The organism is Mycobacterium sp. (assembly GCF_035274705.1).
In the GTDB taxonomy this organism is placed as follows: Bacteria; Actinomycetota; Actinomycetes; order Mycobacteriales; family Mycobacteriaceae; genus Mycobacterium.
In genome coordinates this window covers 1-57,671 of record NZ_DATENY010000117.1, presented here as the reverse complement: position 1 = coordinate 57,671, position 57,671 = coordinate 1, and the positions used below count along the sequence as shown (strand labels likewise).

The 57,671-nt window shown below is 65.7% G+C and carries 54 protein-coding genes, 1 tRNA gene and 1 pseudogene (1 of these 56 running past the window's edge); 25 read left to right on the top strand and 31 right to left on the bottom strand.

The features are described 5' to 3' along the window. Positions 1-96: the 5' end (the start) of an NAD(P)/FAD-dependent oxidoreductase gene (locus tag VJV41_RS24785; RefSeq protein ID WP_325338233.1), read on the bottom strand. Its footprint begins 1,386 nt before the window's first position; only the first 96 of its 1,482 coding nucleotides appear in the window; the start codon lies at positions 94-96; the stop codon falls past the left edge of the window. 91 nt (positions 97-187) lie between these two features. On the opposite strand from VJV41_RS24785, the gene VJV41_RS24780 reads away from it, so the two are divergent. After that, positions 188-1,537 (top strand): flavin monoamine oxidase family protein, encoded by a 1,350-nt coding sequence (locus VJV41_RS24780; protein WP_325338232.1) that lies wholly within the window; start codon positions 188-190, stop codon positions 1,535-1,537. Here VJV41_RS24780 and VJV41_RS24775 read toward each other — a convergent pair. After that, on the bottom strand, positions 1,534-2,496 hold the full coding sequence (locus VJV41_RS24775) for an alpha/beta hydrolase (protein ID WP_325338230.1): 963 nt from the start codon (positions 2,494-2,496) through the stop codon (positions 1,534-1,536). The genes VJV41_RS24780 and VJV41_RS24775 overlap by 4 nt on opposite strands. A 100-nt stretch (positions 2,497-2,596) precedes the next feature. Between VJV41_RS24775 and VJV41_RS24770 the strand changes: the two genes are divergently transcribed. Then, complete coding sequence (locus tag VJV41_RS24770) at positions 2,597-3,568, top strand: NADPH:quinone oxidoreductase family protein (protein WP_325338228.1); 972 nt, start codon at positions 2,597-2,599, stop codon at positions 3,566-3,568. Here the strand turns inward: VJV41_RS24770 and VJV41_RS24765 are convergent, their stop codons facing one another. The 3 genes from VJV41_RS24765 to VJV41_RS24755 form a co-directional block, all read right to left on the bottom strand. Then, entirely contained in the window at positions 3,569-4,321 is a 753-nt protein-coding gene (locus tag VJV41_RS24765) for an alpha/beta hydrolase family protein (RefSeq protein WP_325338226.1), read from the bottom strand. It lies immediately after the preceding gene. Positions 4,322-4,398: 77 nt separating this feature from the next. Then, complete coding sequence (locus tag VJV41_RS24760; protein WP_325338224.1) at positions 4,399-4,596, bottom strand: hypothetical protein; 198 nt, start codon at positions 4,594-4,596, stop codon at positions 4,399-4,401. Positions 4,597-4,710: 114 nt separating this feature from the next. Further along, positions 4,711-6,357, bottom strand: coding sequence for a CocE/NonD family hydrolase (locus VJV41_RS24755; RefSeq protein ID WP_325338222.1), 1,647 nt, complete (start codon positions 6,355-6,357; stop codon positions 4,711-4,713). 247 nt (positions 6,358-6,604) lie between these two features. On the opposite strand from VJV41_RS24755, the gene VJV41_RS24750 reads away from it, so the two are divergent. Further along, a complete protein-coding gene (locus tag VJV41_RS24750; RefSeq protein WP_325338220.1) occupies positions 6,605-7,009 on the top strand; it encodes a hypothetical protein in 405 nt (134 codons plus the stop codon). A 55-nt stretch (positions 7,010-7,064) separates the two neighbouring features. Continuing rightward, positions 7,065-7,196: a hypothetical protein gene (locus VJV41_RS24745; protein WP_325338218.1), complete on the top strand. Its 132-nt coding sequence runs from the start codon at positions 7,065-7,067 to the stop codon at positions 7,194-7,196. A gap of 33 nt (positions 7,197-7,229) precedes the next feature. Here VJV41_RS24745 and VJV41_RS29015 read toward each other — a convergent pair. Next, a pseudogene (locus VJV41_RS29015) lies at positions 7,230-7,373 on the bottom strand (hypothetical protein); the annotation flags it as partial. Between the two features lie 185 nt (positions 7,374-7,558). On the opposite strand from VJV41_RS29015, the gene VJV41_RS24740 reads away from it, so the two are divergent. Further along, positions 7,559-7,855 (top strand): hypothetical protein, encoded by a 297-nt coding sequence (locus VJV41_RS24740; protein WP_325338216.1) that lies wholly within the window; start codon positions 7,559-7,561, stop codon positions 7,853-7,855. A gap of 111 nt (positions 7,856-7,966) precedes the next feature. Here VJV41_RS24740 and VJV41_RS24735 read toward each other — a convergent pair whose 3' ends face one another. From VJV41_RS24735 to VJV41_RS24720, 4 genes are all read right to left on the bottom strand, one after another. Next, complete coding sequence (locus tag VJV41_RS24735; protein ID WP_325338214.1) at positions 7,967-9,253, bottom strand: hypothetical protein; 1,287 nt, start codon at positions 9,251-9,253, stop codon at positions 7,967-7,969. Between the two features lie 549 nt (positions 9,254-9,802). Next, positions 9,803-12,412 carry a helix-turn-helix transcriptional regulator gene (locus tag VJV41_RS24730; RefSeq protein ID WP_325338213.1) on the bottom strand — a complete coding sequence of 870 codons (2,610 nt, stop codon included), beginning with the start codon at positions 12,410-12,412 and terminating at the stop codon, positions 9,803-9,805. A 22-nt stretch (positions 12,413-12,434) separates the two neighbouring features. Further along, entirely contained in the window at positions 12,435-12,638 is a 204-nt protein-coding gene (locus VJV41_RS24725; protein WP_325338211.1) for a hypothetical protein, read from the bottom strand. 307 nt (positions 12,639-12,945) lie between these two features. Then, positions 12,946-13,344: a hypothetical protein gene (locus VJV41_RS24720; protein ID WP_325338209.1), complete on the bottom strand. Its 399-nt coding sequence runs from the start codon at positions 13,342-13,344 to the stop codon at positions 12,946-12,948. A gap of 214 nt (positions 13,345-13,558) precedes the next feature. Here VJV41_RS24720 and VJV41_RS24715 point away from each other — a divergent pair, with 214 nt between their 5' ends. Continuing rightward, the gene (locus VJV41_RS24715; protein ID WP_325338207.1) at positions 13,559-15,712 is read left to right on the top strand and encodes an Ig-like domain-containing protein; all 2,154 of its coding nucleotides are present in this window, start codon (positions 13,559-13,561) and stop codon (positions 15,710-15,712) included. A 59-nt stretch (positions 15,713-15,771) separates the two neighbouring features. Further along, positions 15,772-15,993 carry a hypothetical protein gene (locus tag VJV41_RS24710; RefSeq protein ID WP_325338205.1) on the top strand — a complete coding sequence of 74 codons (222 nt, stop codon included), beginning with the start codon at positions 15,772-15,774 and terminating at the stop codon, positions 15,991-15,993. Positions 15,994-16,084: 91 nt separating this feature from the next. Here the strand turns inward: VJV41_RS24710 and VJV41_RS24705 are convergent, their stop codons facing one another. Beyond that, positions 16,085-16,231, bottom strand: a complete 147-nt coding sequence (locus VJV41_RS24705) for a helix-turn-helix transcriptional regulator (RefSeq protein ID WP_325338203.1) — start codon at positions 16,229-16,231, stop codon at positions 16,085-16,087. An 873-nt stretch (positions 16,232-17,104) separates the two neighbouring features. On the opposite strand from VJV41_RS24705, the gene VJV41_RS24700 reads away from it, so the two are divergent. Then, the gene (locus tag VJV41_RS24700) at positions 17,105-17,335 is read left to right on the top strand and encodes a hypothetical protein (protein WP_325338201.1); all 231 of its coding nucleotides are present in this window, start codon (positions 17,105-17,107) and stop codon (positions 17,333-17,335) included. A 19-nt stretch (positions 17,336-17,354) separates the two neighbouring features. On the opposite strand, the gene VJV41_RS24695 is transcribed toward VJV41_RS24700, so the two are convergent. Further along, the gene (locus VJV41_RS24695) at positions 17,355-18,470 is read right to left on the bottom strand and encodes a hypothetical protein (protein WP_325338200.1); all 1,116 of its coding nucleotides are present in this window, start codon (positions 18,468-18,470) and stop codon (positions 17,355-17,357) included. 615 nt (positions 18,471-19,085) lie between these two features. Between VJV41_RS24695 and VJV41_RS24690 the strand changes: the two genes are divergently transcribed. Beyond that, the gene (locus VJV41_RS24690) at positions 19,086-19,805 is read left to right on the top strand and encodes a hypothetical protein (protein WP_325338198.1); all 720 of its coding nucleotides are present in this window, start codon (positions 19,086-19,088) and stop codon (positions 19,803-19,805) included. Between the two features lie 129 nt (positions 19,806-19,934). Here the strand turns inward: VJV41_RS24690 and VJV41_RS24685 are convergent. The 3 genes from VJV41_RS24685 to VJV41_RS24675 form a co-directional block, all read right to left on the bottom strand. Then, positions 19,935-20,008: transfer RNA gene (locus VJV41_RS24685), tRNA-Met, on the bottom strand. Between the two features lie 162 nt (positions 20,009-20,170). Beyond that, positions 20,171-23,185, bottom strand: coding sequence for a UPF0182 family protein (locus tag VJV41_RS24680; RefSeq protein WP_325338196.1), 3,015 nt, complete (start codon positions 23,183-23,185; stop codon positions 20,171-20,173). Between the two features lie 78 nt (positions 23,186-23,263). After that, the gene (locus VJV41_RS24675) at positions 23,264-24,286 is read right to left on the bottom strand and encodes a PDZ domain-containing protein (RefSeq protein WP_325338194.1); all 1,023 of its coding nucleotides are present in this window, start codon (positions 24,284-24,286) and stop codon (positions 23,264-23,266) included. A gap of 106 nt (positions 24,287-24,392) precedes the next feature. Between VJV41_RS24675 and VJV41_RS24670 the strand changes: the two genes are divergently transcribed. Genes VJV41_RS24670 through VJV41_RS24660 form a run of 3 tightly spaced genes read left to right on the top strand, consistent with a single transcriptional unit; the run spans position 24,393 to position 28,029 of the window. Further along, positions 24,393-25,766 (top strand): zinc-dependent metalloprotease, encoded by a 1,374-nt coding sequence (locus VJV41_RS24670; protein WP_325338192.1) that lies wholly within the window; start codon positions 24,393-24,395, stop codon positions 25,764-25,766. A gap of 52 nt (positions 25,767-25,818) precedes the next feature. Continuing rightward, complete coding sequence (locus tag VJV41_RS24665; RefSeq protein WP_325338190.1) at positions 25,819-26,640, top strand: cyclodehydratase; 822 nt, start codon at positions 25,819-25,821, stop codon at positions 26,638-26,640. A gap of 48 nt (positions 26,641-26,688) precedes the next feature. After that, the gene (locus VJV41_RS24660; RefSeq protein WP_325338188.1) at positions 26,689-28,029 is read left to right on the top strand and encodes an ABC1 kinase family protein; all 1,341 of its coding nucleotides are present in this window, start codon (positions 26,689-26,691) and stop codon (positions 28,027-28,029) included. A gap of 28 nt (positions 28,030-28,057) precedes the next feature. Here the strand turns inward: VJV41_RS24660 and VJV41_RS24655 are convergent, their stop codons facing one another. The 3 genes from VJV41_RS24655 to VJV41_RS24645 form a co-directional block, all read right to left on the bottom strand. After that, entirely contained in the window at positions 28,058-28,339 is a 282-nt protein-coding gene (locus VJV41_RS24655) for a WhiB family transcriptional regulator (protein WP_325338186.1), read from the bottom strand. Between the two features lie 148 nt (positions 28,340-28,487). After that, complete coding sequence (locus tag VJV41_RS24650; protein WP_325338185.1) at positions 28,488-28,718, bottom strand: hypothetical protein; 231 nt, start codon at positions 28,716-28,718, stop codon at positions 28,488-28,490. 709 nt (positions 28,719-29,427) lie between these two features. Then, positions 29,428-31,545, bottom strand: a complete 2,118-nt coding sequence (locus tag VJV41_RS24645) for an ATP-dependent DNA helicase UvrD2 (RefSeq protein WP_325338184.1) — start codon at positions 31,543-31,545, stop codon at positions 29,428-29,430. Between the two features lie 82 nt (positions 31,546-31,627). Between VJV41_RS24645 and mrx1 the strand changes: the two genes are divergently transcribed. Then, a complete protein-coding gene (gene mrx1 / locus VJV41_RS24640) occupies positions 31,628-31,867 on the top strand; it encodes a mycoredoxin Mrx1 (RefSeq protein WP_325338182.1) in 240 nt (79 codons plus the stop codon). Positions 31,868-31,893: 26 nt separating this feature from the next. On the opposite strand, the gene nudC is transcribed toward mrx1, so the two are convergent. Both nudC and VJV41_RS24630 read right to left on the bottom strand, forming a co-directional pair. After that, positions 31,894-32,823, bottom strand: a complete 930-nt coding sequence (gene nudC / locus VJV41_RS24635) for an NAD(+) diphosphatase (protein WP_325338180.1) — start codon at positions 32,821-32,823, stop codon at positions 31,894-31,896. Continuing rightward, complete coding sequence (locus tag VJV41_RS24630) at positions 32,820-33,899, bottom strand: potassium channel family protein (RefSeq protein WP_325338179.1); 1,080 nt, start codon at positions 33,897-33,899, stop codon at positions 32,820-32,822. Before VJV41_RS24630 ends, nudC begins: the two co-directional genes overlap by 4 nt. Positions 33,900-33,965: 66 nt before the next feature. Here VJV41_RS24630 and VJV41_RS24625 point away from each other — a divergent pair, with 66 nt between their 5' ends. Continuing rightward, positions 33,966-34,340 carry a DoxX family protein gene (locus tag VJV41_RS24625; RefSeq protein ID WP_325338238.1) on the top strand — a complete coding sequence of 125 codons (375 nt, stop codon included), beginning with the start codon at positions 33,966-33,968 and terminating at the stop codon, positions 34,338-34,340. Here VJV41_RS24625 and VJV41_RS24620 read toward each other — a convergent pair. From VJV41_RS24620 to VJV41_RS24610, 3 genes are read right to left on the bottom strand one after another with little or no spacing between them, the layout of a single operon-like run. Continuing rightward, entirely contained in the window at positions 34,337-37,573 is a 3,237-nt protein-coding gene (locus tag VJV41_RS24620) for an ATP-dependent DNA helicase (protein ID WP_325338177.1), read from the bottom strand. The two genes, VJV41_RS24625 and VJV41_RS24620, sit on opposite strands and share 4 nt — an antisense overlap. Beyond that, positions 37,570-40,686: an ATP-dependent DNA helicase gene (locus VJV41_RS24615; protein WP_325338175.1), complete on the bottom strand. Its 3,117-nt coding sequence runs from the start codon at positions 40,684-40,686 to the stop codon at positions 37,570-37,572. The genes VJV41_RS24620 and VJV41_RS24615 overlap by 4 nt, the downstream gene beginning before the upstream one ends. Positions 40,687-40,743: 57 nt before the next feature. Beyond that, on the bottom strand, positions 40,744-42,111 hold the full coding sequence (locus tag VJV41_RS24610) for a HAMP domain-containing sensor histidine kinase (RefSeq protein ID WP_325338173.1): 1,368 nt from the start codon (positions 42,109-42,111) through the stop codon (positions 40,744-40,746). Positions 42,112-42,158: 47 nt separating this feature from the next. Between VJV41_RS24610 and VJV41_RS24605 the strand changes: the two genes are divergently transcribed. Together VJV41_RS24605 and VJV41_RS24600 are read left to right on the top strand one after the other, a co-directional pair. Beyond that, positions 42,159-42,941, top strand: a complete 783-nt coding sequence (locus tag VJV41_RS24605) for an alpha/beta hydrolase (RefSeq protein ID WP_325338172.1) — start codon at positions 42,159-42,161, stop codon at positions 42,939-42,941. Positions 42,942-42,943: 2 nt separating this feature from the next. Next, positions 42,944-43,240, top strand: coding sequence for an MGMT family protein (locus VJV41_RS24600; protein WP_325338170.1), 297 nt, complete (start codon positions 42,944-42,946; stop codon positions 43,238-43,240). 66 nt (positions 43,241-43,306) lie between these two features. Here the strand turns inward: VJV41_RS24600 and VJV41_RS24595 are convergent, their stop codons facing one another. The 3 genes from VJV41_RS24595 to VJV41_RS24585 all read right to left on the bottom strand — a co-directional run bounded on the left by VJV41_RS24595 (position 43,307) and on the right by VJV41_RS24585 (position 46,498). Continuing rightward, the gene (locus VJV41_RS24595; RefSeq protein ID WP_325338168.1) at positions 43,307-44,161 is read right to left on the bottom strand and encodes a TIGR02569 family protein; all 855 of its coding nucleotides are present in this window, start codon (positions 44,159-44,161) and stop codon (positions 43,307-43,309) included. A 36-nt stretch (positions 44,162-44,197) separates the two neighbouring features. Continuing rightward, positions 44,198-45,376, bottom strand: a complete 1,179-nt coding sequence (gene moeZ / locus VJV41_RS24590; protein ID WP_325338166.1) for an adenylyltransferase/sulfurtransferase MoeZ — start codon at positions 45,374-45,376, stop codon at positions 44,198-44,200. A gap of 96 nt (positions 45,377-45,472) precedes the next feature. Beyond that, a complete protein-coding gene (locus VJV41_RS24585; RefSeq protein ID WP_325338164.1) occupies positions 45,473-46,498 on the bottom strand; it encodes a DUF3152 domain-containing protein in 1,026 nt (341 codons plus the stop codon). A gap of 130 nt (positions 46,499-46,628) precedes the next feature. On the opposite strand from VJV41_RS24585, the gene VJV41_RS24580 reads away from it, so the two are divergent. Continuing rightward, a complete protein-coding gene (locus VJV41_RS24580) occupies positions 46,629-47,306 on the top strand; it encodes a TetR/AcrR family transcriptional regulator (RefSeq protein WP_325338163.1) in 678 nt (225 codons plus the stop codon). Here the strand turns inward: VJV41_RS24580 and VJV41_RS24575 are convergent. After that, positions 47,293-47,550, bottom strand: coding sequence for a DUF3107 domain-containing protein (locus tag VJV41_RS24575; RefSeq protein WP_325338237.1), 258 nt, complete (start codon positions 47,548-47,550; stop codon positions 47,293-47,295). The two genes, VJV41_RS24580 and VJV41_RS24575, sit on opposite strands and share 14 nt — an antisense overlap. Positions 47,551-47,774: 224 nt before the next feature. On the opposite strand from VJV41_RS24575, the gene VJV41_RS24570 reads away from it, so the two are divergent. After that, entirely contained in the window at positions 47,775-48,476 is a 702-nt protein-coding gene (locus VJV41_RS24570; RefSeq protein WP_325338161.1) for a hypothetical protein, read from the top strand. A gap of 1 nt (position 48,477) precedes the next feature. Here VJV41_RS24570 and VJV41_RS24565 read toward each other — a convergent pair whose 3' ends face one another. Further along, on the bottom strand, positions 48,478-49,170 hold the full coding sequence (locus tag VJV41_RS24565; protein WP_325338159.1) for a ferritin-like fold-containing protein: 693 nt from the start codon (positions 49,168-49,170) through the stop codon (positions 48,478-48,480). 213 nt (positions 49,171-49,383) lie between these two features. Between VJV41_RS24565 and VJV41_RS24560 the strand changes: the two genes are divergently transcribed. After that, a complete protein-coding gene (locus tag VJV41_RS24560; protein ID WP_325338157.1) occupies positions 49,384-50,847 on the top strand; it encodes a DEAD/DEAH box helicase in 1,464 nt (487 codons plus the stop codon). Positions 50,848-50,861: 14 nt separating this feature from the next. After that, positions 50,862-52,073 (top strand): hypothetical protein, encoded by a 1,212-nt coding sequence (locus VJV41_RS24555; protein ID WP_325338155.1) that lies wholly within the window; start codon positions 50,862-50,864, stop codon positions 52,071-52,073. On the opposite strand, the gene VJV41_RS24550 is transcribed toward VJV41_RS24555, so the two are convergent. After that, the gene (locus VJV41_RS24550) at positions 52,070-52,873 is read right to left on the bottom strand and encodes a ParA family protein (RefSeq protein ID WP_325338153.1); all 804 of its coding nucleotides are present in this window, start codon (positions 52,871-52,873) and stop codon (positions 52,070-52,072) included. The genes VJV41_RS24555 and VJV41_RS24550 overlap by 4 nt on opposite strands. A 51-nt stretch (positions 52,874-52,924) precedes the next feature. Between VJV41_RS24550 and VJV41_RS24545 the strand changes: the two genes are divergently transcribed. Genes VJV41_RS24545 through VJV41_RS24535 form a run of 3 tightly spaced genes read left to right on the top strand, consistent with a single transcriptional unit; the run spans position 52,925 to position 55,106 of the window. Continuing rightward, positions 52,925-53,536, top strand: a complete 612-nt coding sequence (locus VJV41_RS24545) for an acid phosphatase (RefSeq protein WP_325338151.1) — start codon at positions 52,925-52,927, stop codon at positions 53,534-53,536. Continuing rightward, a complete protein-coding gene (locus VJV41_RS24540) occupies positions 53,533-54,630 on the top strand; it encodes an isochorismate synthase (RefSeq protein ID WP_325338149.1) in 1,098 nt (365 codons plus the stop codon). Before VJV41_RS24545 ends, VJV41_RS24540 begins: the two co-directional genes overlap by 4 nt. Next, the gene (locus VJV41_RS24535) at positions 54,627-55,106 is read left to right on the top strand and encodes a GNAT family N-acetyltransferase (RefSeq protein ID WP_325338147.1); all 480 of its coding nucleotides are present in this window, start codon (positions 54,627-54,629) and stop codon (positions 55,104-55,106) included. Before VJV41_RS24540 ends, VJV41_RS24535 begins: the two co-directional genes overlap by 4 nt. On the opposite strand, the gene VJV41_RS24530 is transcribed toward VJV41_RS24535, so the two are convergent. Then, a complete protein-coding gene (locus tag VJV41_RS24530) occupies positions 55,061-55,483 on the bottom strand; it encodes a hypothetical protein (RefSeq protein WP_325338145.1) in 423 nt (140 codons plus the stop codon). The two genes, VJV41_RS24535 and VJV41_RS24530, sit on opposite strands and share 46 nt — an antisense overlap. 35 nt (positions 55,484-55,518) lie before the next feature. Here VJV41_RS24530 and VJV41_RS24525 point away from each other — a divergent pair, with 35 nt between their 5' ends. Together VJV41_RS24525 and whiB1 are read left to right on the top strand one after the other, a co-directional pair. Continuing rightward, positions 55,519-56,475, top strand: coding sequence for a diacylglycerol kinase family protein (locus tag VJV41_RS24525; RefSeq protein WP_325338144.1), 957 nt, complete (start codon positions 55,519-55,521; stop codon positions 56,473-56,475). 247 nt (positions 56,476-56,722) lie between these two features. Then, a complete protein-coding gene (whiB1, locus tag VJV41_RS24520; protein WP_003882795.1) occupies positions 56,723-56,977 on the top strand; it encodes a transcriptional regulator WhiB1 in 255 nt (84 codons plus the stop codon). 127 nt (positions 56,978-57,104) lie between these two features. Here whiB1 and VJV41_RS24515 read toward each other — a convergent pair. Beyond that, positions 57,105-57,671, bottom strand: a 567-nt coding sequence (locus tag VJV41_RS24515) for an ATP-binding protein (protein WP_325338131.1), incomplete at its 5' end; no start/stop codon positions are given.

Sequence of the window (57,671 nt, the reverse complement as noted above, 5' to 3'; positions counted from 1 at the left end):
CGGGTTCTTCTCGTGGATCCGGTAGGCGGCGCCGATCCCGGAGATTCCCGCGCCGATGATCAGGACGTCGGAGTATTCGGCCTGCTCAAGACTCACGAAGAACCTCCCTTGGTCCGCCTGGGTACCACGATAGGGCGCGGCGATTACGCGCGTCGATGATCCGCGCCAATCGTGAGAGCCTGGTGGTGTGACCATCCCAGCCAATGCCGACGTCGTCGTGGTGGGCGCTGGATTCGCGGGGCTGTCGGCAGCTCGCGATCTGGTGCGGCTCGGCTACGACGTCGTTGTCCTCGAGGGCCGCGATCGCGTCGGGGGCCGGTCATCGACGACGACGATCGCCGGCACACCGATCGACCTCGGCGGCACATTCGTCGGCCCCACCCAGGACGCCGTCATCGCCCTGGCCAAAGAACTGGGCTGCCAGACCGTCCGAACCCATAACCGCGGCAAGAACCTGATCCGCTGGCGCGGCCGGGTCCGCGCGTACCGCAGCACGATCCCGCGGCTGTCCATCATCGAACTGGTCGACGTGTCCCGCATCCAGTGGCGATTCGAACGTGTCTGCCGGCGGGTTCCGGTCGACGAGCCGTGGACGTCGTCGATCGCCGACAAACTAGATTCCAAGACCCTCCAGGACTGGCTGCTTTACGTGCATGCGAGCGCGGGGGCCCGCGACCTGATGGCGATCATGGCCCGGGTGACATGGGGTTGCGAGCCCGAAGAAGTGTCGATGCTGCACGCGGTGCGCTACATCAAGGCCGCGGGCGGACTCGGTCGGATGCTCGACGTCGAGGGCGGCGCGCAGCAGGAGCGCTTTCCCGGGGGCACCCAACAGATCGCGCTGCAAATGGCCGACGACCTCGGCCCCCGCGTAGTGCTCAACGCGGTCGTGCACAGCATCGAACGACGTACCGACGGCACGCTGAGCGTCGGCTCCGACAAAGGCAACGTGGCTGCCAAGGCCGTCGTCGTCGCGATTCCGCCCGAGCACAGGAGCGGCCTCACGTTCGATCCGGCTCTTCCTCCGGAGTACGAAAAGCTTGCGCAACATTGGCCACAAGGTTCCTTGAGCAAGGCGTACGCCGCGTACGAGACGCCGTTCTGGCGAGCCAATGGCTGCTCGGGTGAGGCGCTTTCTGACGAGGGCCCGGTGTTCATCACGTTCGACGTCAGCCCAAGCGACGACGGCCCCGGAATCCTGCTGGGGTTCACCGACGCGCGATCGTTTGATCCATTGTCCGCCGAGCAGCGCCGCAAGCGCGCCCTGGATGGGTTCTCGGCGTTATTCGGCGATGCCGCCGCGAGCCCGATTGATTATGTCGACCATTGTTGGGGCACAGAGGAATTCGCCCCCGGCGGGCCGACGGCCGCCGTGCCGCCTGGGTCGTGGACGACCTACGGGCCGTGGCTGCGCAAGCCCGTCGACCACATCTTCTGGGCGGGCACCGAAACCGCCGACGAATGGACCGGTTTTCTCGACGGCGCGGTGCGGTCGGGCAAGCGTGCGGCCGACGAGGTACATCGGGCGCTGTCTTAGGCCGACTGCTCCTGGTTGACCGTCTCGATGAGTAGGCGCAGGTGTTTGTTGACCTCGTCGGGGCGCTCGACGATCGCGCAGTGACCGCCGGTCAGCTCGACGAATTGCGCGAGGTTCGGCGCCATCTTCGCGATACGTCGCGAGGACACCATCGGCAGCAGCCGGTCCTTCTCGCTGCCGATCACCAGGGTCGGCACGGTCAGATTGTCCAGCCCGATGTGCTCGGGCCCGAGCGCGTCGACGAGGGTGCGAGCCCAGCCGCCGCGGCCTGCGGGCGGCGTCGAGGTGAACAGCTCGTGGATGAAGTCCACGACCGACGGGTCGGCGTCGTGGCCGACGGCGATCATCGACACGAAGCGTCGGCTCGGCCGGTCCACGGCGCGCAGCAGCGGCGCCGCGCCGAATGTCTTCAGCAGGGTTCCCGCGGCTAGGACGCGGACGTCGGCCAGGGGCCCCGGCATGGGCAGTAACCGCACATGGCGCAGCAGGTCGCCGGTGGTGGTGTTGATCAGCGCGACGGCGTCGGCGCGCTGCGGCACGCGCTCGGGATGGCGCTCGGCCCACGAGGTGATCGCGATGCCGCCCATCGAGTGGCCGGCGATGACCGCCTTTTCGCCCGGCTTGAGTGTCGCTTCGAGGACGGAATCGAGATCGGCCGCGAGGTGGTCGAGACTGTAGGCGTGACGCCGCACGGGAACGGCGCTGCGGCCGTGGCCACGATGGTCGAACGCAATGACGCGGTAATCCTTGGAGAGGTCGGCTATCTGGTGTTTCCACACGCGGATCGCGCAGGTGATGCCGTGTGCTAGGACGATCGGATACCCGTCTTTCGGCCCGAAGACCTCGGTGTGCAGACGGATACCGTCTCTAGAGCGAACGGGAACGGCGCGCCCCTTTGGCATCGCCTCGGCCGCGGCGAATCGTTTGGCTCTCGGGCCGTTGGCCTGACCACCTGCCATGGGGTGCTCCTGTCGGATGCGGCAACGCTGCCGTTAACACCCAGTTTATCGGTCGGTAACCGCCTGCCGTTGCACATACTGCGGCGGGTTAAATGATGCGATGCGCGCGATACAGATAGCCCGGCTTGACGGTCCGCAGGCGGCCGAGGTCGTCGAGATCGACGAGCCGGATGGCGAGGGCCTGGTCGTTATCGATGTGCACGCGGCGGGTGTGGCGTTTCCCGACGCGCTGCAGTCGCGTGGGCTCTATCAGTACAAGCCGGAGATGCCCTACAGCCCGGGCGGGGAGCTTGCGGGCGTGGTGCGGAGCGCCCCGGCAGGCGCGCACGTTGCTGCGGGTGATCGGGTCTGTGGACTGACGATGCTGTGCGGGGCGATGCAGGAAGTCGTTGCGCTGCAACCGGATCGGGTGTTCAAGCTGCCGGACTCGGTGTCGTTCGAGGCGGGCGCAGGGCTGTTGTTCAACGACCTGACGATGCATCACGCGTTGCGGACACGGGGCCGGCTGGCTCCCGGTGAGACCGTGCTGGTGCACGGCGCGGCGGGCGGCATCGGCACGTCGACGCTGCGGCTGGCGCCGGCGTGGGGCGCGTCGCGGGTGATCGCGGTGGTGAGCACGTTCGAGAAGGGTGAGGTGGCCAAGGCGGCCGGCGCGACGGACGTGGTGCTGGCCGACGGCTTCAAGGATGCGGTCAAGGACCTGACGGACGGCCGCGGCGTGGACATCGTCGTCGATCCGGTGGGCGGCGACCGGTTCACGGATTCGCTGCGGTCACTGGCGCCTGGTGGGCGGCTGCTGGTGATCGGGTTCACCGGTGGGGAGATCCCGACGATCAAGGTGAACCGGTTGCTGCTGAACAACGTCGACGCGGTGGGCGTGGGCTGGGGCGCATGGGCGCTGTCGCATCCGGGATATCTGCTGGAGCAATGGGCGGAGCTGGAGCCGCTGCTGGCGTCGGGGCGTGTCTCAGCGCCGGAGCCGGTGGTCTATCCGCTGGAGCGCGCGGGCGATGCAATTGCGTCGCTGGAGGATCGGACGGCCAAGGGCAAGGTCGTCGTCAAGCTGCGGTAGTCACAGGTAGGGGTCGGCCCAGGCGCTGATGATCCGGGCCGCGCGTGCCGCCTGATTCTTCTCGGTGAGCAGATGGTCGGCGCCTTCGAGCGAGACGAAGCTGCGGGGATGCCTTGCGGCACGGAAGATTTCGCTGGCGTTGGCGATGCCGACGGTGTTGTCGGTGGGTGAATGCATGACGAGCAGCGCGCGTTTGAGTGTGCGGATGCGCTCGTGAAGGTCAGCGTTGCGTACGTCTTCGATGAAGTGGCGCTTGAGCGTTAGAGCCTTGCCGCCGATGAGGAATGGCGCCTCTCCCTCTTTCTCGATGCGCTCGCAGAGGGCGTCGAAGGTGTGCTCGACGTGGGCGGGTTCGTAGGGCGCGCCGACGCTGGCCACCGCCTGTACGGTCGGACATTCGTGGGCGGCGGCGATGACGGCCGAGCCGCCGAAGGAGTGGCCGACGAGTAGGTGTACCTCGCGGCCTTCTTTGTTCATGTATTCGACGGCGCGGACAGTGTCGGCGACTTTGTGGGAGAAGGAGCCGTCGCCCCAGTCGCCTTCGGAGTCGCCAAGGCCGAGGTTGTCGAAGCGAAGCATGCCGATGCCCTCGCTGGCGAGCTGCTTGCAGATCCGGCTCGCGGCGGGGCTGTCCTTCCCGAGCGTGAAGCCGTGGGCGAAGACGCCCCAGCCGCGCACTTCGCCTTCGGGCAGGTCGATGATGCCCGCCAAGGCGGGGCCGCTGGTACTCGGAAACCTGACACGCTCACCCACGCGCGTCATCCTGTCACTGATTGGCGGATGCGTTGTCGTCCGCGTGCGCCGCAGTCGTATCAGAGGCCGCCGGACTGTCATGGTCCGTTAAGCCCGATTTGTCCACGGCAGGCGTGTCCGCCGCTGGGACGGCGCGGATGGAAGGGCGCGATGTTGAACGCTTGCAAGGCAGCGGTCTGAAAGACCTGCGTGTAGATGCTGATCGGGTCCGCGACGAGCTGCACGTCCTGTTCGCGGATCGGTGGTGCCTCGTCGGGTATTGCGATCGGACTCACGGCATCACACTGGCTCCGACCAGCGCTATACCTGCGTTGAAACACGACGTCACTGATGCGTGCATGTCGACGCTCCCCCTTGCCCTGGCGTAGACAAGGCGAAGAACATAACGCTTACGTCAATTCTTTGGCGTGTATCGGGAGGATCACACGCGAGATACCCCCGCTGCCATGGGCGACCGTGTGCGTCGAACGGACCATCTCACTCGCGGTGTGCGCGGGATCCGCGGTGCCGAGATTCCGGGCGAAACGGGGATGTGAGCCGCCGGCGACTAAAAGGCGGATTCGGGTGCCGGCTTGGAAACGGTGCGCGATTCCGTCGAGTTCGATGTGTAGTTGCTGCTCTGTGTGTCCTTGACCGAGCCGGACGTAGCCGTCGCTGACATTGCGGGAGCGTCCCTTGGCATCGACCTCACTGAGCCTGACGAACACGTCGGCGTGGGGAATGTCGGTCGTGTGGGCGAGTTCGACGCGCGGATAGCCGATCACATCGAGGTCGTGGGCAAGGACGGGTCCGGTGAAGGCGAGGACATCGTGGCGTTGGGCGAGCCGGCTGTCGTTGCGGTATCCGGCTGACAGCGATAGCAGGCGGCCGCCGACGGTCGGTGTCGGGTCGGCAGGGTCGTACACGAAGGTTGACGGTTGCGCGTCTGGTGGCGGAGGCCGGTCGACGAGCTTCGAATTCGGTTGCAGGTAAAGGGTTTTCTCTTTTGCTGCCGGCGGCCAGGTGTCAAGTACGCGCCACTCCCCTGCCCCGGTGAGGAAGATCCGAACGGGCGCCGCTCTGTTCGATGGCTGAGCGGCGAGGTGGTGATTGAGCCAGTCGAGGGATTCGCGGGCGGTCAGGCCGGCGGCGTTGAGCCCAACTTGGCCGTGAGTCCAGGGCCCGACGGTGAGGGCGACGTTGGTACCGCGGTCGCGCAGCAGGCGGTACTGGTGGAGCGTCTGATTGAGGAAGACGTCTTGCCAGCCGGTGATCAGGAGGATGGGCACGTCGATGCGGTCGAGTGCGCCATGGAGACGGACGGGCTGCCAATAGTCGGCGGCCATGTCGGGGTTGGCGACCCAGTCTTGGTACCACTGGGCTTGCTCGCCGAGCAGGGCGCGCCCGGCCGTGCCGAGGGGCAGATCGTGCATGGCCGGGCCGACGCGCCACCTCGCGGTGGCCATGCTCAGCAGGGTCCTCCAACGGCCGTCTTCCTGATGGGCGACGGTGTCGCTCCAACCGAGGAAATCGTTCAAGGCGAAAGAGCCTGAGCCCCAAACGGCTTCGCTCAGGTCATGAGGGCCAACAATGATGACGGCGGCCGCGAGCTCGGGCGGCGGATCGTGGAGCAGGGCCCATTGGGTGAAGCCGAGGTAGGAGGCGCCGAGAGTGGCGAATCGTCCTGTGAACCAGGGCTGTTGGCGAAGCCAGGAGACGGTGTCGACGCCGTCATCGATCTCGTGGCGGCCGGGGTTGAACTCACCGCCGGAGCCGAAAGTGCCACGGGCGCTTTGCATCACGACGTGGTAACCGCGTGCGGCATAAACCCGGCCCGTGAAGAGGCCGGGAATGCCGCCGCGGCCGTAGGGTCCGCGGAACAGAATCGTGCCGACAGGTGTGGACGTCGTCGGGGCGTAATGGTCGGCGAGGAGTTGGACACCGTCACGCATGGGAACCGGGATGTCGTGGCGCACGGCGTAGTCGGTGGTCGGCGGCGGCAGCCGCAACAGGCGCGTGGCAGCGCGGTCAGACCATTGCTGCAGTTGCGCTGTCAAGCTCTCCCCAATGGCGAAACGGCTTTTGCGAGAAAGTGTCGTCGACTCCCGCCAGGGTAAACGACGGATTGACGCGGGGATCTTCTGCGAAGTTGGCCGTCGCTCGACTGCTTGAGTTCGTACGATCGCTGACGTGTCGGCAGCAAACACGACAGCTAGTTGTTGTGATCGGTAGCTGATCGGATGTTGGAGAACTTCCAGCACGACGACGCCACCGAGGCGCCGCGCAGAACCCAGAGGCGCGAGCATGAACCCTTTGTCAGACGGCGAGTCGCTACTGGACCACCAGGCTGCAACGGTGGCAGCATCCGTGCTCTCCGAACCGGTCGAAGCTGCCGCGCCGTGTCAGCAGTTGACGCGTGACATGCAGCGGAAGGCCTCGGGCTTCGGCGGAATCGCCCGCGGCGTGATGCGCTTCAACGACGCGGTTGGGCGGGCGACGCCCGGAACCATGGGCCAGATGTCGAGACAGATGGAGACGGCGGGGCTGCCGAACCGCTTCATCCTCGCGGTGACGCGTAGCCACGTCCACGCGCTTGACGAAAAGCGAGAGGGCGACGATCTCGTCGCCGGAGGCGTGCTCAAATCCTGGGACCGCGCAGGGTTTCAAGCACGCCGTGGCAACGACCGCTCGAACGCCTTCCGAGGCTGATATCCCGAAAATGGCTGCGCAGGCAGGACGACCAAGAAGCACTCGGAGAGACTTAATGACTTTGCTCCGGGCGTCCGCCGCACATCAGGTGTGGTCCATCGCAGCCACCGCATCTGCGGCGCGGCAGCAGAAGCCCCAAGTAGTCCTCACCGAGTTCGAGATCGCGGCCAGAGAAGCCCGCAACTAGTAGCGGATGCTCGGCGAAAATGCGTGACAGCCAGGCTCTCACAAGAGGTGGCACACCCCGCGCTTTTTGGCTGGCGAGGTCCACCAGTGAGCTTGTCGCGCTGACTGATCCATGGATCTTTATCAGGCGGCAAGTATGTGCTGACAGTGGGACCGGGCGAAGATCTGGCGTGACGATGTCGATATCGATCGGGATGCCGTTGCCTTCGAATGCACGCTCTATGAGCGTGTCGAATTCGTCGTAATGATTGCAGCGAGCCGACCCTCTGAGGCAAGTCCCGCGAGGCTGTCATGGCTTGGGCTAGGCACCGAACCGTCAAGACGCGCCACGAGATCGACCCATCGCGAGCCTGCGAAGGCGCTGTGTACAACTTCACTGAACAGAGTGACGTCGATATCGTCGAGAGTGATTCGCTTGAGGGCCGCTACAAGCGGCAGGTCGAGGGGATTGCTTGCGATGGGGGCGCTACGGATACCGTCGAGTACGGCCTTGTTGAAATGCCACCAGTCAGGATGGTCGCTCGGCGGCACCGCAGAAATGCCTGCTCCGGCAAGGACGACCAAGCGCCGATCGCCCCACACGGGGGCCGCTGGGGCATGGGCCCCAGACTAGATGCCGAGCGTCGTTCGGGCGTGGTGGTTGAGCATTACCGCAATTAGGCCGAATGGGTTATGTACAACTTCGCTGCGCGCCGAGCCGGCGGTCTCTTCAATCCGTCCCAGCGGCTAAGTTGTTGCGCGGGCTAGAGACTGGCCCACTACTCGGGGCCTTCATTTCCGCTTGTAAAGCGGAGCATCCTTGACGCACTCGGCAGCCTTTTCCGGGTCAAGTTCGAACGAGGAGATGCAAACCCGCGGGTCGAGCCCGTCCTTTTGCACCTCACTAATCCATTTGCTCGGCTTCGTCTGGCCGAGGCGAGAGACAAGATTACGCCCCGGTTTTGTGTGCGGGAGACCGCCGCCGGCGACTGCGATACCGCCAGCGATTGCCAAACCCGCCAGGCCCGCTGGCAAGAATGCGGTAAATGCGCCGATTGCAGCTCCAACACCTACCGCCGCGAATGCAAGGTCGACAGCAGTCTTCGCCTTCTCCTCCTGGCCAAACATTGCTGCGAGACTCTTCGAGTAGGCCTTCGCGCTGGCCTTCATCTCCTTATCCGTGATTCCCGTGCCGCTGTAGTACTTGTCCAAATCTTCCCGAAACTTTGACTTGGCCTCCGCCGCCGGGCTACTCCGACTCGCGACGTCGGCTAGACGTTTCCAGTCCGTACGGATGCCTTTGCCGGCAACCTCCACGTTGGGGACGAAGACCCGAACCTCGTCCGGTCGGGATTCGATAGGCGCGTTGCCGACCGGACGATTCAAGTCATCCAAGAACCGGCTAGCCCGCGTCTGCACGCTCGTCGGGTGGTTCTTGTCGTTCAGATTGCAGCCCCACGCGTACTGGTATGCCTCGTTAGCCGCCGCCATCAGACTCGCCTTCTTCTCCTGCGACAACTGCCCCTGATTGTGGAGACTGTCAGCCGTGTTCTCCCAAGCAGTGCGTGATGTCACGGAATTTCCGAGAGCCTCCTTGAAGCGTGTCAGCTCCTCATCCTCGTTGTTAGCTTCAATGAGCTCTTCCAGCACACGACTCGAAAGCTTGCCATAAATGAAATCAGTTTTATGTGCCGGCCAAGAGCGTGACCAGTTCGCATCGAGCGAGTTCAGGTGCTTAGACCAATTCTGGAGGGCACCCTCATACTGCTCCGTGTAAAAGGAACTCGCGAGAAGTGTTTGTGCAGTTGTGATTTTGTCCTCTGCCATGTACGCACAAAGCCCAGGGAGGTCGCCCCCGTTGCGCGATGCGATCATGATGAACTCGCTCTTGAACAAGCTCCGAAACGGGCTTTCGTCCGGGCGCAGGATGGCCTGTTGTATCGCAGGATTCAGCAGGACGTGCCCGTCGTTGATGATTATCCGATCACCCATGAGGACTGCACGAATCAGGTGATCGTTGAGCTCATCGAGCGTCTGGATCGTCAGTCCGTCTTTATTTCGTATGGCGAAGTCGTCCACAAGCCCGCAGTAGGCGTACCGTGCATTCACCATCGAAGCGTAACGCGAACGGCCATTCTTATTGCCCGAGTTACTGCTGCCGGCTGCCCAAGTTACTGCTGCCGGTCGAATCGCAATTGACCGCCCTCGCCATCGACGCCCTCGCGTTGCACTTCACGCCGAAGACCAATTTCGCCAGGTAGGCAGGATCCCCATTGCCGTTGTAGCACCCTGCGAAACATCGTCGAGACGCCTACAGGATCATCTGAATTTCGTCCGATATTTCAACTGAGATTCTTGACAAAGCTCGATTTGAAAACCTGTATCGTCGCCGCGCGCGCTGCCGGCAGCGAGTGTTCGTGCCATCCCAAACGCGCACGTCAGTGCCCGTCAACCTTCTCGACCGCCAAAGTCGCAGCGATAGGACGGTGTTTCGCGGAGTTTGGTTCCCAAATATGTTCCCAATCCGATCGGCCGTCAGGAAGCTGCCGAATCGCCGCGCCCGCGGAGCCGAGTTTGTTCATCCACTTGGGCACCGCTGCGCGCGCCGCCGAGCCGAGCAGCCGGAATCTATCGAGGGGCGTCGACCTCGTCGAATTGCCTTACCAGTGCCGACAATTCGGAGCGCGACGAGATGCCGACCTTCGTGCTGGCCTGGTAGACGTGACCTTCGACCGTGCGGACCGACAACGACAATGCCTCTGCGATCTCCTTGTTCGATAGCCCGTGTGACAGCAGGCGGGTGATCTCGTGCTCGCGTCGCGTGAACGGCAGCGGCAGTTTCGCCGCGGAAAGTGCAGGGCTCACCGCTCCCCCGCTCTGTTTGGCAAGCAACTGCGCCCGGCCACTCGAGGTAAGCGCACTTCCGCGATGCCCGTCGCGGCGGTGCAGAGTGGCCGCCTGGGCCGCGGCGTCGGCGGCGGCCAACACGTCGCCCATTGCCTCGAAGTCACGCGACGCCGCATCCAGACCGGCGGCGTCGGCGCTAGCCAGGGCCCGCGCGTAGCGAGCCGACAGCGGCGCCCGGGGTCCCTCCACTTGCGTGGCCAATTCAGCAAGGCGGTCGGCGCCGTCAGCGTCGCCGAACTGAACCGCCGTCTGCAGGCACAACACCTCTCGCGCCGGCTGGCCGTGAGTACGCGCGAATTCAGCGGCGCGAGCACATATATCGCGTGCTTCGGAAACACGGCCCTGCACCGCACTCACCCAGGCAGTGGCCAACAGATAGGTGGATTCGAGATACCTCCATGTCGGGTGTCGGCTGATCGCCGTCGATGCCGCGACGGCGGCGCCGACGTCGCCGGATCGGGCAAGGGCCTCGATCTGCGGAATCCTGATCCGGTAGAACACACCACCGCTGTCACCCGAATCGCCGAAACCATCACTCGCCGAACGCAAGTACCGCAATGAGGCGTTCAGATCACCACTGCCGATCGAGGTTATCCCCAGCGCTGCAAAGGCCATCCACTGCGACATGCCGGGGAAGTCTGCGCACCGCTGAAACTCACGCTTTGCGACCGTGACCGCATCGTCCACGTAACCCGCGGCCAGCAGAGCGTATGCGTGGAATTCTGCCAAGCCGGTGCCGTGAATCGCATCGTGCGGCGATTCGGCTTGCACCCTGTACCCGGCCGAAGCACTACGCGTGGCCTCCTGGGCAAGACCTAAGTCGCCGAGTGCGATGGTCTCGACGGTGTGGCCTACCACCCGACCGACGTCGTCCAATCGGTCGTAGTCGACCGCCGCCATCGCCTGGAGCGCCGCCGCCGGTTCGGCTGCCATCACGTGTCCGATGGCGCGGAACGTCCGCAGCGAGTTGTTGCGGTCCTCATCGCCGGATGTCATCGCGGCTTCGATGAGAGTCACCGCTTCGTCGGCTTTCTGAAGTGGCCACATAAGCACTGCCGCGCGCAGGATCACGCCATTGAGGAAGCCGGGCACCGCCAACTCGTCCGAGTCGAGGGTGTCGAGGATTTCCTGGGCTGCCTCTGCCTTTTCTTGAAGGAAGAGGATGTGCGTCAGAAGAAGTTTCGCCTCTGGGCTTGGCTGCGCAGCGATAGCCTCCCGGCACAGACGCTCGGCGAGGCGAAGATCGAGCCGCGCCGCGGCCACTCTCGCGGCCCGCGACAGCACTGCCGCATCGGGTGACAGATCCGACTCCAGCCACAGCAGTCCGAGCCGAAGCGGGTCGCCGACGTCAGCTTGCGCCATCGCGGTCGCGACCCGTCCGCGCAGCCGGCGCAGCCGCATCGGACCGCAACGACTCAAGCGGATCTCGCTATATAAGGGATGGCCGACACAGACCGCGTCGCCGGTGGAAGCCACGTTGACGAGTTCACGTTGTTCGGCCGCCTCGATCGCCTGTGGATCGGCCAGCGTCATCAAGAGCTCGCGGCCGATGGGCTCGGCGATGGCGACGAGGTCGACGACGTCGCGCACTTCGTCGGGCACCGCACCGATCTCCTGCTCGACGAGTTCGACCAGCGACGGCGACGCCGAATACGTCCCCTTCCAACGCCATTCGCCGTCCACCCTGGCCAATCTGCCCGTCTCACGTTCATGGTGGACGAGGTGCTGCAGGAAAAGCACATTGCCGCGGCTCAATCTCCACATGCGCTGCGCGCAGCCGACGGCCAGCGGCCCGTCGAGGACGGTCGTCAACAGGTGATCGGATTCGTTGCGCGACAACGGTTGCAATTCCAGCCGCCGCAGCAGGCCGTCCTTCCAGAGCGCAGTCACCGCATCAGGCGCGGGCTCACCGGTGCGGATCGTCACGATGACGCTGGCCATGTCCTGCAACACCAGTTGGTGCACAACCAGAGCGGACAAGTCGTCAAGAAGATGCGCATCGTCGACGACAACCAACAACGGAGCGCCTCCACTGCCGGCTGCCAGTTCGACCAGCACCTTGCGGGCCAGCGCCAATGGCGACGTGTCGCTGTCATCGGCCCACCGGGCGAACGCGCCCAGCGGGACGTGGCGTCCGGTGGCGGTCCCGGCGACGCGGCGCACCACCCATCCCGCCTGTGCGACCACGTCGGCCGCCGCGCGCGCCAGCCGGGTCTTACCGACGCCCGACAGCCCAGCGAGGACCATTCCCTTACGCTCGTCGCCGGCGAGCGCCTCACGGATGACGCGAAGCTCCTCCGCACGGCCCGTCAGCGGCCACCGCTCCAGCACGCAGCAAATTCTAGCGAGACAGTTAATTATTCGGGCTAGGCTTTCCCAACGCTGAGTCCAGTTTTCTCCTGGCCAAATCGAGAAAAGTCGACAGGCATTCCGGTTCGATGTCGAGGTACGTGCAGATCACGTCGTCAGCGACGCCGGCATCGGCCAGGCGCAGGGCCAATGAATGGGATTCCGGCAGGCTGCGCAACGCCGCCTCGTACTCGCATTCGGCACTCATATGGCTACGACCAACGCCAGACCTTCGGGCCGTCGAGTGCGGACATCGCGATCCCCCCTCTGCATCGATTGCCTTGGGGTGTCGACGCTGACACACGCGGGGGCTACCGCACCGGGTAGCCGTCTACCTGGATTCCGTGAACCGGCCGCACCCGACTACTTGGGTTTGACCCGTTACCTTCCTGACTTTGATGACGATTCGCTGGATTCGTTAATTTGCCTGTCCGCTGCGTCGGTTTCGCCAATAACCTGCGGTTGTTCTTTGGCAGGTGCGTACCGCCGACCGACAGGAGGATGGCGATGACGAGCTATGGGATGTATGTGGGCCGCGTCGGGGCATTAGCGGTCGCGTTGGGTGTGGGGATGGCGGTCGCGACGAGTCCTGGCGTGGCGTGGGCGACTCCAGACGCCGGCACCGACGCCAACAGCGCGACGGGTTCGGCTGATTCGACCGCTTCGGGTAGCACCGCCAACGCGACCGGCACCGCGACAGAGCCGACATCGTCGACAACTTCAGGCAGCACCGCGACCACGACCACGGGCACCGCGACGGCGTCAACAACCACGGGCAGCACGACAAGTACGTCATCGGCGCCGAGTTCGACCCCATCGACCGCTGCGGACACGGAACCGCCCAGCGGCACCACAGAAACCAGCTCGGTCGTCGGCGATGGTGTAGTGGTGCGCAGTTCCGGAGGGGCGCACACCTCCACTGGCACAACGCCGCCGACTCAGGCGACGGCGGCCACCCCGACGCTGACGGCACCGACGACTGCTCCCGCACGCCAACAACTCTGGTCGGTCACACCGACGACCGAAGCGAAACCCACTGTTACACAAAGCTTATCGCCAAAGATCAGCACATTATTATCGCCCGGCGTCGATACCAATCAGATCGATCCGCAGCCAACAACGCTTCGGGTGAGCACGTTCGCAGCTGCGGCGCCAGCGCCGGTCCCAGCGCCACCGGACCCGATCAAAGCGTTTCTCGCGTTGCCGGCCGCCATCATCAACACGGCCGCCAATGTGGTCAAGACGGTGTTGGCGTCGTTCGCCGCGCCGACACCCGGCGCCCCTGCGGATCCCCCGCTGTTATGGGCTGTGCTGGCCGTGGTGCGCCGCGAGTTCTTCAACCAGACCCCGGAGGTCAACTACACGGCCTCCAAGCCAGATGCGTTGGGCAACATCACGATCAGCCTCGATCAAACCGACGCTGACGGGGACACACTGGACTACACGGCGACCAACGGCGACAAGGGTACCGTCGCGCTCAATGCCGACGGGCACAGCTTCACCTACACACCGACCGCCGGCCAAACCGGAACTGACACCGTCACTATCACCGCCAGCGACGCGCGCATGGCCTACATCCACGGCCTGCCGGGCCTGCTCAACGCGCTGAGCTTCGGGCTGCTCGGCGACGCCGGGCAGACCGCGACCGCCAACGTCACCGTCACACTCAACACCCCGCCCACGCTGACTCTCACGCCCAGCGGGCCCAATCAGAGCACTGGCGCGGTGACGGTGACCGCGGTGGCCGTCGACGCCGATGGCGACCCGCTCAGTTTCACGATCACCCCGCCGGCAGGTGGCAGCGGCACCGTGGGCACTGCGACGCTGATCGACGGGGCCACCGGCACCTATGCGATCGTCTACACGCCGAGTGAGCAGGTACGCCACACCGCCTCGGCCGACAACGCCGCACCACAGACCGACAGTTTCACCGTCACGATCAGCGACGGCCACGGTGCGACGGTCACCAAGACCGCCGATGTCGCCATCGCCCCAGGCAACGCCGCGCCGCAATTCTCGACGGTCAGCTCGTCCACCGATACGGACGCAATAGTCACCGGCACAATCGTTTTCACCGACAGTGACAGTGATTCGTTGACCTATTCCGGCAGTGTGACCACTTCCAAGGGCAGCGCGGTGGTCCATTCCGACGGCAGCTTTAGCTACACCCCCTCCTCGGGCGAGCGCTATGTCGCGGCCGCGATCGACGGTGCCGACACCGACACGTTCACGATCACAGTTACCGACGGCCATGGCGGCATCGGCACCCACGCCGTCACCGTGACCATCACCCCGGCCACGGTGCCATCGAATCCCAGCCCGGACGACGTCGCGTCTGACCCGCAAACCGCGCTGTCGGTGGCGCAGTCGATCGTGATGGCGGACTCTGCCGCATTGACGACAGCCAGGGCAACCCTCACGAGTACATTGCTGCCACGTTTGACGGCGGGCCAGCAGGCTCAGCAGGACCAGCTCATCGCTCAGGCACAACTGTTGCTGCAGGCCGCCAGTCAAGCAAACGCACAAGCCATCACCGACCTCAATGTGGGCATAGTCAGCTCAGCCGTCAGCACCTTCGGTCTTACAGATGGAGACCTGTCGGCGCTCAAAGCACAAGGTGCCGCGATCACTGCGAGCCAGACGGGCCTGTGGCAGTCGCTCGTCACTTCGGCCGAGGCCAGGGCGCGCATTGCCGCCCAGTCGGCCAGCGCGCCCGTCTTCGACAGGATCGAGTACACCGTCGGCGCAGACCTCAGCATCACCGGTCGGGTGTACTTCGTCGACAACAATGGCGAGTCGTTGACCTACCACGGCGTCGGCGACACCGTAAACCCTTGGTTCGACCAGTCCGGATCTGGCGCATTTTTCATCCCCGCACCCACGGCATCGGACTACACCCGCACCCTCACCTTCCTCGTGCAGGCCAACGACACGAGCGGCAACGTCACCAGAACCCAAGTCACGCTTGACCGTTCAACACGGACAGTGCCGCCGGCGGACACGCCAAGAGATCAGCTCCTCGCCGCCTTCGCCTCAATTGGCCAGGGTCTCGGCTCCACCGCAAGCGCGGGGTTTTCGTCGATGGACGGCATTTCGCAGCAACTCGACGCACTCAGGGCGCAACGAGCGGCGACGACAAACGAGTCGATTCTCCAGCAACTCGACGACCAAATCGCGGAGCAGATTCAACTGCTGACCAACGTTCAGACGCAATTGCTGACGACCCTCGATCAGATACAGACGTCACAGACCGCCGCCATTGCCCGGATCACTCAAGTCTGATAGCAATACCGATGAACCCGCGACGTGACGTTCACGCAGGTGTAACAAGCAAATTGTGGGTGATCATCGATGAACCTGAGTCCTTTTCGAAACCTGGCAGCCCGACGGGTGGCGAACGGGCGATCGGTATCACGCTGAGCGTCCTGCTACACGGCAGGACCGGCTCGCCGCTCACGTGGGTTTTTACAGGCGAGGGCGGACCCCACGGATTGGAGATCAGCAGCGAGACGGCATGGCTGCTCATCGACGCCGCGAAGGTATTGCTCGACGAATTGCACTGAGCCGGATTCGGATTCGTACGCCGGGCGATGGGCGTCCTAGGCGACGGTCGAACCGACCGCAACGAGTCCAACTCATGGGCGAGCATCGGCGCTACTGCAATTGCGCAACCACATCAACGAGCGTCGTGCCGAGCGCCTCGGCGACGTGGCGCAGTTCGACCACGTCCAGCCGCCGCTCCCCCGACTCGTACTTGCTGACAAACGATTGCGACATGTCCAGCCGCTCGGCGATCTGCACCTGGGTCAGTCCGGCCCTCCCGGCGCAAGCGACGCACCAGCGCGCACAGCTGCTGGTACTCGGCCGAGTAGATGGACTTCGCCACCCATCAACCGCACCTTGCGAGGTCGAACTCGACTACGGCGACTGCGCAATCGAACGGGTCAGCGTCCTCGACCTGATCGCGAGCAGCCGATCGACACGGGTCGAGACCACGCCTGAGTCGGTGCCCGGCAAGTCGGTGCGAATGTCCTTCGACGGATGGGTCTTCCCGCGAAGCGGGGTGGGATTTGTGTGGATCACCGACTCCAACACTTCAGCTGCGCATCCACGCAGTGTCCACCGCTGAAATGCTGTCGCGACCATGCGATGACGGACGGGCAAGGATCGCCGATCGGTAAAATTGGCGCTTTAGAGCTCTCAACATCGCCTTTGCGCTGCAAAGTCCTTTCGAATGTCGGCTAACTCCTACGATTCAGCAATGCGGCCACCCTTCGAGCCGTATGGCTTGACGCGCATTTGCCTTGAAAGATCAAAAATCCCGCAACCAGATGGATGAGGGACAGCCACAACCGTACCGCGTCAACTGACTCGCAAAGGGGTCCCGAAGGCCGTCGACAACGATCGCCGCTCGTCCATTTTCCCAGTTCAGCGGCATGGGCAGCGGCGGATGGCCTTGACACTGCGCGGCGCGAAGCCCATAGTAAAGACACAACAAACTTAACATTCGTCACACTGGCCACACTGTTACGTGTTCGTATCCGATCGCACCCTCATCGGCGAAACGGCGACACAAGTAGTAGTGTCTGACCGCAACGGGCCCTCTAGATGTTGGGGTACTCTCGGTCGTGGCGAAGAGCCGTGCGTAAAGATCGCGGCGAAAGGAGACCCCACATGGGATTTAACACCGAAACTCGCCACGGGTACGCCCAAGTTCTGGAATCACTCCGCGAACACGCGGACGACAGCGAACTCACACCAGAGCAAGAAGCGCGAATTGATACATCAACCGACGCCGCGATTGCGCATCGTGAGGCGCGCGCGCGCATGACGGACGCGGAACGATCGGCCGCCCGCGTGGCGGTGAAGGAAGCCCTCGAAGACGCCTACTCGGACACCATCTAGCGACGTTGGTTTCAACCCTTCATTGCGGGTCAAGCAGAGAACCCAAAATGACTTCCATTACCTCGTGGATGAGCAAGCTTTCAACTCGATCCTGTAAATGGTTGGAAAGCACTCCGTAGGGATCACCGATTTTGTCGGCGATGTCGCGCAGCATCTCGCCTGCGGATTCTCGATGGGCTTTGCTAAGGATACGTCGAACCGTGTCTCCTTTTCCATCATCGCCCGACCGGAGGCTTGCAATCAATCTTTCCGTGTACCAGGCCTCCGCTTGCGCTAATTCGCCTTCACTATAGTTTTTGCCTGACAACTCGCATGCAGTTCGGAAATCACCCATTAGCGCAGCGAGTGAGAGAGGAAACTGCGCGCAGTAGTCTGACAAATGCTTGTCGCGAAAGCCAATAGATACCGCGAGGATGCTTATGGCCAGCTGCGTGCCGTTCATCATCCAGCGCTTACGGATCTTCGTTGCGTCGATATCAACTGCTATCTGAATATTGGCGTGTTGACAGATGTTGTCAAACGACAAGTGCGCGGCTGGATCGACCGTTTCGAGTTCTGCTGCCCATTCGAAGTCGCGCTCGGTATCCACGTACACAATTTCGCCCGACACGCCGTAGCTGGACCCTGGTAAGCACTTCGGTTCGGGGCAGATCCTGTCGACCATAGTGTCGACGTACGCGAATCCGGTACCCCGAAGATCAGCCTTCAGTTGTGAGATTGAGCGACTCACCGAGTTCTCGCAAGGAATGAGGAACAGGACGCCGCGGGTATCGTGACGTCGACGATCTCGTACGGCCGTCTCGACCTCACTGGCGGCCCACGGTTGCCCGCTTCTCAATGAGTGAAAGTACATAACATCGCCATCCGCGCGCAATGCTGACCGGTACTCATTAAGTCCCGCAGGGTCAGAAGTCACGATCATATCGGGCACTTCAATTGTTGTGGCGCGGTCAGGATGCTCGCCAGAAAGATATAGGCGGTGCATGTTGAGAGATTCGGTTATTTGCCGACGCCTGCTGTCATCGCCGAGTCGGCCAACAAGCGTAAAGGGACAATTCCCTAGTCCCAGTTGACGACCGATTAGTCCTAATGCGAGACCGCCAGTGCCATGAACTACAATCGACGGATCCGCCATGCTGGTCTACCTCGCTTTGCATTGCCTGAGTCGCGCGAAACAGACAGCCAATCCCGCTGCGATCAATCTGATCAATGAAATGAGTGACAACCACGCCTTTAGTTTCGAGACCGGACCGCATCCGGGACGAATAAGGTAGCACAAAGGGCGTTGCCTATCATTCTGCATCGCTCAAAGGCGTGACAAGCACTCGCTATGCCCAGCGCGCAGTTCGCAATTCGACACGTATCAAGCGAAGTGACGCACAACGTCACTGTCACCGTCGATCTCAAGTTATTGATGCGATGGTGACCGGAGGCACGGGCTTAAGGCACGCAGTAACTGCAACGGAGCACTTTGAGCGTGTCTATTCAATCGCGCCTCACTCACATGTGGACTCAACCTCAAGTCACATGCTGGCAGCCCCTCCGAATCCTGTCAACTCCAACATAGAATTGACTTCATAGTGAACCCACCCTCTAAGTGATAGTCTTATGAAGTTGACAGAGATGCGATAGGAATCAAGGTGGGTCACGTCATGTGCGGTGCTTTGCAGCCGAGTGACGTATGACAGCGCCTGGCGACAACGGCCCACGTCAGCGCTCTGGACGAACGCGGACTCGTCGCACCCGGTGGATGATTTTCTTTCACTTCGTTCGCTTGGCGCGCGCTGGCACTGAGTTGCCCCTCACCGCGGCCGCCGTGTGCGATGCAGCAGGGGTAAGTCAAGCCGCCTTCTACAAGCAGTTTCCCGGCGGCCTGACCGAATTGGTGGAGCAGATGGCGGCGTTCATGGCGTACCGCGTCGAGCGTCAGGTCCGATCCGATCTCGCGGTACACCAGGAGGAGCAACCTCTGGAGGTCGCCGTTACCACGATTCGACTGGTTGAGGAGACAATGCGCTTCTCAAACATGTTCCGAACCGAGCACATCTCCCAATCCGCACGGACTCAGTTGGCAGCACCACTATTGAGCGCGATTAGTCATGATCGCAGGAGCTCGATGTTCTTGAGTCCCACCCGGGCGAGCACCATCGCTCAGTACCACACCGACGCGCTTCTGGGGATCATAGGGTCAGATAGCCACGTCAGCGTCAAAGAGGTAGCTGAGACGATGGTGTCTCAGGTCGTGCCGGTTGTGATCCTTGATGACTACACCGTGTTGCTCCAGTGCCTCGAACTCCTGGATCTCGTGGAAGGCAGCCGCTTTCGCGCGACAGGTGGTGCCGACCGCGTCCCCAAGCTATGGCTGTCAACTGACGCACGAATTAGGCACGAGCTAGATCGACTACGCGAGGGGAAGACCGAGGTGCACCCAATCGGCGACCCCGCTGGGGGCAGCAGACCCATTCAATAGCAAGGTTGGGCAGCCGAACGTTCCCAATCCGTTCCCCAAAACTCGTTAGCTTTGCGAATGTTCCCAAACGTGTTCCAACCGGCATGAGAACGGCCCCCGGAGAGATCTCCGAGGGCCGTTTTCATTTCGTAGCGGGGACAGGATTCGAACCTGCGACCTCTGGGTTATGAGCCCAGCGAGCTACCGAGCTGCTCCACCCCGCGTCGGGTAAACGCAAGGTTACCGAAGGTACGGCTCCACTTCCAAATCGCCTGTTGCCCGCCGCGAGCGTGCGCAAAATGCCCGCTCGATACGGCGTGTCTGCGTACAGACACGCACGCTCGCGGGGAGGGGTGAGGGGCTCGCGGGAGAGGTGACGGGACCGGTCACTTCGCCGACGTGTACTTCGTCATCGCGTCGTCCAGCCGTTGCAACGCCTGGCCGTACTCCGCGAAGTTGCCGCTCTGCTGCGCCTGCCTTACCGCATCCAGCGCGGAGTTGACCTCTTGCAGCGCTGCGGCTTTGGCCGCCGACAATTGCGTCCCGCCACCGGGTCCCGGTGGCACCGCCGCGATCGGCGTTGGCACCTCAGGCGCTTGACCCTGAACTGGCGGCGCCGCAGGCGGCCCACCATCCGTCGGCGGTGGCGCTGCCGGCTGTTGCCCGCCCGGCAGGTCCGTCGGCGCCGGACCCGTCGCCGTCGCACCCGCACCCTTACCGAACAGCTTGTCCAGCGCGTCACTCACCGTCGGGCCGTACCCGACCCGGTCGTTGTACATCATCGCCACACGGATCAACCGCGGGTACGACGACGCCGCATCACTGGCCCCTGGCGACGCATACACGGGTTCCACATACAACAGGCCACCCTGCGCCACCGGCAGCGTCAGCAGGTTGCCCCACCGGATCCTGTTCTGGTTGTCCCGGCCGATCACGCCGAGGTCCTGCGACACCGCCGTATCCGTGGTGATCGCGTTGTTCGCCAACTTCGGACCGTTCACCTGACCCGGGATCGTCAACACCGTGATCTTGCCGTACGTCGCCGGATCGGAACTCGCGCTGATATAGGCCGCCAGGAAGTCTCGCCGGAACCTGTTCATCGCACTCGTCAACTGGAACGACGACGAACTGTCATTGGCCGCAAGGTCTTTCGCGACGATGTAATACGGCGGCTGATAGCTGCTCGCTGTCGGGTTCGGGTCCAGCGGAACATCCCAGAAATCCGACGTCGAGAAGAACGTCACCGGATCGTTCACGTGATACTTCGCCAGCAGCTGCCGCTGCACCTTGAACAGGTCCTCGGGATAGCGCAGATGCTCCTGCAGCTCCGGCGAGATCTCGCTCTTCGGCTTCACCGTGCCGGGAAACACCTTCATCCACGCCTGCAGCACAGGATCCTGCTCGTCCTGCGCATACAGCGAGACCGTGCCGTCATAGGCGTCGACAGTGGCCTTCACCGAGTTACGGATGTAGGACACCTGCTTGTCGGGCGCGAGCCGGTTGAACGCGACCTCGTTCGAGTCAGCCGTCGCACTCGACAGCGACGTCAACTCCGAATACGGGTAGTTGTCCAGTGTGGTGTAGCCGTCGACAATCCACACCATCCGCTTGTTGACGATCGCCGGGTACACACTGGTGTCGGTCGTCAGCCACGGCGCCACGGCCTGCACGCGCTGCGCCGGGTCACGGTTGAACAAGATCTTGCTGTTCGACCCGATCACGTTGGAGAACAAGAAGTTTCGCTCAGCGAACTTAGCCGCAAACACGGTGCGGGCCAACCAGTTCCCGACCGGCACTCCCCCGGTGCCGGTGTAGGTGTAGTTCTTGGTCTCCGTGTTGGTCTCGTAGTCGTATTCGCGGTCGGCGCCGTTGCGGCCGACGATCGCGTAGTCCGCCGCCGTGTTGGCGATGACCGGCCCGTAGTAGACCCGCGGTTGATCCAGCGGCGCTGGCCCGGGCGAGATCACACTGCCGTTCGCGCCGACCACACTGGCCAGAAACTCCGGGTATCCGCCATTTTGGTTGGGGTCGTTGGCAATACCGCGCACGGTGTTGGCCGGCGAGGCGATGAAGCCGTTGCCGTGGGTGTAGACGGTGTGCCGGTTGATCCAGTCGCGCTGGTTGTCGATCAGCCGGTCCGGATTGAGCTCACGAGCGGCGACGACGAAGTCGCGCAGGTTGCCGTCGGGACCGTTATAGCGGTCGATGGAGAGCTGATCGGGGAAGTAATAGAAGTTCTTACCCTGCTGGAACTGGGTGAACGCCGGGCTGACGATCGTCGGGTCGAGCAACCGGATGTTCGACGTCGTCGCCCGGTCGGCGGCCACCTGCTGCGGGCTGGCTTGGGTGTTTCCGCTGTAATCGCGGTAAGTCACCGTCTGCTCAGTCAACCCGTAGGCCTGCCTGGTCGAGGTGATGCTGCGGCTGATGTATTCGCTTTCCTTTTGCGCCGCATTGGGTTTGACACTGATCTGCTCGACGACCAACGGCCAGCCGGCACCGACGATCAGCGAGCTCAACAGCAGCAGCACCACGCCGATCGCCGGAATCCTCAAGTCGCGCAACACAATCGCCGAGAACACCGCGGCCGCGCAGATCACCGCGATCGCCATCAGGATCAGCTTGGCGGGCAACACGGCGTTGATGTCGGTATAGCCCGCGCCGGTGAACGGCTTGCCGCCGCGGGTGTGGCTGAGCAGCTCGTAGCGGTCCAGCCAGTACGCGAGGGCCTTGAGCAGCACCAAGATCCCGACCAGAGTGATCAGTTGAATGCGTGCCGAGCGGCTCAGGGCCCCTGTGCGGCCCGCCAGCCGGATCCCGCCGAACAGGTAGTGGCCGAGCAGGTTTGCGACGAATGCCAGGAACGTGGCGACGAACAGGTAGCTCAACACCAGCCGGTAGAACGGCAGGTCGAAGGCGTAGAAGCCGAGGTCCTTGCCGAACTGCGGGTCGGCGATGCCGAAGCTGCCGCCGTGCAGGAACAACTGCACGCGCACCCAATAGCTCTGCGCGACGGCGCCAGCCAGAAAGCCGACGACCGCCGGCACGCCGATGCCCACCAGCCGCATGCGGGCCATCACCGCGGTGCGATAACGGGCCACCGGATCGTTGGGACCGTTGGTCGGCACGAACACCGGTCGCGTGCGGTAGGCCAAGGCGAGCGCGGCGAACACGATCGTGCCGATCAGCGCCCACACCACCAGGAACACGATGATCCGGGTCGCCAGCACCGTGGTGAACACATTGCGGTAGCCGAGCTCGCCGAACCACAGCCAATCCACGTAGCCGTCGATGAATCGCGGTCCGGCCAGCAGCAGCACCACGACGGCCAGGGCCACCACGATCAGAATCCGGCTACGTCGCGTCAGCTTCGGCATCCTCGCCGCGGGCCGCATACCCACTCGTTAACTCCAGTCTTGGATGTGGAATGTCGTCGGATGACGTGCCACAACTCTACGCACCGCTTTCACGGCAATTCCTCAGCAACGGGGAGGTTCGCCACCAGCGGAAATCGCATGCAACGCGTCGACCGCCTGGCTGAGGTTGTCCACCTTGACCAGTTCCAGGTCGTCCTCGTGCGCCGATTTCGCCTCGTCACAGTTGTCCGCAGGAACCAGGAAGACCGTCGCGCCTGCCTCCTTGGCGGCGAGCATCTTGTGCGTGATCCCGCCGATCGAGCCGACCTTGCCGTCGCTGTCGATGGTTCCGGTGCCCGCGACGAACTTGCCGTCGTTGAGGTCGCCGGTGGTCAGCTTGTCGACGACAGCGAGGGAGAACATCAGCCCGGCCGACGGCCCGCCGATGTTGGCCAGGTTGAAGTCGATTTTGAACGGCGCCCATGGCGCGTCGAGCACGGCGATGCCGAGGTATCCGCTGTCGCGCTCGGGATTCTTGCCCAGTGTGATTGTCGCGACGCCTGCCGGGGCATTCTTGCGGCGGTAGTCCAGCACCACGTTGTCGCCCGGCTTGGTGTTCTTCATCAGCTCCTGGAACTGGTCGAGGCTGGCGACGGGCTTGCCGTTGACCCCGTCAATGGCGTCGCCGGCCTGCAGCTTGCCCGCCGACGGGCCGGGGTCGTTGACGGTCTCGACGGTGACGGCCGACGGATATTTGAGGAAGCCCAGCGCCGCGTATTCGGCGCTGTCCTCGGAGCGTTTGAAGTCGGTGGTGTTGGCCTTGTCGATCTCGTCCTTCGACTTGTCCGGCGGATAGACCAAGTCATGTGGAACCAGCTGCTCGCGGCCGGACATCCACAAGGTCAGCGCCTGGCCCAGCGTCAGGTCGTCGCGCTGCGACACGGTCGTCATGTTCAGATGCCCCGATGTCGGATGCACGTCAGGACTATCGATATCGACGACCTTCTTGCCGTCGACCTCGCCGAGAGTGTCGAACGTCGGGCCGGGCCCCAGCGACACGTAGGGCACCGTCACGACCGACAGCATCACGCCGAACGCCAGGATCGGCACCAGCGCGATCAGCAGCGTCAAAATCCGCCTGTTCACGGCGACCACAGTAAAGGTTCACGCTATGTGGCCTTAGCTGGCGACCCGCTCGCGAACCGACGGTTCACTCACAGCGTGACCCGCGGTCCCGCATGTCCGGCCGCTGGTGAGTACCGTTGAGGACATGGCTGACCTGCCTTTCGGCTTCAACCCCGGGGACGACCCCGAGCGTGACAAGCGCAAGAAGGACCCTGATTCGGGTTCGGGTTCGGACCCGTTCGGTCTGGGCGGCGGGTCCGAATTCGACATGTCCGATCTCGGGCAGATCTTCACCAAGCTCGGCGAGATGTTCAGTGGCGCCGGCAACGTGATGACCGGCGGTAAGCAGTCCGGCCCCGTCAACTACGACCTGGCCCGGCAGCTCGCATCGAGCCAGATCGGCTTCGTCGCTCCGGTCCCGGAAAAGACGAGCGCCGCTATCGCCGACGCCGTACACCTGGCCGAAACGTGGCTGGACGGCGTGACCGCGCTGCCGGCCGGCACCACCAAGGCCGTGGCGTGGACGCCCACCGACTGGATCGACAACACGCTCGAGACCTGGAAGCGGTTATGCGACCCGGTGGCCGAGCAGATCTCGACGGTGTGGGCCTCGGCGCTGCCCGAGGAAGCCAAGAGCATGGCGGGCCCGCTGCTGGCGATGATGTCGCAGATGGGCGGTATGGCGTTCGGGTCTCAGCTCGGTCAAGCGCTGGGCAAGCTGTCGCGAGAAGTTTTGACCTCCACCGACATTGGGCTACCGCTCGGCCCGAAGGGCGTTGCCGCGCTGATGCCCGAGGCGATCGAATCGCTGTCCGAGGGACTCGAGCAGCCACGCAGCGAGATCCTGACGTTCCTGGCCGCACGCGAGGCCGCGCATCATCGGCTGTTCAGCCATGTTCCGTGGCTGGCCAGCCAGCTGCTCAACGCCGTCGAGGCCTTCGCCAAGGGCATGAAGATCGACATGAGCGGAATCGAGGAAATCGCCCAGGGATTCAATCCCGCGTCCCTGACCGACCCGTCGCAGATGGAGCAGCTGCTCAATCAGGGCATCTTCGAGCCGAAGGCCACGCCCGAGCAGACGGCAGCATTGGAACGGCTCGAGACTCTGCTCGCCTTGATCGAGGGCTGGGTGCAGACCGTGGTCTCGGACGCGCTGGGCGAGCGCATCCCCGCCGCGTCGGCGCTTTCCGAAACACTGCGTCGACGGCGCGCCACCGGTGGGCCCGCTGAGCAGACGTTCGCGACGCTCGTCGGGCTGGAGCTGCGGCCGCGCAAACTGCGGGAGGCGGCGGTGCTGTGGGAGCGGCTCACGCAGGCCGTGGGCGCCGATGCGCGCGACGCTGTCTGGCAACACCCCGACCTGCTGCCCAGCGCCGAGGATCTCGACGAGCCGGCCGGTTTCATCGACCGGATGATCGGCGGCGACACCAGCGGCATCGACGAGGCACTGGCCGACCTGGAAAAGGGCTCCGAAAAGGGCGACGACGACCCCAAGGACTGAGCCCTGTGGATAACTGAGCGGGGACTCCCGCCGTCCGTGGGAGAGTCGGTCCATGAGGCGCTATGCGCTCAATCCGGCCATGCCGGTGCTGTCGCGTCCCGACGGCGCGGTGCAGGTGGGCTGGGATCCGCGGCGCGCGGTGCTGGTGCGCCCGCAAACCGGATTGACGCCCGCGACGCTCGCGGAGCTGCTGCGGACCATGCAGTCGGGCGCGACGCTAGCCGAGCTGAACGCGCGCTTCGGCATCGACGCCGGCGAGCTGGTTGCCTCACTCGTCGACGCCGGGCTGGTGACCTCCACCGGCCGCCGGCGCACGCGATCGGCGTCGATCCGCATTCACGGGCGCGGCCCGCTGTCCGATCTGCTGGCCGGAGCGCTGCGCTGTTCGGGCGCACGAGTGACTCAGAGCAATTTGGCCAAAGCGGCGCCGCCCGACGCAACGGATTTGGTTGTGCTGTCGGATTTTCTGGTGGCCGATCCCCGTGTGGTCCGCGAGCTGCACGCTGCCCGGGTGGCGCACCTGCCGGTTCGGGTGCGTGACGGCGCGGGTCTTGTTGGGCCGCTGGTGATCCCGGGCGTGACGAGTTGTCTGGACTGCGCGGATTTACATCGCAGCGATCGCGACGCGGCATGGCCTGCGGTCGCCGCGCAGCTGCGTCGGACCGTCGGCAGCGCCGACCGCGCCACGGTGCTCGCGACCGCGGCATTGGCGCTCAACCAGGTCGACCGGGTCATCCGCGCCGTGCGCGACGGCCGTGGCGTCAGAGATTCGGCGGAACCGCCGCCAACGCTGGACACCACGCTCGAGTTCGACGTCAATGCCCGTGAAATCGTGGCGCGCCGATGGACACGTCATCCCCGCTGCTGGTGCTGACGCCGAAAACGTTTGTTTCCAAGTCGTTAGGGTTTGCTCAGATCCGTCATGGATGATGGTCTGGTGACTGACATCAAACGGGGTCGGGCCGCCCGCAACGTCAAGCTGGCGAGCTTGCCCGTCGGCATGGCAGGCCGGGCCGCGTTGGGCTTCGGTAAACGGCTGACCGGCAAGTCGAAGGACGAGGTCAACGCCGAGTTGATGGACAAGGCCGCCCAGCAGTTGTTCACCGTGCTCGGTGAGCTCAAGGGCGGCGCGATGAAGGTCGGCCAGGCGCTGTCGGTCATGGAAGCCGCGATTCCCGAACAGTACGGCAAGCCCTACCGCGAGGCGCTGACCAAGCTGCAGCGCGAGGCCCCGCCGCTTGCCGCGGCCAAGGTGCACCGCGTGCTGGACGCGCAGCTGGGCACCAAGTGGCGGGAACGGTTCGGCTCGTTCGACGACACACCGGTAGCGTCGGCCAGCATCGGCCAGGTGCACAAGGCGGTGTGGTCGGACGGCCGCGAGGTCGCGGTCAAGATCCAATACCCCGGCGCCGACGAGGCGCTGCGCGCCGACCTGAAAACCATGCAGCGCATGGTCAGTGTGCTCAAGCAGCTCTCCCCGGGCGCCGACGTGCAGGGTGTGGTCGACGAGCTGATCGAGCGCACCGAGATGGAGCTGGACTACCGGCTGGAAGCTGACAACCAGCGTGCGTTCGCCAAAGCCTATGAGGGCCATCCGCATTTCGTCGTCCCACACATTGTGGCCAGTGCGCCGAAAGTCGTTATCCAGGAATGGATCGAAGGCATCCCGTTGTCCGTGATCATCCGAGAGGGCACGACCGAGCAGCGAGACCTGATGGGCCGACGCCTTTTCGAGCTCACCTACGACGCGCCACGCCGGCTCGAAATGATGCACGGCGACGCCCATCCGGGGAACTTCATGCTGCTGCCCGGCGACAAGATGGGCGTCATCGACTTCGGGGCGGTGGCTCCCCTGCCCGGCGGGATTCCCATCGAAATCGGTCTGGCGACGCGCTACGCGCTCAACGACGACTACGAGAACCTGCTGACGACCATGCAGAAGATCGGGTTCATCCAGAAGGGTGAGCAGGTATCAAAGCGCGAGATGGACGAGATGATGAAGCAGTACGTCGAACCGCTCGAGGTCGAGGTGTTCCACTACACGCGTAAGTGGCTGCAGCGGATCACCGCCATGAACATGAAGCCCGACCGTGCCGCCGGCCAGATCAGGGCGGCTCGGCAGATGGATATTCCGGCCAAGCTGGCTATTCCGCTGCGGGTGATCGCCTCAAACGTCGCGATCGCCTGCCAGCTCGATGCGCATATCCCGACCAAAGCCCTTGCGACAGAACTGATCCCTGGCTTCGCCGACGAAGCGGCCTAGCGGTCCCGAACGCGGGAAAACCCGGCAGCTACGCGGCTGCCGGGCTTTCCTCGGTGTTCTTGCGCGGGCGTCCACGCGGACGCTTCCGCGCGATGATCGTTCCGCGCTCGATGATCTCGCCGCCCCAAACGCCCCACGGCTCCTGGCGTTCCAGGGCCGCGGCAAGGCACTCGCGCCGGATCGGGCAATCCATGCACAACGCCTTGGCGCGCTCGAGGTCGACAGGGTTTTCGGCGAACCACAGATCGGGTTCACCGACATGACACGGCACCGACAGCATCGTTCTCTCACGGCATGTCTGGACTGACATGTCTGTCCTCTGCTTCCTGGTCGTTGATTTCGTTGTCGGCCATCTGTCTTGGATGGATCTGCGACCAGGTTTTCGGTGTCCGAAAAAAACTAAGGCCACGGATCCTTGACTGCGGGTCCGTGGCCTTTCGGCTAGATCGAGGTTCTACCTAGGTGGTGCCCCAATCCACGGACTTGCCAGTCGCGGCGGCGGTGCGGCGCTTGCGCTGCGTCGGAATGTCAGCGGCGGCCCAGCCGGCGTGCGCCATGAACGCGGGATGCGCCGCCGCGGCGGCAGCCTCGGCGACGTGGAGGGTCCGCGACATGCCGGCAACGCCTACGCCGGTGAACGCGTTGATGTTCGCCATGATCTCGGACCCCTCCTTTCGTTGACTAGTCACGCAACTACGCGATCTTGAGGCTAGAGCCTAACAGCTAGGTCAGACAAGCGATTTTCTGACCAGCGGCTTTGGCGCGATCTTTACGAGGTTTGGCAGCTTGGGTCGCTGCTGTCCGGCGGACAGGCCGGCGCGACGGTCACCGCTGGCATGTCGCCGGGAATCTGCGGCTTGATCGGGAGCGACGGAGCCTGTGTCACGACTGGAGCCGTTTCGATTCCGGACGGGACCTGCCGTGAGCCCACTGAATTCCCGGACGGCGCCACACAACCCCCGTCGCCTTTCCACACACCGCCGGAGTCTTCACAACACCATTTGAGCCGAGAGTCAATGTCTTCGAGACTGCCCCCCTGGCCCGGGTTGTATTTCTTCAAGCAGTCGTCATATTTCTCGATATCCCAGGTTCCGCCGCCGTTGTTCGGCTCAGCTACCGCGACCGGCGCCGTCGCCGCACCTCCGAACGCAACAGCAGTAGCCGCAAGTGCGGTACCCGTGCTCAACAGTGCACGTCGAACGTGAATGGTCCTTGCCATGGCACTTCCCCCTGATATTCGCGACGCGGCCACCTTCAATGCCTTCCCCGCAGGCAACCGATCCCCGCACTCCTCCTCAGTGACAGGAAAATTGTGCGCTGGAATCCAGGACCAGGTGAGCGTTTTCGCAGAATTCTTCCAGGTCAGACACTATTTTTGGACGCAAAGAAATCCGAAAGTTACGTTGCTCGGCCTTTGACCATCGCCAGCACGTCGGGCCCGTACTGCTCGAGCTTGCGCGCGCCGATGCCCGGGATCGCGACCAGCGCCGCGTCGTCGGTCGGCAGCGTCTCGGCGATCGCGATCAAGGTGTTGTCCGTGAACACCACGTACGCCGGCACGCTCATCTCCTTGGAGGTCCGCAGCCGCCAATCTTTGAGTTGGGCGAGCAGTTCCTCGTCGATGTTGGACGGGCACGTCTCGCAACGACGCAGCATGATCGCGGGCGGTGTGGTCAGGGTGTTGTTGCAGACGCGGCAGCGTGGGGTGGCGCCGCGCTGACGGCGCGGTCGGTTCGGGGTGCTGTCGCTCGACGACCGCGCCACGATGCCGTTGAGGAACCGCGACGGTCGTCGGCCCTGCCGCCCGCCGGGTGTCCGCGCCAGCGCCCAACTGAGCGCTAAATGTGTTCTGGCCCTTGTGATTCCGACGTAGAGCAGGCGACGTTCCTCTTCGACCGGCTCACTGTCGGGTCCGTGCGTCAGCGCATGTGAGATGGGCAGCGTGCCGTCGGCCAGCCCGACGAGGAACACCGCATCCCACTCCAGACCCTTCGCCGCGTGTAGCGACGCCAGGTTGACGCCTTGTACGACCGGTGGATGCCGCGAATCGGCGCGCTGGCGCAGCTCGGTGATCAACGCGCGCAGATCCAGTGACGGGCGAAGCGCGACTTCCTCGTCGACGAGCTCGGCCAGCGCCGTCAGCGCCTCCCAGCGTTCGCGCGCCCGCGTACCGGGCGGCGGCTCGGCGGTCAGCCCGAGCGGCTCGAGCACCGCGCGCACGACCTCTGGCAGTGCTCCTTCGACGTCGCGTTCGGCCGCGCGTTGCAGCGCCAGCAGCGCCTGCCGGATCTCTTGACGGCTGAAGAACCCTTCGCCGCCGCGTACCTGGAACGGGACGCCGGCCTCGGTCAGCGCTTCCTCGTAGACCTCGGACTGGGCGTTGATGCGGTACAGCACCGCGATCTCCGAGGCTACGGTGCCGGACTCGATGAGGTTCTTGATGCTCTTGGCCACCGCGGCGGCCTCGGCGACCTCGTCGGGATGCTCGGCGAACGACGGCGTCGGGCCCGGGTCACGCTGGCCGACCAGGTGCAGCTTGCTGCCGGCCATCCGGCCGCGGGCGGCGGCGATGACGCGGTTGGCCAGCGACACCACCTGAGGCGTGGACCGGTAGTCACGTTCCAGCCGCACGACCGCCGCGTCGGGGAACCGCCGCGAGAAGTCGAGCAGATAGCGCGGGGTGGCGCCGGTGAACGAGTAGATGGTCTGGTTGGCGTCGCCGACGACGGTGAGGTCGTCGCGCCCGCCCAGCCAGGCGTCGAGCACCCGCTGCTGCAGCGGCGTGACGTCTTGGTATTCATCGACGACGAAACAGCGATACCGATCGCGGAACTCCTGCGCCACCGCGGCGTCGTTCTCGATCGCCGCGGCGGTGTGCAGCAGCAGGTCGTCGAAATCCAACAGCGCCATGCCGTCGTTGCGCGCCTTGAGCGTCTCGTACCCGGCGTAGACCGTCGCGATCTTCGTCGCATCGAACGGGATGTCACGGCCGGCCTGCGCGACGGCTGCGGCGTATTGCTCAGGGCTGATCAAAGACGCCTTGGCCCATTCGATTTCGCCGGCGAGGTCGCGGACGTCGTCGGTGCTCGTCGACATGCCCGCGCGGTTCGCGGCCTGGGCGACAACCGAGAATTTCGTGTCGAGCAGCTGCCATCCGGTGTCGCCGACGACCCGCGGCCAGAAGTACGCCAACTGGCGGCGCGCGGCGGCGTGAAACGTCATCGCCTGTACTGATTCTGCGGAGACACCGGCCAAGTCGTTGCTGAGCGCACGCAGCCGGCTGCGCATCTCCCCCGCCGCGCGCTGCGTGAACGTCACCGCGAGGACCTGGCCCGGCGCGACGTGACCGGCCGCAACGAGGTTCGCGATGCGTCGGGTGATCGTGCGCGTCTTTCCCGTACCGGCGCCGGCCAGCACACACACCGGACCGCGGGCGGCGAGCACGGCCTCGCGCTGCTCGTCGTCGAGGTCAGCCGTGATGAGTTCACGCGCGCTGGAGGGCGCCTCGACCGACATGCGCTACATCATGTCAGCGCCGGCCGACAAAACCGGGGCGTGCGGTGGGCATGTTGGTGTGATCCGATACGTTGGACGGCTTATGAGCGCTCTGACCATGTACAGCACCTCGTGGTGTGGCTACTGCTTTCGCCTGAAGAAGGTGCTGAAGGCAGAAGGCATCGAGTTCGCCGAGGTCGATATCGAGGCCGATCCCGCCGCCGCGCAATTCGTGGCGTCGGTCAACGGCGGCAATCAGACGGTGCCGACGCTGAAGTTCGCCGACGGGTCGACGCTGACCAATCCGAGCGCCAAAGAGGTCAAGGCGAAGCTCGCCAGCTAGTCTCCGGAGCCGCTACGGCGGCGACATCAGTCCAGCGCGGCCCAGGACTCGATGATTTCCCGGGCGATGGATATCGATCCCGGCAGCAGTAGCCGTGATGGTGAATCACTGCTCCAGTCGCCGTGGTCGAGCGCTTCGCGAACCTCACCGCGGGTGAACCAGGCCGCCTCGGCGATTTCGCCGTCGTTGAACGAGAACTCCTGCTCCGGGTCACCGATGGCGTGGAAGCCGACCATCAGCGACCTCGGAAACGGCCACGGCTGGCTGCCCAGATAAGTCACGTCGGTCACCGTCAGCCCGATTTCTTCGGCGATCTCGCGGACCACACAGGATTCGAACGACTCGCCGGCCTCGACGAACCCGGCCAGCAGTGAGAACAGCCGCTCGGGCCAAACGGTCTGACGGGCCAGCACCGCGCGGTCATGGCCGTCGTGGATCAGGCAGATCACCGCCGGGTCGATACGGGGAAACTCTTCGTGGCCGTTGACCGGATTGACCCGCGCCCACCCGCCCTTGACCGATTTCGTCGGCGAGCCGTCCACGGCGCTAAACCGTGCGCTGTCATGCCAATTCAGCAGCGCGCTGGCCGTCGCGACGAGCTGGGCGCTGACGTCGTCGAAGATGTGCCCGGCGCGGCGCAGATCAAGCACCTCTGTTTCGGCGTGGGTGTCCTCGGGGCCTTCCAGTGCCGCCCGGATCGCCCACACGTGGCGGCCATCGGCCACGCGGCCCAGGAAGACGGCGTTCTCCGGCGGTTTGTCGCCGAGCGTGGCGGCCTTGCCGAGGACGACCTGGCCGCCGGAGATCAGGACCTGGTTGCGCCGGTCGATCCGCAGCAGCAGCGCGTCCGGCCAACCGGCGACGGCAGCGTCGACGTCGGTGCGCAGCGCGTCGGCACGGTCGGCACCGACACGGGACAGCAGCGGGACGTTGCGAAGCTGAAAGCCGAGCGTCATCGCTCGGCGTCCGCACTGCGGATGTACAGCAGCCGGTCCCCCTCCTCGAGGGCATCGACGGCGGGCTCGTCCACCCGCAGCAGGTGACCCTCGCGCACCACGCCGAGCACGATGTCGGTCAGGTGCCGCGGCGAGCCGCCGGTTTCCTTCGGAGTGACTTCGCGCTCGGCGATCGCGAAGCCGGCGTCGGGTGTGAGCAGGTCTTCCATCATCTCCACAACGCTCGGGGTCTGGGTGGCTATGCCCAGCAGGCGGCCCGCGGTTTCTGACGAAACGACCGTCGAGTCCGCGCCGGATTGGCGCAGCAGGTGCTGGTTTTCGGCTTCGCGCGCCGCGGCGATGATCTTGGCCTTGGGCGCGAGCTCCCGTGCGGTCAGGGTGACGAGCACGGCACTGGCGTCGTCGTCAGTGGCGACGATGATCGACTTCGCGTGCTGTGCGCTGGCCAGCCGCAGCACTTCCGACTTGGTGGCGTCGCCGTGCACGGTGACCAGCCCGGCGCTTTTCGCCCGCTCCAGCGACGTGGCGTTCTCGTCGACGACGACGATGTCGGCCGGTGCCACCTCGTCCCCGACCATCGCGGCGACGGCGGACCTGCCCTTGGTGCCGTATCCGATGACGACGGTGTGGTTGCGCACTCTGTTCCTCCATCGCTGGATCTTCAATGCCTGGCGCGACTGCGTCGTCAGCGTTTCGACCGTGGTGCCGATCAGCACGATCAGGAATGCGATCCGCAGCGGAGTGATCACGAGCACGTTGATCAACCGCGCTTCAGGGGTGAACGGGGTGATATCGCCGTATCCGGTCGTCGACAGGGACACCGTCGCGTAGTACAGGCAGTCCAGGAACGACAGCTGGTTGTCCTGCACGTCGCGGTAGCCGTCGCGGTCCAGGTACACGATGAGCACCGCAGCGAACAGCGCCAGTGTCGCGTAGATCACGCGACGGAAGATGCGCTGACCTGGGCTGACGAACGGTTCGGGGATGCGAAGGATGTCGACGAGCGCAGCGTCGGGCCGTGAGGTGAGATTCTCCTCGACCGCGTCGAGCCGTCGACGCAACCTACCTTCGGCCACGAGAACCGGTCACCGATCCGACTGGGCGCACGCCACAATCAAATCATGACCTCACCCCCACCCGAACTGCAGCAGATCGCCAGCCCCACAATCGCCTACCGCCTCGCGGCACTGCTGCTCGGCTCGGGCGTCGCCCACTTTGTGATACCCAAGCCGTACGACACGATCGTCCCGGTCGAACTGCCCGGCAGCCAGCGGTTCTACACCTACGCCTCGGGCGTGGCGGAGCTCGCGAGCGGTGCCCTGTTGCTATCTGCGCGCACCAGGCGGCTCGGCGCGCTATCGGCGGTTGCGGTGTTCATCGGAGTATTTCCGGCCAACATCAATCTGGTCCGGCTGTGGCGCGACAAGCCGCTGTTCATGCGGCTGGGCGCAATCGCCCGGCTGCCGCTGCAGATCCCGATGATCACCTCCGCGCTGAAGGTCTACCGCAACTCCTAGGCGGCGTCGATCAACGCCGTGAGTTCGTCGGCGCCGGGCAACGAGTCGGGTGCGACCGTCTGCCCGCTGCGCACGTAGTGGAATGCGGCGTGTACCGATTCGACGGGACAGCCCTGCAGCGCCGCCCACGCGAGCCGGTATACCGCCAGCTGAATAGCGGCGTGCTGCTTGGCTTCCGGGGTGTCCGGCGGTTCGCCGGTCTTCCAGTCCACCACCGTGGTGCCGCCATCATCGTCGGCGAAGATGGCATCGATGCGGCCGCGCACGACGCGGCCGCCGATCACCATGTCGAACGGGACTTCCACGTCGACGGGTGTGCGGGCCGCCCACGGCGAGAGCGCGAACGCGGCCTGCAGTTCGGCGAGTTCTTCGGCGCCGCCCGTATCGTGGTCGACCGCGCCGGGCAGGTCGTCGAGGTCGAACAGCCGCTCGGCGTGGAAGAACCGCTGCACCCAGTCGTGAAACGCCGTGCCCAACAAGGCATGTGGATCCGGTCGAGTTGGCAGGCGCCGGCGCAGTCGCCGGGCGACGGCCTCGGGGTCGCGGCCCAGCTCCACCAGGGTGCTGACCGAGACCTGCGCGGGCAGCGGCGGTACGGGTTTGTCGGCGCTGCGGTCGCGTTCGGCCAGAAGGGCGTCGACATCGGCGGCCCACCCGTCGACGTCGACGGTGCCGCTGGCCAGCTCGCCCGACAGCGCCCGTCCGACCAATGCCGCACCACGTTCGACGTCGAGGCGCTGAGACCCCGCGGGATCGGCTGGCCAGACCGCTTCGATCGTCTTGTTGCGCAACGGGTTCGGCTCGCCCTCGGCCGGAGGCGGAGCCCACAGGTCGACGACCCCGCACGGGTCGCCTGCGGCGCCGGACTCGTCGATGATGGTCTTGAGCTCGCAGAGGAAGTCCGACGGTCCGCGAGGCTTGGATTCGGCGGCGCCCCAGTGATGACCGGACAGCAGCAGCGTGTTTTCGGCGCGGGTGATCGCCACGTAGAGCAGCCGGCGTTCTTCGTCGATGCGGCGCCGGTCCAGGCTGCGCTTGTGATCATTGATTTTGTCCGACAATCGCTTTCGGTCGTTGACGTCGGACGTGTCGAGCACCGGAACGCCGCGCTCCGATTCGGTGGCGCGGTCACCGCGCAATAGCGGCGGCAGATCGCCTGCATCCGTGAGCCATGTCCGCGTCGACGCCGTCGACGGGAACACTCGGCCACTCAGGTGCGGCACAGCCACCACCTGCCACTCCAGTCCTTTGGCCGCGTGCACCGTGAGGATCTGCACGCGGTCGGTGGCGACGACAACCTCGGCGGGGGCCAAGCCGTTCTCCACCTGCTCGGCGGCGTCGAGGAACGCCAGCAGACCACGCACCGTCGCGCCCGGGCGGGACGCGACGTCGGCGACTACATCGCTGAACGCGTCGAGATGCTCGGTTCCCGCCCAGCCGGCCGACACTGGCTGGGTCGCACGGACTTCGGTGTCGACGCCGAGAACCCGGCGCACCTCGGCGACGAGGTCCGGCAGCGGGTGGTCGAGATGGCCGCGCAGCGCGGTCAGCTCGCGGCCGAGCGCGACGATGCGCTCGTATCCCGTTGCCGAGTACGCCGCGGCGGGCCCCGGATCGCAGATCGCGTCGGCCAGACATGCCGCATCGGCATCGGGGGCGGCCGACGCGACGATCCTCTCCGTGGAAGAGCCGGCCGCCGTCACCTTCTCGACGAGTTCGACGGCGCGGCGCCACAGGGCGGAGATGTCGCGGCCACCCAAGCGCCACCGTGGGCCGGTGAGCACACGCATCGCGGCGGCACCGGCCGTGGGGTCGGCCACCAGCCGCAACGTCGCGACCACGTCGGCGACCTCGGGCACCGCGAGCAGACCCGCCAGGCCCACCACCTCGACCGGTACGCCCCGTGCGGTGAGGGCTTCGGCCATGGGTGCGGCGTCGGCGTTGCGGCGCATCAGCACCGCGGCCGTCGGCGCCGCCACCCCGGCTTCGCGCGAGTCGTGGTACAGCCGCGCCAAATGGTCTGCCACCCAATCGCGTTCGGTCGCGACATCGGGCAGCAGTGCGCATCTGATGGTGCCCGGCTCGGCGTCGGGCCGAGGCCGCAGTGCCCGCACCGCAACGGATCGACGCCTCGCCTCCGCGGAGACCGCGTTGGCGACGTACAGCGCGCGCGGTGGATTGCGCCAGCTCGTGCGTAACTCGAGCGTCGGCGCCGGGGTGCCGTCCGAGCGAGGAAAGTCGGTGGTGAACCGGGGCAGGTTGGTCGCGGATGCGCCACGCCAGCCATAGATCGACTGGATCGGGTCACCAACGGCGGTCAGGGCCAGATCGTCGTCGACTCCGCCGCCGAACAGCGACGACAGGGCGACGCGCTGCGCGTGGCCGGTGTCCTGATACTCGTCGAGCAGCACCACCCGGTACCGCTGCCGCAGCTGCTCGCCGACTTGCGGGAACGAAGCCGCCAGCCGCGCCGCCGAGGCCATCTGCATGCCGAAGTCCATCACCTTCTCGGCCCGCATGCGTGCATGCAGCGCGTCGATGAGCGGCACGAGTTGCGTGCGTTCGGTCTGCGTCGCGAGCATCCGCAGCAGCCACTGGCTCGGACCGCGGTCGCGCTGATACGGGCCGGCCGGCAGCGTGTGCACCAGCCGTTCCAGTTCGACATGGGTGTCGCGCAGCTGCTCGGTGTCGACGAGGTGTTCGGCCAGCTGGCCGGCCAGGCGCAGCACCATGGCCGTAACGGCCGCAGGTGTCTTGTCGGTATCCAAGTGGTCCGGATGTTCGCAGACGACGCGAAACGCCAACTGCCACAACTCCGTTTCGGACAGCAGCCGGGTGTCGGGCTCGACCGGAAGCAGCAGGCCATGCTCGCGCAACAGATTCCCGGCGAAGGCGTGATACGTGCTGACGGTCGCCGGATCGTCGGCGGCGTCGCGGCCCTGGGGAACCAGGCCGGTGCCGGCGAGGCGGGCCAGCCTGGTGCGGACCCGCCGCAGTAGTTGCCCGGCCGCCTTGCGGGTGAACGTCAGCCCGAGCACCTCGCCGGGCCGCGCGTAGCCGTTGGCGACCAGCCAGACCACACGTGCCGCCATCGTTTCCGTTTTGCCCGCACCCGCGCCTGCGATGACGACGAGAGGCCCCGGCGGGGCGGCGATCACCGCAGCCTGCTCGTCGGTGGGCGCGAAAAGTCCCAACGCCGACGCTAGTTCGGTGGGGCTGTAGCGCGGGGTCATGATCGCCCACCGCTGACAGTCTGGGCAGGGCACATCGCCCGCACGGGGCAGTGCGTGCAGCCGTCGTTGACGCGCGCGAGGAATTGCGGGCCCTGCGTCGCGGCCGCGGCCTGCTGCACGACCTGCTGCCACTGCGCGCGAGCGTCGGGTGTCAGCGCGTCTTGCTCACGTTCGGTGGCGCCCGCCGAACCGGTCTTGCCGAGGTAGACCAGGCGGCCGCCGCCGGGCGTTTCGCCCTGCGGCACAAGACCTTCGGCGATGGCAAGCTGGTACATCGCCAGCTGGGCGTGCCGTTGCGCGTCGTCCTTTGTCACCGGCGTCTTGCCAGTCTTGAGATCGACTACCACCAACCGTCCTGCGCCGTCACGTTCGAGGCGGTCGAGGCGTCCACGAACGCGAACCTTCGGCGAGTCGCCCTCTCCGATCACGCCGTCGACGTCGATCTCGGTGCCGACCTCGGTGAGATGGTGTCGTGTCTGTGCGCGCCACTGCGCGAACGTCGACAGCATCGCGCGGTGCCGTTCCAGCTCGTTCTCCGAATACCAGCGCGAATCGAAAGGCAGCTCGCTCCACACCTTTTCGAGTTCGTTCAGCATCTGGCTCTCCGTCTTGCCGGCCTCCGACACCAGCGCGTGCAGCAGTGAGCCGATGACGGACCGTACGTCACGTCCGTCACTCCCGCCGTGACGTTCGAGCAACCAGCGAAGCGGGCAGTCAGCCAATGTCTGCAGCGTCGACGGCGACAGTGTGACGACGTGGCCGTCGCCGCCCCACAGCGGCTCGTCGCTGGACAGCGGCATCAACCCGTACCAGCGGGCAGGGTCTGCGCCGGGCACGCCCGCCTCGGCCAGTCGCGCCAATTGTGCTGCGGCGCAAGCGCGGGTCGCATCGTCGACGGCGTCCGGCGCGGCACAGACCACCGCACGCAACCGGCCGACGACGGCCGGTTGCGCAAGGAGGCGCGGCGCCTGAATCGGTGCCGGCGGTTCGGGGTCGCGATCTGTAGCCAACGCGGACAGCTCGTAGCAGAACGGCGACGGCAGCATCGAATCGTCACCGTTGTCGCTGTCGACCGCGGTCACCAGCAGCCGGCTGCGGGCCCGTCCCATCGCAGTGATCAGCAGCCGGCGTTCCTCGGCCAACAGCGGGGCCCTGGTTGACACTCCAGCGGTGGCAACGCCGTCCATCACGTCGACGAGCTGCTGAGTGCCCAGCACTCCGCCACGCGGAACGGTGTTGGGCCACAACCCTTCCTGCAGACCCGCGATGATGACGAACTCCCACTGCTTGTCCAGCGCCGCGTGAGCACTGACCACCGCGACCGCGTCAGCCTGTGGACCGCGGTCGCGGGGTGCGGCCGGTGGCCCGAGTGCGGCGATGTGGTCGATCAGCCCAGGCAGCGATGCGCCCGCAGTGCGCGATACGTACTGCTCGGTCACATCGAAGAGCGCGGTCACGGCATCCAGATCACGGTCGGCCTGCGCGCCTGCCGGCCCGCCGCGTTCGCTGGCCGCCAGCCAGCGCCGCTGCAGACCGGAACGATGCCACGCCTGCCACAGCGTGTAGCGGGGGTCCTGACCGCTGGCCGCGCTGTGGCGCGCAGCCGTCAGCACCGCACCCACCCGGCGCAGCGGACCTGCCAGGTTGACGGACAATCCGTTGCGGCCCCGCTCGAGCGCCTCGACCAACAGGTCGCCGAAGTCCAGTGGCGGCTGGGCGCCGTCGGCGCGGCGCAGCGCGCGTCGCAGCTGCCGCAGTGTCACCGGATCGACCCGACCGATGGGACCGGTCACCAGTGACAGGGCGTGGTCACCGTCGAGACCGTGTGCGGTGGCGTCGAGCACGGTCAGCAGTGCGCGCACCGCGGGCTGATCGGCCAGCGGCGCGTCGGGTTGCGGCGAGTCGATGGGAACGCCTGTCGCGGCCAGCGTGCGCGCGAGCGCCGAACCGAGCCGTGGCACCGAGCGCACGATGACCGCCATCTGCGACCACGGCACTCCGTCGACGAGGTGTGCGCGGCGCAGCGCATCGGCGATCAACGCCGATTCCGCGTGTGGCGACGCGGCTATCCGCACAGCCAGCGAGCCCGGCCCCACATCGGCGCCGGTCAGCTCACGGGCCGGATCGGCACCGGGCAGCCTGCGCGCGATGCCGGTGATGGCGTCGGCGATCGCAGGTGCGCAGCGGTGCGACTGCGCCAAAGTGAGTGCCGGCTCGTCGCCACGCAGCAGCGAGGGATCCGCCCCGCGATAGCCGAACACGGCTTGGTTCGCGTCTCCTGCGATCACGGCGAGCTCCGCACCCGCTGACAGCACCCGCACCAGCCGCGCCGCTTGGGGATCGAGGTGCTGCGCGTCGTCGACCAGCAGCAGCTTTATGCGCGCGCGTTCGGCGGCCAGCAGGTCGGGGTCGGTCGCGAACGCCTCGAGCGCGGCCCCGACGAGTTCGGCAGCGCCCAGAGCCGGGACGGTTGCCTGCGGCGCGGCCATTCCGACAGCCGAACGCAGCAGCATGATCTGCTCGTAGGCTTGCGCGAACCGGCCGGCGGCGACCCACTCCGGGCGACCCATTGTTCGCCCGATGCGTTGCAGCGCAAGAGGATCCACGCCGCGTTCGGTGCAGCGGGCCAGCAGGTTGCGCAGCTCGGTTGCGAACCCCACGGTGCTCAGAGCCGGACGCAGCTGCGCCGGCCAACCCACCGGAGACGCGTCGCCGTCCTCCACGTCGCCGGCGAGCAGTTCGCGGATGATGCCGTCCTGCTCCGCGCTCGTGATCAGCCGCGGCGGCGGGTCGCCGTTGCGCTGCGCCGCGAGCCGCAGCACCGCGAACGCGTACGAGTGCACGGTGCGGACCAACGGTTCCCTTACCACCGCGCGGTTGCCAGAGCCGAGCAGGACAGACGTGATCGCGGCGCGCGCCTCACTACCGAGCCGCGCCGAACCCGTCAGCAGCAGAATCGATTCCGGATCAGCGCCCGCGGCGATATGCGCGGCGGCGATCTGCACGAGCAGGGCGCTCTTGCCGGTGCCCGCGCCGCCGAGGACCCGCAGGACGCCTCGCATGCCCAGGTCGGTGAGCGTGGCCGGGTTGAGATCGGTGTGCGGTGCGGACATGTGGGCATGACACCACGAGGGTCCGACAAGTCACGTTATGCCAGGTGGGAGCGGCGTCTAGAACAACGAGTCGTCGGAGCGTGGTTGCGGCGGCGGCAGACGCAGCAGCAGCCGCGCGCCACCCAGCGGACCTGCCTCCAGAGACGCTGTGCCGCTGTGCAACTCGGCCTGCTGGGCGACGAGCGCGAGCCCCAAGCCGGATCCTGAACGTGCTGCCGTCGACCCGCGCGAGAACCGCTCGAACACCTCGGCGCGCTCCTCCTCGGGTACACCGCTGCCGTTGTCGTCGACCGCGATCTCCACGCCGTGGCTGGAACTGACCGCGCTGAGCATGATTTCGGTGGCACCGCCGTGCTTGATCGCGTTGGCGATGGCATTGTCGATCACCAGCCGCAGGCCCGCAGGCATGCCCAGCATCAACACGGTCGGCGACGGCATGAGCGTCACCTTCACGTCCGGATAGGTGCGCATTGCGTCGTGGGCGGCGCGGTCCAGCAGCTCGGTGATGTCGACCGGCACGAAGTCGTCGACAGTGGTCAACTCGCCCTGCGCGAGCCGCTCCAGCGCCGTCAGCGTCGCCTCAATCCGCAGCTGGGTGCGCATGACGTCGTCGATCACTTGTTTGCGTTGTTCGGCCGGCGGGTCGAGCGTCGACAGGACTTCGAGGTTGGTGCGCATGGCCGTCAGCGGCGTGCGCAGTTCGTGCGACGCGACGGCGGCGAAGTCGCGGGCCGACTCCAGCGCCGCTCTCGTGCGTTGTTGCTCGGTGCCGATGCGATCGAGCATGCCCTCGACGGAGTCCGCGATCTCGACGGCCTCACGCACCCCGCGCACGTGCACTTCGTCGGGCTTGGACTGGGCGTTGATCGCGCGGGCCTGCTGGGCCAGCACCCGGAACGGGTTGATCATGATGAACCACATCACCCAGCCCACCAGAACCGTGGCCACCAGCGCGCTGCCGCAAATTATCAGCACCCGCATGTGTAACGCGTCGACCCGGCGCTGCGCTTCGGCCACCGGCGCGCCGAGGGCGATCGATGCCATCCCCGCCGAGAAGGTGCGCACCCGGTATTCGACGCCGTTAATGGTCGTGTTGGCGTAGCCGTTGTCGAAATGCGGCAACACGATGTCGCTGGGTACCGACACCGTCGCAGGGCCAATGCGTGCCGTGCGGACCAGGCTGCCATCCGGCATGGGCTGATCGGAATCGGCGTTCTGTGCGCTGCTCAACAGTGTGTTGATGTCGCCCAGCCTGCTGAGTGAGTCCAGCTGCCGGTCCAGCTGGCTGTACTGGTCATTGGTGACGCCGATCCAGACCCAGGTGCCGAGCGTGATGACGACTGCCACTACCCCCAGCGCGGCGACGACGACGATTGTGCGCAGCGAAAGCACCCGCATCGGCAGCCAGCGCAACAGCCTGTCCATGCCGCCATACTGCCTGATCGCCGAGAACGGCCTCTAGCATCGACGCCGTGAGCGACGTCCTGCATGTCCACCGCTACGGGCCGGCAGACCCGCCTCGGGTCTTGGCCGTCCACGGGTTGACCGGGCACGGCCGGCGATGGGAGACCATCGCGACGAGACATCTGCCCGAGATCGCGATCACCGCGCCGGACCTCATCGGGCACGGACGGTCGTCCTGGGCGGCGCCATGGACGCTGGACGAAAACGTCGCCGCGCTTGCCGGCCTGCTCGACGCCGAGGCGGACGGGCCCGTCGTGGCGGTCGGGCATTCGTTCGGCGGCGCGGTAGCGCTCGGTCTGGCTGCTGCGCGGCCCGACGTGGTCGGCGCGCTGGTGCTGCTCGATCCCGCGGTGGGCTTGGACGGCGGCTGGATGCGTGACATCGCCGACGACATGTTCGCCTCACCGGACTACACCGACCGCGAGGAGGCCCGCCTCGAGAAGGTCAACGGCTCCTGGGGCGAGGTCGACCCGGATGAGCTGGACCGCGAACTCGACGAGCATCTGATCGACCTGCCCAATGGGCGGGCCGGCTGGCGGATCAGCATCCCGGCGATGATGTCGTACTGGAGCGAGTTGGCCCGGCCAATCACATTGCCGCCCAATGAAATACCCGTAACACTGGTACTGGCGACGAAAACGAATCCGCCGTATGTCACCGACGAGCTGCTCGCAGGACTGGGCGGCCGAACCGATTTCACGCTGCTCGAGTGGGATTGCGATCACATGGTTCCCCAGGCGCGCGCGGCCGAAACCGCGGCGGTGATCCGCAAGATGCTTTCGGAGTCGTAGCGGTGCCGGCGGTCACTGACGAGCAGGTGGAGACGGTGCGCGCGCTGGTCGCCGCGATTCCAGCGGGACGCGTGTCGACATACGGCGACATCGCCGACGCCGCAGGGCTTTCCAGCCCGCGGATCGTCGGCTGGATCATGCGCACGGACTCGTCGGATCTGCCATGGCATCGGGTGATCAGGGCATCCGGCCGGCCCGCGCCGCACCTGACGACGCGGCAGCTGGAGCTGTTGCGCGCCGAAGGAGTGCTCGCGCACGACGGACGCGTGCGGCTCTCGGAAGTCCGCCATGAGTTCTAGGCGCGAGCAGACATAAAACTGCCTAAATTGGGCGAAAATTGGACAGTTTTGCGTCTGCTCGCGCGTCTAAAGCACCAGGCGGACCAAAGCCGCCGTACGCGCCAAACCGGGGAACGCCGCCGCCGTCGAGCGCGGATGCAGCGCGTGCACTGCGAGCCTGAACATCAACGCGCGCAACAACATCTGCGGCCACTCCGGCAACGGGCTCCATCGTTCGATCAGCCCGTCATCGGCCTCGCCCCATGACAGCGCGTCGACCACCACCACCGCGGCCGCCCACGCCGCCGGCCGCCAGTAAGGGGTGATGTCTGTGATGCCCGGCGCCGCGGTGCCCGCGAAAAGCACTGTGCCGTAGAGATCGCCGTGCACCAGCTGGCTCGGACTCTTGGTCGGCCGTCGCAGCGCGGCGAGCTGGTTGATCAGCTCGATCGAACGCTGTCCATCCGCCGAACCCGGTGACACCCGCGCACCCGGCGGCAGCGAGTGCAGCGGCCGCTCCTCCCACGCCGCCCGGTCGGCGGCGATGAACACGTCGACGTCAGACCACGGCGCGACCGGCGGCTGCGTCAGAAAGCGCGGCCGCTCGAGTTTGGCCGTCGCCTCGTGCAATCGAACCGCAGCCGAAACCACTTCGTCATGGCGCGGTTCCGGAGTTCCCGCGACGTACGTGTCGGCCCGCCAGCCTGCGACCACGTAACGCCCGTCGGTCGAGCGCACCGGCCGTGCCAGCCGAACACCGTCGACGAACAACGTCTCGCGGACCTTCGCCGACCATGCGGCGCGGGCGTGATCGGCCACCATCGACAACACGACTTCGCCGCAGCGCCAGCCGCCCTCCCAGCTCGAGCCGAGCGGAACCGGCCGCACGCCAGACAAACCGAACGCGGCCAGCACATGATCCGGCGGCCGTTCGACAGTCACCACCTCAGCCTAAGCCGAGTTACGGCAAACAAGCCGTTAGTACATCACCATGTCGGGCTCGAGTTGCTTGCCCCACGCGACGATTCCGCCCTGGACGTGCAACGCGTCGGAGAAGCCCGCCTTCTTCACGATGGCCAGCACCTCGGCCGAACGCACTCCCGTCTTGCAGTAGAACACCGGTGTGCGGTCGACCTGCAACGTGGCCAACGCCTCGCCGGACTCGAAGGCCCCCTTCGGGATCAGCTCGGCGCCCTCGATCCGGTTGATGTCCCACTCGACGGGCTCGCGTACGTCGATCAGCGCCAACGGCTTACCGGAGTCCAGCAGCTCGCGCAGCTCGCGCGGCGTGATCGTCGAATCGGCGGCCGCCTCGGCGGCGGCTTCGGACACCACGCCGCAGAACTCCTCGTAGTCGATGAGTTCGGTGATCTTCGGCGTCGACGGATCCTTGCGGATCTTGATCGTCCGGTACGTCATGTCCAGTGCGTCGTAGACCATCAACCGGCCCAGCAGCGGCTCACCGATTCCGGTGATCAGCTTGATGGCCTCGGTGCCCATCACCGACGCGATCGATGCGCACAGAATGCCCAGTACACCGCCTTCAGCGCAGGACGGCACCATCCCCGGTGGCGGCGGCTCGGGATACAGGTCGCGGTAGTTCAGGCCCAGGCCGTCGGGAGCGTCCTCCCAGAACACGGATACCTGGCCCTCGAAGCGATAGATCGAACCCCAGACGTAGGGCTTACCGGCCAGCACCGCGGCGTCGTTGACCAGATAGCGCGTCGCGAAGTTGTCGGTCCCGTCGAGGATCAGGTCGTACTGCTCGAACAGGTCGACGGCGTTGTCGGGCTCCAGCCGCAGCTCATGCAGCCGCACCTCGACCAGCGGGTTGATCTCACGGATCGAGTCACGTGCGCTCTCCGCCTTGGATCGGCCAATGTCGGATTGCCCGTGGATGATCTGGCGCTGCAGGTTGGACTCGTCGACCACGTCGAATTCGACGATGCCGATGGTGCCCACCCCAGCGGCGGCCAGGTACAGCAGCGTCGGAGAGCCGAGGCCGCCCGCTCCGATCACCAGCACCTTGGCGTTCTTGAGCCGCTTCTGCCCGTCGACACCGAGGTCCGGGATGATCAGGTGGCGGCTGTAGCGCGCGACCTCTTCGCGCGTGAGTCCTGCCGCCGGCTCTACCAGCGGCGGCAACGAGGTTGACACCGAATACTCCTTGATTGACTTCTTATGTCCATCACATCAGTTGTCCATAGCTACTGCAATCAACAGCAACGAGGCCCTGCTACTTCCCGCGCCGACCTACGCGATCGGGTACGGCCAGGGATTGAACCGGCAGGTCTTGCCGTCTGGTTTGACGGACTCCGGGTCGAAGCGGGCCGCATCGTTGTTATTGGTGGAGAACGTCTGCTGCATCATCACCGGGGCCAATTCGCCGTTGACGCCGCACGGCTCGTGGCGCTGATAGCCGATCGCGTGACCGACCTCGTGGTTGACCAGGTATTGCCGGTAGCTGCCGACGTCGCCCTGGAACGGCACAGCGCCGCGGACCCAGCGCGCCTCGTTGATGAACACCCTCGGCTGGTTGTCGGTATAGGCGGGGTTGTAGCACGACGCCTCGAGCTGGATGTCGTAGCCGCAGCCCTCCCGCACGGTCATCGGCGAGCTGAGCGAGACCCGAAAGTCGGGCTGGCCGCTGTCGATGCGAGTGAACGCGAACTGCGGATTGTGCGTCCAGCTCTTGGGATTCGCGAGCGTTTCACTGACCATTCGGGCGAACCCGTCGTCGCCGCCGAACGTCGTAGTGTCGACGCCGTCCTCGACTTCGACGGTGTAGGTGAACACCTTGGCGGTGCCCTCACCGACCTTCGGCGTCGAGCCGGGAACGATGTGCCACGTCTTCGCGCCCGCCTCGCTGAACGGCCCGCCGTCGGGCAAGATGCCGGTCGGCAGGTTGGCGTCGAACTGAGTCAGCCCCTTCGGCGGCGCGCCGATGATCTGTGTGCTCGCTACGCCGATGGTCGGGGGCCCCTGCACCGGGCCCTCGGCCTCTTTGGGCGCCGACGCGCTGGTACCCGTGATCGTCTGGTACACGACCACCGCGGTCAGCGCGACCAACACGGGCAGCGCGTAGGCCCGCCACCCATAAGTGGAGATGAAGCGGCCCAGCCAAGTCTGCTTGCGCACGCGGCGATGCTCATCGCGATTGGACCTCGCCCTGCCAGAGTCGCCGGCCAGCGGGTCGCGCTGCGCGCGCAGCGGCTCTCGCCACTCATCGCGCAGCACAGGAACGCGACCGCCCCCGCGACGCCCCGGGTCGTAGGTCACCGCAACAGGATGGCACAGTCCAAAGCGCTTGGGTTTTCGGCGCGCCACCGCCACCGCGCGATGGCGTGGATACGCGCACGCCCGAGCAACGGTAGTAATGTCGTTGCGAAACGAGCAGACGAAGGAAGTAATGAGCGATCTCGCCAAAACCGCCGCCAGGAAGCAGGCCAACGGCGGCGCAGTGACCGGCGTCGGCTCTGGCGCGGGTCGGCGCGGGAACAGACTGCCCCGCGACGAACGCCGTGGACAGTTACTCGCTGCTGCCAGCGAGGTTTTCGTCGACCGCGGCTATCACGCCGCAGGCATGGACGAGATCGCCGATCGCGCCGGCGTCAGCAAACCCGTTCTCTACCAACACTTCACGTCGAAACTCGAGCTCTATCTGGCCGTGCTGGCGCGCCATGTCGAGAATCTGGTGTCGGGTGTGCGCCAGGCGTTGCGCACCACGACCGACAACCGCCAGCGCGTGCGCGCCGCGGTGCACGCTTTCTTCGACTTCATCGAGCACGACGGCCAGGGCTACCGGTTGATCTTCGAAAACGACTACGTGACCGAGCCCCAGGTCTCCGCACAGGTCAAGGTCGCCACCGAGGCATGCACCGACGCCGTGTTCGACTTGATCAGCCACGACTCCGGGCTGGAACCGCACCGAGCCCGGATGATCGCCGTCGGACTCGTCAGCATCAGCGTTGATTCAGCGCGGTATTGGCTGAACGCCGAACGGCCGATCTCCAAGGACGACGCCGTGGAGGGCACGGTGCAGTTCATCTGGGGCGGCTTGTCGCACGTCCCGCTTACCCGCTCTTAACGGCCTCGGAGCCGACTGCACCGACACCAAAGCCGACGCGGCGCACGTCCGCCGCGCCGATCTCGACGTAGGCAATCCTGTTGGTCTGCACCAAAAACCGCCGGCCCTTCTCGTCGGTCAGCGCCAACACGCCCGACTCCTTACCCAGCGCATCGGTGACCGACTTCTCCACCTCGCTGGGTGTCTGCGCGCTGTTGAAGATCAGCTCGCGAGGGCTGTCCGTGACACCGATCTTGACCTCCACGCTGAACCCTTTCCGTTCGTCCATCTCTTGCCATGAAGGCTAGTGGACGGGTTGGGGCCAGCGCCCGGCCGGCCACTACGCGACGAGCGAAACGGCTCGGTTGAGAGAAACTCGACCGAACCGAGTCCGGACCGTGACCGAACGTTCAGCGCGTCAACCTCATTCGTCACACCTGCATCGATAGCATCAGGCGCGGCACACGATGAAACGACTGGGATAGCTGGATGAACAGGCCATACACCGCACATTCGCCGTATTCACTGACGCCGACCGAACGGATCCGAAGCCCTCGGGACGACGATGAGCTGGACCCCGAGTATCCGGGCCTCGACGACTACGAGGATTACGAGGACTACGACGACGAGCCGATCGACCGGCGCTGGATCTGGATCGCCGGCGTGGCAGGCGCGATCCTGCTCGTCGCGGTGATCTGCACCGTGGTGATCCTCGGCGGCGGCGACAGTGGTTCGGTTTCGACGACGGTTGCGCCCCTGACCAGTAGCCAGGCCGCCGCGACCACGTCGGCGCGACCAGCCCCGACGACACCGGCGGCTGCTCCCCCACCGGCCGCGCCGCTACCGCCTGAAACGGTTACCACCCTGACGCCCTCTGCCAGCGCGTCACCCAGCGCCGCACCGACCGAGGCTGCTCCGGCACCCAATGCGGTCACCTACCAGGTGACCGGCAACCGGTCGCTTGTCGACCTGGTCACGGTGATCTACACCGATTCCCAGGGTGCGCTGCAGACCGATGTGAACGTCGCGCTGCCCTGGAGCAAGACCGTCGTGCTGGACCCCGGCGTCACACTCAGCTCTGTCACCGCGACCAGCGTCATCGGTCAGCTCAACTGCAGCATCACCGACGGCTCGGGCGCGACACTCGCCGCGCAGAACAACAACTCGATGATCGCGACCTGCACGAAGTAGGTCAGGCCAAGCCGAGTTCGTGCATGCGCGTGCTGTGGGTGTGCTGCAGCCGGTCGAAGAACTCGGTCATCTGTGTGAGGCCCTCGCCGCTGGATACCACGAGGTCGACGAGTTCGTCATGATCGGCCAGCACGTACTGCGCCTGGGTGATGGCCTCCCCGAGCAGCCGTCGCGACCACAGGGTCAGCCGGTGGCGCTGTTTCTCGCTGGCCGTCACGGCAGCCTGCACCTCGGAGACGACGAACTGCGAATGCGCGGTCTCCGACAGCACCGCGCGGACCACATCGGCAACCTCGTCGGGCATGGTGTCGGCGATCTCGAGATAGAAGTCGGCCGCCAGCGCGTCGCCGATGTAGGTTTTGACGAGAGCTTCCAACCATGTGCTCGGCGTCGTCAGCCGGTGATAGTTCTCCAATATCGAGGCGTATTTCGTCATGGCGGGCACGACGTCAACTCCCCTGCGCTCCAACGCATCTCGGAGAACTTCGTAGTGGTTCATCTCCGCGGCGGCCATGCTGGCCATGTTGATCCGCCCGCGCAGATTGGGCGCCATCCGCGCCTCTTCTGTGAGCCGGTAGAACGCCGCGACCTCGCCGTAGGCCAGCAGCGCGAACAGCTCTTTGACGCCGGGATGGTCGGCCGACACGCCTGGGGTGGTCTGCTCGGGAGTGGCCGCAGGCTGCGTCGAATTCATGGCCCAACTCTAGACGCCGACCGGCGCGTCGACCGGCGGGCAAACCCGACCAGGTACCATGGGTCCAGGCGGTGGTTCGCCACTACCCAAGAAATGTGCGTGCACGCAGCCGGCCCGCCTACCTCAGCGCAGGGCCCCGGACGCAGCTTTGTCGAACTCGTGCGCGCGTGGTCGCCATGAGGAATGACAATTGAAAGGCTACGGCTCTCGCGTATGACGCATCTTAATCCAACATTTGCTGAACTCGGAGTTCGCGACGAAATAGTGCGCGCACTCGCCGAGGACGGCAAGGAACACCCCTTTGCTATCCAAGAACTGACAATGCCGCTCGCCTTGGCGGGCGACGACCTGATCGGCCAGGCACGCACCGGCATGGGAAAAACCCTGGCATTCGGTGTGCCGCTACTGCAGCGGATCACCACCGACCCCGAACGTGAGCTTTCGGGCATCCCACGGGCGCTGGTCGTCGTTCCCACCCGCGAGCTCTGCCTGCAGGTGTCCAGCGACCTGGCGACCGCGGCTAAGCACCTCGCCACCGGAGGCGGCCGCAAACTGACCGTCACCTCCATCTACGGCGGCCGCCCCTACGAGCCGCAGATCGAGGCGCTGGCCAAGGGCGTCGACGTCGTCGTCGGCACGCCCGGCCGACTGCTCGACCTCGCGCAGCAGGGTCACCTGCAGCTCGGCGGGCTGTCGATGCTGGTGCTCGACGAGGCCGACGAAATGCTCGACCTCGGCTTCCTGCCCGACATCGAGCGCATACTGCGCCAGATCCCCGAGACCCGGCAGGCCATGCTGTTTTCGGCGACCATGCCGGACCCGATCATCACGCTGGCCCGCACGTTCATGAACCAGCCCACCCACATCCGGGCGGAGGCGCCGCATTCGGCGGCCACCCACGACACCACCGAGCAGTTCGCCTACCGCGCACACGCGTTGGACAAGGTCGAACTGGTCAGCCGGATCCTGCAGGCCAACGGCCGTGGCGCGACGATGATCTTCACCCGCACGAAGCGCACCGCGCAGAAGGTCTCCGACGAGCTGGCCGAGCGCGGCTTCAAGGTCGGTGCCGTCCACGGTGACCTCGGCCAGGCCGCGCGCGAGAAGGCGCTCAAGTCGTTTCGCACCGGCGACATCGATGTGCTCGTCGCCACCGACGTGGCCGCCCGCGGCATCGACATCGACGACATCACCCACGTCATCAACTACCAGATCCCCGAGGACGAGCAGGCCTACGTGCACCGCATCGGTCGCACCGGGCGTGCCGGCAAGACCGGGATCGCGGTCACGCTGGTCGACTGGGATGAGTTGCCCCGCTGGGAAATGATCGACAAGGCGCTGGGGCTGAATAGCCCGGACCCCGCCGAGACGTACTCCAGCTCGCCGCACCTCTACGAAGAGCTCGACATCCCGACCGCCGCCAAAGGCAACATCGGCGAACCGCGCAAGCCGCAGGCCAAGCGCGCGCCGGCGGAGAAGTCCGCCGATCGGCCCGCCCGTACCCGCAACCGCAGGCGCACCCGCGGCGGCAAGACGGTCTCCGGGCATCCCGAGGCGACGGCCGACCAGAGCGCACCCACCGAGGATGACCCCACCGCCGACGGCGCGGAGGCGAAGCCGTCCGGCCGACGTCGTCGCCGTCGGCCGCGCAAGTCCGCGGCGGCCACCACCGGCTAGGTCCTGCCCGACGGATGGTCAAACCCGAACGCCGCACCCGAGCAGACGTGGTGGCGGCTGTGGTGATCGCGGTAGTGGTCGCCGTCGTCGCGGCGCTGATCTGGTGGACCAGTGACGCGCGGGCGACGATCAGCCGGCCCGCCGCGAACGCCGTACCGAACCTGACGCCTGCCAAGGCCGTGCCCGCCTCGCTGCGGGAGCTGTGGACCGCCAGCAGCCCGAAGACAACCATGCCGCTGGTGGTCGGCGGTGCTGTGCTGACCGGTGACGGCCACGAGGTCATCGGCCGTGACCCGGCGACCGGGAACCCGCTGTGGAGTTACGCCCGCGATGTCGACTTATGCGGTGTCACATGGGTTTACACCTACGCGGTTGCGGTTTATCCCGACGTCCGCGGCTGCGGGCAGGTCAGCACGATCGACGCCAAGACCGGCCAGCGGGGCGCCAGCCGAACCGCGTACGCCGACCCAGAAGTGACGCTCTCGTCCGACGGCACCACGGTGCTGTCGGCCGGTGACAGCCGGCTGGAGATGTGGCGCTCGGACATGGTCCGCATGCTGTCCTACGGTTCGCTCGACGCCAGGATCAAACCGGGCACGCCCGCCTCGCCGACATGCCGGCTGGCCTCGGCTGCGGCCAGCTCCGCTGCGGTCTCGGTGCTGGAGGCCTGCCCCAACCAAGCCGACCTGCGCCTGACGCTGTTGCGGCCGGCCAGCGAAGAGGACACGCCCGACGTGAAGTACGTGCCGCAGCCAGGCGTCGCGGATGACTCCGGCGCCCGTGTGGTGGCGGTGTCTGAAACGACGACGGCGGTTTACGTGCCCACTCCGAAGCCGACGGTCAACATCGTCGACGAGACGGGCGCGACGATCGCCAGCACGCTGCTACCGAAGCCGGCGGCACCGAATGCGACGATGTCGCGGGCCGGGGACCTCATCACCTGGTGGACCGGTGATTCCGTAATGGTGTTCTCCGCCAACGGTCTTCGCTACCGCTACACGGTCAGCCCGTCCGGCGCCAACATCCCGCTCGGACCCGCGACGATGATGGCCGGGCGGTTGATGGTCCCCGTCACCGATGGATACGACGTGTTCGACCCGGTCAGCGGCAGCGGTGAGCGACACATCGTGCTGCACCGGCCGCCAAGCACGGCCGCGGTGGTGCCGGCGGTGGCGGGTTCGACGCTGCTCGAGCAGCGCGGCGACGAACTCGCCTCTTTGGGCTAGACCTCCGGCGTGAACGTGGCCAGTCCCGTGCCGTTCTTCCAGTGCTTGAGCAGCGCGCTGGCCAACTCCCGGTAGGCGTGGGCGCCCTTGTTCTTGCGGCTTGCCAGCACAGAAGCACCTGACGCGCTCGCTTCGGCGAAGCGCACAGTGCGCGGGATCGGCGGGGCCAGCACCGGCAAGTCGTAGCGGTCGGCCACGTCGAGCAGCACGTCGCGGCTGTGCGTCGTACGCGAGTCGTACAGCGTCGGCAGCGCACCCAGCAGCTTCAGGTCGGAGTTGGTGATCTGCTGGACGTCGGTGATCGTGCGCAGGAACTGTCCGACGCCGCGGTGCGCCAACGTTTCGCACTGCAGCGGCACGATCACGTCGTCGGCGGCCGTCAGCCCGTTGAGGGTGAGCACGCCGAGCGACGGCGGGCAGTCGATGATCACCACGTCGTAATTGCCGCCGACCTTGGCGAGTGCGCGTTTGAGCGCGTACTCCCGGCCGGCCCGCATGAGCAGCATCGCCTCCGCGCCGGCCAGGTCGATATTGGCCGGAAGCAGCGCCATCCCCTCCGACGTGTCGACGAGCGCGGCGTCCGGCTCGACCTCACCGAGCAGCACGTCGTGGATCGACACAGCCAGCTTGTCGGGATCCTGTCCCAGCGAAAACGTCAAACAGCCTTGCGGATCCAGGTCGACGAGCAGAACCCGCCGGCCCTTCTCCTCCATTGCCGCACCCAACGACGCCACCGTCGTCGTTTTGGCAACCCCACCCTTTTGATTGGCGACAGCTAATACGCGCGTCACGGTGTTCATCCTGGCACGTGTACCCACGCCCGGACGGGACGTGCGGCAGAATCGGTCGGCGTGAGCGTCTTGCAGCATCGGCTGCTACTTTTCCGGCACGGCGAGACCGAATGGTCTCGATCGGGCCGCCATACCAGCCACACCGATCTCGAGCTCACCGACGTGGGCAGGGAGCGGGCCAAGTTGGCCTCCGAAGTGCTCGCCGAGCTGGAACTCGACAACCCGCTCGTGATCAGCAGCCCGATGCGGCGCGCGCTGCAGACCGCCGAGCTGGCCGGGCTGACCGTCGATGAGGTATCCCCGATCCTGCAGGAATGGGACTACGGCAATTACGAGGGCCTGACCACTCCTGAGATCCGCCAGACCGTGCCCGACTGGTTGATCTGGACGCACGGCGCCGACGGCGGCGAGAGCGTCGCGGCGGTCACAGAGCGAGCCGACGGCGCCGTCGAATTGGCCCTGAGACACATGGTGACGCGCGACGTGGTTTTCGTCGGTCACGCGCACTTTTCCCGCTCGGTGATCTCGCGCTGGGTGGAGCTGCCGGTGCCCAAGGGAATCCGATTCGCGATGGCACCCGCGTCGATCGCGGTGCTCGGCTTCGAGCATGCAATCCGGCAGATCATCGCGCAGGGACTGACCGGCCACCGGGATCCGTGTAAGCCACGGTGACACGCGAACCGGTCTTCGTGCTCGCAGGGCGCAACGGCGCCGTGGTCGCCGACGGCGTGCACACGGCCTTCCCCCGGCTCGCCGATGCGCGCGCCGCGCTCGCTTCACACAGCACGCCGATTGTGTTGGGCGCCCTGCCTTTTGACATGACAAAACCGACAGCGCTGATGCGTCCGCAGTCGGTGCAGTTCGCCGAGACGCTGCCGGACTGGCCGTTGCGCCACCTGCCGACAGTGCGGATCACGCAGATGGTCCCCGACCCCGAGGAACACCGCGCGCGCATCGGCGCCGCGCTGCGACGGCTGCAGGATCCGAGCAGCGGTCTGCACAAGGTAGTGCTGGCCCGGGCGTTGCGGTTGGCCTCCAACGGCCCGCTGGACGCGCGCACCGTCCTACACCGGTTGATCGCCAACGACTCGGGGGCCAACGCCTATCTCGCCGATCTGACGGCGGCAGGCGGCGGCTATTCCGGGGCGGTACTCGTCGGCGCCAGCCCGGAGCTTCTGGTCGCCCGCCGCGGCGAGGTGGTGACCTGCCGACCGTTCGCCGGATCGGCGCCCCGGCTACCCGACCCGCAGGCCGACGCGGCCAGTGGCGCCGCATTGGCCGAATCGGCCAAGAACCGCCACGAGCACCGGCTCGTGGTCGATGCGATGCGCGACGCGCTCGATCCTCTGTGCACCGAATTGGAGATCGCCCCCGAACCACAGCTGTCCAAAACTGCAGCAGTGTGGCATCTCTACACGCCCATAACCGGACACCTGCGCGAAAGATCCACGACGGCACTGGATTTGGCCGTCGCCCTCCATCCCACTCCGGCGGTGGGTGGCGTGCCGGCAGCGGCCGCCGCGGAGTTGATCACCGAGCTCGAAGGCGACCGCGGCTTCTATGCCGGCGCGGTCGGCTGGTGCGATCAGCGCGGCGACGGACGTTGGGTGGTGTCGATCCGGTGCGCGCAACTGTCTGCCGATCGCCGCACCGCCGACGCTCATTCGGGCGGCGGCATCGTCGCCGAATCGGAGCCGGACGACGAAGTCGCGGAAACCACAACGAAATTCAATACCATCCTGTCGGCCCTAGGAGTCGAACCGTGACCGAAGTCATCCGCCTCGCCAAGCCTGGCGACGAAACCGAACTGGCCGCCATGATCCACGAGCTCGCGGAGTTCGAGCACGCCCGCGAGGACTGCACGGTGACCGAAAGCCAGTTGCGCGAAGCGCTTTTCGGCGATCAACCGACGGTGTACGGACATATCGCCGAGATCGACGGCGCGGCCGCCGCGGGCGCGCTGTGGTTCCGCAACTTCTCGACATGGGATGGCGTTGCGGGGATCTACTTGGAGGACCTCTACGTGCGCCCGCAGTTCCGCCGCTGCGGCCTGGCCCGCAAGATGCTTGCGACACTCGCCCGCGAATGCGTCGACAGCGGATACACGCGGCTGTCGTGGGCGGTGTTGGACTGGAATACCAACGCGATAGCGCTCTATGACGCGGTCGGCGGGCGCCCGCAGAGCGAGTGGATCACCTATCGGGTGTCAGGCCCGGAGTTGTCTGCACTCGCCGAATCCTGAGCCCCCAGCCAATGCAACGCAGAAGGGCTGAACAACAGCCCCAGCGTGATCAGCGCGACGGCCGCGATCGGGATCCCGTAGAGCCACTGATGTGACCCGACGGCGACGTACCACGTCACCGGCAACAGCAGCAGCTGCGCGAACACCGCGAGCCCGCGGCCCCACCGCCGACCGGTCCACAGCGCCCATCCCGCTGCGAGCACGCCCGCGCTGATGATCGCGAACCAGGCGGCGGTGCCGAACTTGTTCAGCCCCGGCTCGTCAGGACCGGCCAGGCCGCTGACCACGTAGACCACCGCCGCCACCAAACCCGCGGCGCCTTCGAGCGCCACGAGAACAGCGGCCTGACGCACGGTTGCCGGCGAGGGAACGCTCACGACCACGAGCGTAAAGGTCGTTAGGCTCAAGCCTCGTGCGCGCCGTGCTGATCGTGAACCCGAATGCGACGTCCACCACCCCGGCCGGGCGCGATCTGCTCGCCCATGCGCTGGAGAGCCGGGTCAAGCTGACCGTCGCGCACACCGACCATCGCGGTCATGCCGTCGAGATCGCCCGCGACGCCGTTCGCGACGGCATCGACGTGCTGATCGTGCATGGCGGCGACGGCACGGTGAACGAGGTGGTCAACGGGATTCTCGGGGAGGGCGGCCCGGACGCGGCGGCGCCGGCCGTCGGGGTGGTTCCGGGCGGATCGGCGAATGTGTTCGCGCGCGCGCTGGGCATCAGCCCTGACCCGATCGAGGCGACCAACCAGCTCGTCGATCTGCTCGGCGACTATCGCCGCCGCAAGGCATGGCGGCGTATCGGGCTGATGGACTGTGGCGAACGCTGGTGCGTGTTCACCGCGGGAATGGGAGTCGACGGCGACGTGGTGGCGGCCGTGGAGTCGCAACGCGACAAGGGCCGCAAGGTGACGGCGTCACGCTACATCCGCGTCGCGATCCGCGAGATGCTGACCAGTGCTCGCAAAGAGCCGTCGCTGACGCTGGAGCTGCCCGACCGCGACCCGGTGCCGGGTGTGCACTTCGCGTTCGTCTCCAACTCCAGCCCATGGACGTATGCCAATGCCCGTCCGGTGTGGACGAATCCGACGACCACGTTCGAGACGGGGCTGGGTGTGTTCGCGACGACCAGCATGAACGTGTGGGCCAACCTGGGGCTCGTGCGACGGATGTTGTCAAAGAAGCGGGATATCAGGGCCAAGCACCTGATCCGTGAGGACGATCTGCCGTGGCTTCGGGTGACGAGCGACACGCCGGTGGCATGTCAGATTGACGGCGACTTCCTCGGTACGCGCGAGACGATGACGTTCACTGCTGTTCCGGATGCGCTGGGCGTGGTGGCTCCAGCACCAAAAAAAGCGCCCTGACCTGTAGTGACGGTATTCACAGGTTGAGTTAAGGGCGCAGGTGAGTTGAGTGTAGTACAAACGAGTAAGGGTTCTGCTAACGACCCTCGTTAGTGAGATTACCCACTTGTTAACTCGCGAGTATTGACATCTGTTCAGCCTGTGAAACCATCGGAAGCAACAGTGCAGAAACATTTCGCATGCACGCGTTAACAGCCGAAGAAAAGCTCGTGCGCCCTGCTGCGCACATAGTGAGGAGATTAGAACTATGGATTGGCGCCACAAGGCGGTCTGTCGTGACGAGGATCCGGAGCTGTTCTTCCCGGTCGGGAACAGCGGGCCGGCGCTCGCGCAGATTGCTGACGCGAAGCTTGTCTGCAACCGCTGTCCGGTGACCACTGAGTGCCTCACCTGGGCTTTGGATTCAGGCCAGGATGCCGGCGTGTGGGGCGGAATGAGTGAAGACGAGCGGCGCGCGCTCAAGCGGCGCAACGCCCGCACCAAGGCCCGCACCGGGGTCTAACCGCTACCCACCGTTCTAAATTAGCTACGGCCTCGGCAAATTTTGCCGAGGCCGTAACTGTGTGCAAATGCAATTTGTACGAATTGCGTCAGCGAAGTGAATTTGTGCATTTGGTCACACTCGCGACTTACTGCGCGAGTCGCGCTTTGCGACCGATCGGCACTCGCAGCACCACGTCGGTGCCACCGGTCGGGACGTCGTGCATGCCCAGTGAGCCGTCGAGTTCGGCCGACACCAGTGTGCGCACGATCTGCAGACCGAGCCGGTCGGATTTTTCCAGGCTGAAGCCGTCCGGTAGTCCGCGGCCGTCGTCGTGCACGACGACGTCGAGCCAGCGTGCAGAGCGCTCCGCGCGGATGGTCACGCAGCCCTGCGCAGTGTTGGCGTCGAACGCGTGCTCGATCGCGTTCTGTACCAGCTCGGTGATCACCATGATGAGCGCGGTGGCGCGGTCGGCGTCCAGCACACCGAGATCGCCGACCCGGTTGATCCTGATCGGGGTGTCCACTGTTGCAACGTCATTCATGATCGGAAGGATCCGGTCCACCACCTCGTCGAGGTTGACCTCCTCGTCTACCGACATCGACAGCGCGTCGTGCACCAAAGCGATGGACGACACCCGCCGCACCGATTCGATCAAGGCCTCGCGGCCCTCGGCATTGTTGGTACGCCGGGCCTGAAGGCGCAACAGCGC

Coding starts and splice junctions, on each gene's coding strand:
- VJV41_RS24700 (WP_325338201.1), top strand. CDS start 17,105: ATGGGATTTAACACCGAAACTCGCCACGGGTACGCCCAAGTTCTGGAA.
- VJV41_RS24725 (WP_325338211.1), bottom strand. CDS start 12,638: ATGAGTGCCGAATGCGAGTACGAGGCGGCGTTGCGCAGCCTGCCGGAA.
- VJV41_RS24570 (WP_325338161.1), top strand. CDS start 47,775: ATGAACAGGCCATACACCGCACATTCGCCGTATTCACTGACGCCGACC.
- VJV41_RS24695 (WP_325338200.1), bottom strand. CDS start 18,470: ATGGCGGATCCGTCGATTGTAGTTCATGGCACTGGCGGTCTCGCATTA.
- VJV41_RS24655 (WP_325338186.1), bottom strand. CDS start 28,339: ATGTCAGTCCAGACATGCCGTGAGAGAACGATGCTGTCGGTGCCGTGT.
- whiB1 (WP_003882795.1), top strand. CDS start 56,723: ATGGATTGGCGCCACAAGGCGGTCTGTCGTGACGAGGATCCGGAGCTG.
- nudC (WP_325338180.1), bottom strand. CDS start 32,823: ATGACGCTCGGCTTTCAGCTTCGCAACGTCCCGCTGCTGTCCCGTGTC.
- VJV41_RS24580 (WP_325338163.1), top strand. CDS start 46,629: ATGAGCGATCTCGCCAAAACCGCCGCCAGGAAGCAGGCCAACGGCGGC.
- VJV41_RS24690 (WP_325338198.1), top strand. CDS start 19,086: ATGATTTTCTTTCACTTCGTTCGCTTGGCGCGCGCTGGCACTGAGTTG.
- VJV41_RS24550 (WP_325338153.1), bottom strand. CDS start 52,873: ATGAACACCGTGACGCGCGTATTAGCTGTCGCCAATCAAAAGGGTGGG.
- VJV41_RS24770 (WP_325338228.1), top strand. CDS start 2,597: ATGCGCGCGATACAGATAGCCCGGCTTGACGGTCCGCAGGCGGCCGAG.
- VJV41_RS24560 (WP_325338157.1), top strand. CDS start 49,384: ATGACGCATCTTAATCCAACATTTGCTGAACTCGGAGTTCGCGACGAA.
- VJV41_RS24610 (WP_325338173.1), bottom strand. CDS start 42,111: ATGGACAGGCTGTTGCGCTGGCTGCCGATGCGGGTGCTTTCGCTGCGC.
- mrx1 (WP_325338182.1), top strand. CDS start 31,628: ATGAGCGCTCTGACCATGTACAGCACCTCGTGGTGTGGCTACTGCTTT.
- VJV41_RS24660 (WP_325338188.1), top strand. CDS start 26,689: ATGGATGATGGTCTGGTGACTGACATCAAACGGGGTCGGGCCGCCCGC.
- VJV41_RS24555 (WP_325338155.1), top strand. CDS start 50,862: ATGGTCAAACCCGAACGCCGCACCCGAGCAGACGTGGTGGCGGCTGTG.
- VJV41_RS24645 (WP_325338184.1), bottom strand. CDS start 31,545: ATGTCGGTCGAGGCGCCCTCCAGCGCGCGTGAACTCATCACGGCTGAC.
- VJV41_RS24620 (WP_325338177.1), bottom strand. CDS start 37,573: ATGACCCCGCGCTACAGCCCCACCGAACTAGCGTCGGCGTTGGGACTT.
- VJV41_RS24665 (WP_325338190.1), top strand. CDS start 25,819: ATGAGGCGCTATGCGCTCAATCCGGCCATGCCGGTGCTGTCGCGTCCC.
- VJV41_RS24615 (WP_325338175.1), bottom strand. CDS start 40,686: ATGTCCGCACCGCACACCGATCTCAACCCGGCCACGCTCACCGACCTG.
- VJV41_RS24750 (WP_325338220.1), top strand. CDS start 6,605: ATGAACCCTTTGTCAGACGGCGAGTCGCTACTGGACCACCAGGCTGCA.
- VJV41_RS24775 (WP_325338230.1), bottom strand. CDS start 2,496: ATGGCAGGTGGTCAGGCCAACGGCCCGAGAGCCAAACGATTCGCCGCG.
- VJV41_RS24565 (WP_325338159.1), bottom strand. CDS start 49,170: ATGAATTCGACGCAGCCTGCGGCCACTCCCGAGCAGACCACCCCAGGC.
- VJV41_RS24745 (WP_325338218.1), top strand. CDS start 7,065: ATGACTTTGCTCCGGGCGTCCGCCGCACATCAGGTGTGGTCCATCGCA.